We start from the raw sequence: 55,895 nt of genomic DNA, 5'->3' as shown, positions 1-55,895 counted from the left end.
CAGACGATCGGAGCTTCCACGCTGCGGTACTCGCTCAGCTGGTGGTGGCTGCACAACCGGCGGCGCGCGGCCGTGCGGAGGATCGAGCGGCATCGGGGTTGAACCCGCTCGTCGTCCGTCAGTGAGCCTGCCCAGTGCTCGAACCGACTGGGGAGCTGTCGGCGCATCCGTTGGAGGGGTGACAAGCCTGTTGAGACGCGGGCGGGAGGGGTTCCCGCCCGCGTGGCCGAAAGGCGGAAGGGAAGCACGGTGCTCCGGAGACCGACGCGGGAGAAGCTGCAGCGCGAGCTGGAGGCGATCGACGCCGCGATCGCCGGACATCCGTTCTCCTCCGACGTGCTCGTTCGCCTCCAATCGGTCTTCGCCGAGAGCGACGGCAGTGGGAGGGACGGGCAGCGGATCAACGCGCGCCTGGCGGAGGAGGGTCTGCCGACCATCCCGGGAATCTGGATCTTCTATGCCCGGAACTTCTCCAGCTGGGGGTGGCTGCACAATCGGCGGCGTGCGGCCGTGCGGAGGATCGAGCGGCTCGGGGGCTAAACGCGTGTCCGTTCCGACATCCGGATGTGTCCGGAAATCGGTCCGCAAGGGCTTGCGGAGACGGCCGCGATCAGAAGCGGACGTGACAGACGGGCGTTGTTACCGTACCGTTACTCGGAGTGCTTTCGGAGGTCACCCTTAGGGGACTCCGACTCCCGCGTGGTGACATGGCCGCTTCCCCCTGAAATCCCGCACGCCCCCGCCCCCGTGCGCACCGACCCGTGAGTTCCCCTGTGCCCCACAGTTCCACCCGTTCCACCGTGCCCGCTGCCGCCGAGGTCGCCCCCGCCGACGCTCAGCTCGCACCGCCGCCGACCCGCCGTGAGGCGCGCGAGCGCGAGGGCCGCGTCCGCGCGACTCCGGTCGCCGCTCCCGCCGCCCCCGCCGTCGAGCCCCCGGCCCCGGCCGTCCTCGCTCCCGCCGCGCTCGCGCCGGCCGCCGAGGGCATCCGCCCCTCCGCCGCCGCCCCGCTGCACCCCGCGAGCGGCGACGTCTTCCCCTCCCGCCGCGACCGCCGGGCCGCCGAGGGGCACCGCCAGCGCGTCGAGCCCGCTCGTCGCGGCTCGTCCTTCTTCCGACCCTCGCGCCGGCACCTCGTGCTGGCGATGTCCGGCGGGCTCGTCCTCGTGGCCGCCGCCTCCGGTGTGAGCCTCACCGTCGGCGCCTCCACGGACGCCGAGTCGGCGACCGCCTCCACCGCCGCCCCGACGGCGACGGCCGCGCCCGTCACCGTCCTGCCGGCCACCACGGCCGACTCCCGCGTCGTGCTCAGCAGCGTCTCGACCACCACCGGCACCGTCGCCGGCGGCACGAGCGTCACCCTCGCCGGCTCGAACCTCGACTCCGTGGCGACCGTCCGCTTCGGCGACGCCGAGGGCAGCGTCACCGTCGACAACCCCGACCAGATCACCGTCACCGCGCCGCCCGCGAGCGGCGAGGCCGAGGGAGTCGTCCCCGTCGCCTTCTTCGACGCCGGGGGAGCGCCGATCACCTTCGACGCCGTCACCGACGCCGCGGCCGCGGTGACCGTCGACGGCACGCCGGTCGAGACGGTGCAGCCCGCCGTCGACGCGTCGACCGCGACCCAGGAGCCGCTGACGGCGACCGCCGCCACTCCGGCGGCCACTCCGACCGCCGCCGACGCGACCGCCGCGCCGACCGCCGCCCCGGCCGCCGCCGCGACAGACGCGCAGCCCGCCGAGCTCGTCGCCCCCGCCGCGACGGCCTCGCCCAGCCCGGCCGCTACCGGCGTGCTCGCGACCACCAAGGTCGTCGCCTCCGCGATCACCTTCGCCTACACGCCCGATCCGGCGATCGAGGCCGCGAAGGCCGCCGCCGCGCTCGAGGCCAGCCGCCTCGCTTCGCAGCTCGACTACCTGCAGACCTACTGGTCCGACTACAACTCCGCGCAGTACGGCGTGATCGGCGGCAACGACTGCGTCAACTTCACCTCGCAGTCGCTGATCGCCCGCGGCTGGGAGATGGACGGCGAGTGGAGCTACTCGCGGACCGGCGGCTACAGCTCGGCCTGGGCCTCCTCGACCGCGTTCAACTCCTACCTCTCCGCGCACCCGGAGCGGGCGACGCCCCTCACGAACGCGCAGCGCGCGGACGTGAAGCCCGGCGACGTCGTGCAGTTCGACTGGGACGGCTCGGGCGACTGGGACCACACCGGCGTCGTCACGAGCGTGAAGGGGAGCACGATCCTGTACTCCTCGCACACCGCCGACAACCTCGACCAGAGCATCGACTCGGCCTCGGCCGGGCGCATCATGTTCTGGAGCGTCTGAGCCGGAGCCCCGAAGCCCGGAGAGACACGGAAAGAGGCCGCCGTCGCATCAGCGACAGGCGGCCTCTTCGTCGTTCGGGAGAAGCGTCAGTTCTTGAAGACGTCCTTGACGTCCTCGCCGACCTTCTTGGTGTGGGCCTTCGTCTGGTCGGCCTGGCCCTCGGCCTCGAGCTTCTCGTTGTCGGTCAGCTTGCCGGCCGCTTCCTTGGCCTTGCCGAGCAGGTTCTCGGCAGCGTTGCGGATCTTGTCGTCAGCACCCATGAGGGGCTCCTTCCGTTCGATTCGGTTCGTCCTCCGGCGACGGCCGCTGGAGGAAGTGGTGGGTGAGCGCGGGCGCTCGCGGGTCAGGCGACCCGGTCCTCCTTGGAGAACCCGGCTCGGGCGCTGGAGGCGACCTCGAGCACGACGGGCAGTCGTGCGCCGAGCAGGCGATCGAGCTCCAGGACCTCCTGGCGCACCGCGTCCACGACCGTGCGGGGCGAGACCCCGCCGCGGGGCAGGACCCGGACCTTGAGCGCCGTCGACGAGCCGTGGCGGTAGGCCGCGACGGTCACGTCGATCAGATCGGTGCGGCCGGCCAGAGCGTTCTCGAGGACGTCCTCGGCGAAGCCGGTGGCGATCTCGACCTCTCCGGCGACCCCGCTCGCCGAGCCCGAGTCCGTGAGGACGGTGCTCGTGCGGCCGTGGCCGTGGGCGAGGATCAGGACGAGCGCGAGGACGATGCCCAGGACGCAGATCCCGACGATGGCGTAGAGCGGCCACAGCACGGCGGCGTCGCTCCAGGCGGTGCCGTCCTCCGGTGAGATGCGGGAGACGAGGGCCGCGCCCTGGCCGTCCGCGACGTCGGCGACCGCGTCGCGGACCGGCTGCGAGACGGCGATCAGGACCAGGCCTGCCGTGACGGCGGCGAGGACGAGGCCGACCAGGAGGAGGATCAGGCGGTTCACGAACCGGTTGCTCGTGGTCATCAGATCCTCCCGGAGTCGGAGATGCGGACGGTGGCGCGGGGGGCGGGCGTCGCCGCGATGCGGCTCAGCTCGTCGTCGACGGCCGACTGCACGGAGTCGCGGTCGACGGTGATCCCCGAGGAGGGGGTCACCTCGATCACGGCGGTGCGGCGCCCGATCGAGGCACGGGTGTCCTCGCGGCGGGAGCGGGCGGCCGTGCGGGCCGACCGGGCCAGGGAGGACGCGATCACGCCGTCGTCGAGGACCACGGCGAGCCGGTCGTCCGCCACGGTGTGGCGGGCTCGGGCCCCCGGGGCGAGGGCGAGGACCAGCAGGATCAGCGCCAGCACCGCGGTGCCGACGGCGATCCCGATGATCGCGCCGGAGGCGAGATCCGTCACGCCGACGATCGCTCCGAGGAGCGCGGACGGCGCGAGCAGCAGGGGAGCGGCTCCGACGATCGCGAGCACCGCCTCCGTCCCGACGTACGCGGCGATCAGGATGATCAGCACGAGCACGACGATCTGGGCCGCGGAGCGCGAGCTGTGCGTCTCGCGGCGCAGGTAGCGGCGGTACCGCGCGTCCGGGGCCGCGTCGCGGGGGGTGGCTGCGGGGCTCATGCGACCCTCCTCGGGGTGCTGCTGGCAGTGCGGGTGCCGCTGACCCGGAGGTCGACGCGGCTGACGGTGCGCCCGGTGAGCGCCCCCATGCGGGAGGCGACGGCGGCGCGCTGGCGGTGCAGGCGGTCGAGGAGGCTCTCCCCGGCCGGGCCGGAGCCGTCCGTCACCACCGGGGCGGTGACGGCGAGCGCGAGGCCGCCGCTGTCGTCCGACAGCCGGACGCGGATCGCGGAGACCTCGACCCCCAGCTCCTCGTGGACGATCGCCACCGCCGTCCGCTCGAGGGAGCGGACGGAGATCGTGACGGTCCCCGGCTCCGTCCGAGCGGTCCGCTCGGCGGGACGCTGGTCGAGTGCGGTCATGGCGACTCCTAGCGGGAGGTGGTGCGGCCGCGGAACACGTCCACGAGGCTGCGCACGTCGAGCGAGCCGTCGAGCATCCGCGCGATCAGGACGCCGAGCGCCATGAAGACGGCGGTGAGGACGAAGCCCCAGAAGCCGAAGAGCAGGGCGGCGAAGGCGAGGATCGCGCCGACGACGAGGCCGAGCGTGGTGCTGCGGCCGGCCGGGGCGGGGGCGGGGATGCGGGGGTCGCTCATCGGACGCGGCTCTCGGTCTCGGTGTCGCCCTTGTCCTCGCCGGGGATGTGCACGTCGACGATCGCGACGTTGATCTCCGCGACGGACATGCCGACGAGCTCGGTGACGGCCTCGGACACCGCGGCGCGGACCTGGTCGGCGACCGACTGCATCGGCACCGGGTACTCGACGACGAGCGTGACATCGGCGGCGACCTGGGTCTCGCCGACCTCGACGCTGACGCCCTGGGCGTGGTCGTTGCCGCCGACGGCCGATCGGATCGCGCCGAAGGCACGGGCGGCGTTGTTGCCGAGGGCGAAGACGCCGGGCACCTGGCGCGCGGCGATGCCGGCGACCTTGGCGATGACGGCGTCGTCGATGACGGTGCGGCCCTGGGCCGTGCCGGAGACCGTGCTGCCGCCGAGGCTGGTGACGGTGTCGACCGAGGCCTTGTCGACGCGGGGGGCGGTGGGGGTGGCGGGGGTGCGCGTGCTGTCGCTCATGGTGACTCCTGTGCGTGTCGTCGGCCGCTCGTGGTGCGCGGCCGGGGTCGGGGAGTCCGGCGGGTTTCCCGTCGGGCTGTGCTTTCATGAGTGAGACGGAGCCCGACGGGCGTTCGTCACGGTGAAGGTCAGAGTTTTTGCTGAGTGTCACCTGATAGTCCATCCGGCTCCCGCCGGTGAGCGCTGAGGAGCGTCATGCCCGGTCTGGAGACGGCGAGCGATGCGCTCCTCGCCGAGCGCTCCGCCGAGGGCGACGTCCGGGCGTTCGAGGTGCTGGTCAAGCGGCACCAGTCGATCCTCCGCGCCTACGCCTGGCGGCTGACCGGCTCGCAGGCCGACGCGTCGGACGCGGTGCAGAACGCGCTGATCACCGTCTGGGCCCAGCTCCCGCAGCTGAAGGAGCCGGCGAGCGTCCGGAGCTGGATGATGCGGATCGTCAGCCGGTCCAGCGTCGACCTCCTCCGCCAGCGCAGACCGGTCGACGACGTCGACGCCGTCGAGCACCCGCCGGCCCGCGAGCCCGGTCCGTTCGAGTCGGTCGAGCAGAGCGACGCCATGCGCGCTCTCGCCCGGGCACTGGCCGACCTGCCCGAGACCCAGCGGCAGTGCTGGCTGCTCCGCGAGGTCGGCGGCGAGTCGTACAGTGAGATCGCCGATCACCTCGGCATCACCGCCACCGCCGTCCGCGGCAAGCTCGCTCGAGCACGGGAGTCGCTGGTCGTGGCGATGGAGGACTGGCGATGAGGGCCTGCGATGAAGGAGTCGGCGCGATGAAGGGATCGGCGCGATGACCCCGGACGAGACGCCCGGACGCCCGGACTCCGGCGAGGACGTCGTGCTGCCGCCCCTGAGCGCGCCGCTGGTCGATCCGGTCGAGGAGACCGACGCGACCGATGCGGAGACCGACGCCGGCGACGCCGTCGGCCTCGACGAGCTCAGCGACTACCTCGACCGCGGCCGCCTGCCCTACGACCCCGCGATCGAGGAGTCGCCGGAGCACCGCCGCACGCTCCGCGCCCTCGAGCGCGTCCGCGCCCTGTCCGGTGCGCTGATCGACGACGACGCCGCGCACCTCCCCGTGCCCACCGAGAACTGGTTCGGCTCGATCCTCACCCAGGTGCGGCGCGAGGCCCGGGCCGGCCGCGACATCCCGCTCGCGAGCACCGACCCCGACGTCGAGCTGACGATCACCGAGGGCGCCGTCCGCGGCATCGTCCGCGAGGCGGGCGACAGCGTCTCCGGAGTCCTCGTCGGCCGCTGCCGGCTGCAGGGCGACGTCGCCGACCCCGGCGCCGACATCGCGGTCGAGGTGACGATCTCGGTGTTCTGGGGCGTCCCGATCGCCGACGCGGCGCAGCAGGTGCGCGAGCGGATCCACTCCCGGCTGCTCACCCAGACCGAGCTGCGCGTCTCGACGATCGACGTGCGCGTCGAGGACGTCTACGTCCCGAACGGGGAGGAGTCGTGACCGGGTCCGAGCCGCGGCCCGTCGCGCCGATCGTGCTGGTGCCCGCGGTCGCTCCCGGCGAGCCCGCGCCCAGCGCGGCCGCCGTGCTCACCGCCGAGATCCGCGCCCTTGCGGGAGTGGCCATGCTCGTGCCGGCGCGCGGGCAGGTGCGCGACGTCCTCGCGCACGCCGCGGGCGCGCTGACGCCCTCCACGGTCGACGCCGCGGACGGGCCGCTCGGCGCGGTCTCCGGCGGCACCTTCGCCGAGCCGGTGCTCGTGCGCGTCCTCGGCGACGAGGTGTCGGTGTCCGCGGAGGTCTGCGTCGCCGCGGAGTCGTCGGCGCCGGATGTCGCCCGGACGGTCGGCTCCGTCGTGCGCGAGTGGTGCCGGCGCGAGCACCCCGGTCGCCGGGCGCGCGTCGCGATCCGGATCGCCTCCGTCGACTGACGCGGGGGAGCGCCGCCCCCGGTCGACTGCCCGGAGGGCGAGCCGTCTAGGCGCCGTGCTCGGCGAGGAACGCCTCCGTCTCGGCCGCCGTCGGCGTCGAGACCGCCGCGCCGGCCCGGGTGACCGAGATCGCCGCGGCCGCCGTCGCCCAGCGGACGAGCTCGACCAGCGCCGCCGGGTCGTCGAGCCGGTGGCCGCCGCCCGCGAGCCGTGCCGCGAAGACGCCGCAGAAGGTGTCGCCGGCGCCGGTCGTGTCGACGACGGCGACGCGGAACGCCGGCGCGCGCACCGGCTCGCGGTCGCGGACGGCGACCACCACGCCGTCCGAGCCGAGGGTGACCAGCACCAGCGGGACGAGCGCCGTCAGGCCGACGGCGAGGGCCGTGTCGTCCGCCGCCGCGATGCCGCGCTCGGCGCCGAGCTCGCGCGCCTCGTGCTCGTTGACGATCAGCACGTCCAGCTCGGCGAGCAGCTCCTCGGGCAGCGGGCCGATCGGCGCCGCGTTGAGGACGGTGGTGGTCCCTGACGCACGGCCGGCCCGTGCCGCCGCCAGCACGGTCGGGACCGGGATCTCGAGCTGCAGCAGGAGCGCCGAGGCGCTGGCGATCAGCGCCTCCTCCTCCGCGGTCAGGTCGGTGAAGGCGGCGTTCGCGCCGGAGTCGACGACGATCGCGTTCTCGCCCGCGTCGTCCACTGTGATCTGCGCGGTGCCGGTGCGCTCGTCTCCGCGGCGCGCGTGCAGCTCGAGCGGCTCCTCCGCCAGCAGTCCCGCGAGCTCGTCGCCCGCGGCGTCGCGCCCGAGGCTCGTGACGAAGGCGCTGCCCGCGACCGTGCGGGCGGCGGCCACCGCCTGGTTGAGCCCCTTGCCGCCGGGGAAGGTGCGGGAGTCGAGGGCGAGAACGGTCTCGCCGGGCGCGGGGATGCGGGCCACCCGGTGGACGTGATCGAGATTGGCGCTTCCGAGGACGACGAGGCTCATGCTCCGACGGTAGGGCACGCGCAAGGGGCTGCTCGCATCCTCCGGCCGCACCTACGGTGGAGGCATGGAAACTCGAATCTTCGGCCGCACCGGTGCGCCCGTCTCCGTCGTCGGCCTCGGAACCTGGCAGCTCGGTGCCGACTGGGGGGACGTCGCGGAGAGCGACGCCCTCGCGATCCTCGACGCCGCGGCGGAGTCGGGCGTCACGCTCTTCGACACCGCCGACGTCTACGGCGACGGCCGCAGCGAGCGGACGATCGGCGCCTGGCGCGCCGCCCACCCCGACGCGGAGGTCTTCGTCGCGACGAAGATGGGCCGCCGCGTGGAGCAGATCCCCGCCAACTACGTGCTCGACAACTTCCGCGCCTGGACCGACCGCTCGCGCTCGAACCTCGGCGTCGACACGCTCGACCTGGTGCAGCTGCACTGCCCGCCGACCTCGGTCTACTCCGACGACGCGGTCTTCGACGCGCTCGACACCCTGGTCGACGAGGGCGCCATCGCGCACTACGGCGTCTCGGTCGAGCGCACGGACGAGGCGCTCACCGCCATCGCGCGGCCGAACGTCGCGAGCGTCCAGATCATCCTCAACGCGTTCCGCCTCAAGCCGCTCGACGCGGTGCTGCCCGCGGCCCGCGAGGCCGGCGTCGGCGTCCTGGCGCGCGTCCCGCTCGCGTCCGGCCTGCTCAGCGGCCGGTACACGACCGAGACGACCTTCGCGCCCGACGACCACCGGAACTACAACCGCGACGGCTCGGCCTTCGACGTCGGCGAGACCTTCTCCGGCGTCGACTTCGCGACCGGCGTCGAGGCCGCGCAGGAGTTCTCCCTCCTCGCCGCCGACCACGGCCTGGCCCCCGCCGCCGCCGCGCTCGCCTGGATCATCCAGCAGGACGGCGTGACCGCCGTCATCCCCGGTGCCCGCTCCGTCGAGCAGGCGAAGGCGAACGCCACCGCCGCGGACGCCGCCCCCCTCGGCCCCGCCTTCATGGAGGCCGTCAACGCCCTCTACGACACCCACTTCCGCCCCACGGTCCACCCCCGCTGGTAGGTCGCTCCGCGACGCCCCGGCCTGCGCATGCTGATCGAGTAGCCCGCGGAGCGGGCGTATCGAGATCCGCCTGCGTCTGAAGTCGGGTCTGCTGGCCTGTCGTCTTGGCCAGGGTGGGTCTCGATACGCCCCTGCGGGGCTGCTCGACCAGCATGGGTGCGTGCGTGCGGGCCCTTGCGCTGGGCAGGCGGGTGGCGAGTCCATGCTGATCGAGTAGCCCGCGCAGCGGGCGTATCGAGATCCCCGTCATCAGGAGTGGGAGTGCCCACTCGCCGACAAGGCTCGTTCCCGGGGTGGAGAACGAGCCTTCTCGGGCGACTCGGCGGCGTGCCGCGCGGGCTAGGAGCCGAGGGCCGCGTCGACGATGGTGCGGGCCTCGGCTTGCACCTCGTGCAGGTGGTCGAGGCCGCGGAAGGACTCGGCGTAGATCTTGTAGACGTCCTCGGTGCCGGAGGGGCGCGCGGCGAACCAGGCGTTCTCGGTGACGACCTTGACGCCGCCGACGGCCGCGTCGTTGCCGGGAGCCTTCGAGAGCTTGGCGACGATCTCCTCGCCGGCGAGGGTGGTCGCCGAGATGGCGTCGCCGTCGAGCTTGCCGAGCGCCGCCTTCTGCGCCTTCGTGGCGACGGCGTCGACGCGCTCGTAGACCGGGTCGCCGAAGCGCTCGGTCAGCTCGCGGTACAGCGCCGACGGGCTCTTGCCCGTGACGGCCACGATCTCCGAGGCGAGCAGCGCCAGCAGGATGCCGTCCTTGTCGGTCGTCCAGACGGTGCCGTCGAAGCGGAGGAACGACGCACCCGCCGACTCCTCGCCGCCGAAGCCGACGGAGCCGTCGACCAGCCCGGGCACGAACCACTTGAAGCCGACCGGCACCTCCCAGAGGCGGCGGCCGAGCGACTCCGCGACCCGGTCGATGATCGAGGAGGAGACCAGCGTCTTGCCGATCGCCGCGTCCTCGCGCCAGCCGGAGCGGTGGCGGTAGAGGTAGTCGATCGCGACCGCGAGGTAGTGGTTGGGGTTCATCAGGCCGCCGTCGGGCGTGACGATGCCGTGGCGGTCGGCGTCGGCGTCGTTGCCGGTGAGGATGTCGTAGTCGCCGGCCCGGGCGACGACCGAGGCCATCGCGCTGGGGGACGACGGGTCCATCCGGATCTTCTCGTCCCAGTCCAGGGTCATGAAGCCCCAGGCCGGGTCGACCTCGCCGTTGACGACCGTGAGGTCGAGCTCGTACATCTCGGCGATCAGCTGCCAGTAGTGCACCGACGCACCGCCCAGCGGGTCGGCGCCGATCCTCACCCCGGCCTTCTTGATCGCGTCGATGTCGATGATGTTCTTCAGGTCGGCGACGTAGTGGGTGCGGTAGTCGTAGGTCTCGACGGCGCTCGGCTCGGCCGACTTCACGTCGCGGTTGCCGTCGGCGATCAGCTCGTTGGCGCGGTTCGCGATCCAGGAGGTGGCGTCGGAGTCGGCGGGGCCGCCGTGCGGCGGGTTGTACTTGAAGCCGCCGTCGCGGGGCGGGTTGTGCGAGGGCGTGACGACGATGCCGTCGGCGCGGTCGGTGTGCGATGGGTCGTTGTTGTAGCGGAGGATCGCGTGGCTGAGCGCGGGCGTCGGCACGAAGTCGTCGAACTCGTCGACGAGCACCCGCACCTCGTTGGCGACCAGCACCTCGAGCGCGGTCGTCAGCGCCGGACGCGAGAGGCCGTGGGTGTCGGCGCCGATGAAGAGCGGCCCGGTGATGCCCTCGTTCGTCCGGTACTCGACGATCGCCTGCGTCACCGCTGCGATGTGGTCCTCGTTGAAGGCGGTGTCGAACGACGAGCCGCGATGCCCGGAGGTGCCGAAGACCACCTTCTGCAAGGGGTCGGACACGTCCGGCTTCTTCTCGTAGTACGCCCTCACGAGGGCCTCGACGTCGATGAGATCGGAGGCCTCTGCCGGCTTCCCTGCGCGATCGGTCATGGGGTCCATAGTGGCAGTCGCGCCGGGGCCGCGATACCGGCTGGACAGGCGCTGGCTAGGCTGTCCGCCATGCCCGACCGCGCCTCCGACGGTGTCCCCGACACCGCCTCCGCCCCCCGCACCTACAGCTATCTCGGGCCCTCCGGCACGTTCACGGAGGCGGCGCTCGCGCAGGTGCCCGAGGCGCGCGGGCACGTCTGGCGGAGTGTCGGCAACGTCGGCGAGGCGCTCGACGACCTCGTCTCGGGGCGCAGCGACGGCGCGGTGATCGCGATCGAGAACTCGGTCGAGGGCGGGGTGACCGCGGCGCAGGACGCGCTGGCGAAGATCCCGGGCGTGCGGATCGTCGGCGAGTACCTCGTGCCGGTGTCGTTCATCCTGGTCGGCCGCCCGGGGGCGCGGCTCGAGGACGTGCGGATCGTCGCCGCCCACCCGGTCGCCTACGGCCAGTGCCGCGAGTGGCTCGACCGGACGATCCCGAGCCACGAGCACCTGCCCGCGTCGAGCAACGTGCAGGCCACGATCGACCTGCTCGCCGGCTCGCCCGCCCAGGCCGCGATCGCGCCGCCGGGCATCGTCCGCCACCACGGCGTCGAGGTGCTCGCGGAGCGGATCGGCGACAACCCGAACGCGGTCACCCGCTTCGTGCACGTCTCGCGCTCACGGGTGCTGCCCGAGCCGACGGGCGCCGACAAGACCAGCCTGATCGTCGAGCTGCCCTCCGACGCCCCCGGCGCGCTGCTGGACATGCTCGAGCAGTTCGCGACCCGCGGCGTGAACCTGAGCATGATCCAGTCGCGGCCGATCGGCGACGCCCTCGGCCGCTACCGCTTCGTCATCGACCTCGACGGCCACGTGCACGACGAGCGGGTCGCCGACGCCCTGCTGGGCCTCCGCCGCTTCAGTCCGCGGGTGATCTTCCTCGGCTCGTATCCCCGTGCGGATCGCCGTCCGGTCTCGTACGTGCGACGCTACGACGACGAGGTGTTCATCGAGGCCCGCGACTGGCTGCGCGGGATCCTGGGCAGCGAACCGGAGGTCGACGATGACTGAACGAGGCGGAGCCGAGCGCGAGCGCGTCGATCCGCGGTACGACGCCGCCTTCCAGCGGGGTTTCGCCGGGGGAGTGGACCGGGTGCGCGGCGACGAGCGCGCCTTCGCGCGGCCGGGCATGGCGCCGGAGGGGATCGCCCGCCGGCGGCCGCCCGCGCTCGCCGAGGTCGCGACCGACAGCCGGCGCTCGCGGCGGGCCGCCGAGAGTCCCGCCCCCGCCGGTCCGCCCGTGCGCCTGCCGTCCGACGCCGATGCGGCGCCCATCGTGCAGCCGTTCGCGGACGCCGCCCGAGAGGAGGCGCCCGCCCGCCGCGTCGACGCCGCCGTCGAGCCCTCTGCGCCGCTCTGGCGGAACCCCTGGCTGCTCGCCCTGCTGCTCGCGGGGCTCGCCGGCAGCGTGCTCGGCGTCGCGCTGCTCTACAGCGGCTACTCCTCGCCGCCCGCGTCGTACTACGGCGACTCCGACACCCCGTCACCGGAGTGGATCCAGCGGCAGATCACCTACTACGCCTCGATCCCGCTGCTGGGCAGCCTGCCCTTCGCCCTGCTGCTGGCGATGGGCGTCGCGGCGCTGCGCTGGCGTGCCCGGCCCGCGAAGCAGGCGCCCTCCGACGACGTCGAGACCGAGGCCGAGGCGACGACCCACTGACGCCGGCGCCTCCGGTTGAGGGGGATCTCGATACGCGCGCTGCGCGCGCTACTCGATCAGCATGGGCTGCTGTCGATGCGTCAGAGCGCGAGATCGCCCAAGCATGCTGGTCGAGCAGCCCCGCAGGGGCGTAGCGAGACCCACCGTCGTCAGCACTTCCGGCGGAAGTGGGAGCAATGCCCCCTATACCCCCGACGCGCCGAACAGCAGCCCGAGCAGATAGGTGACGAGCGCCGCGCCGTAGCCGATGCCGAGCTGGCGCAGCGCGCGGGCGAGGGGCGGCGCGCCGGAGAGCAGGCCGACGATCGCGCCGGTCGCGAGCAGCGCCAGGCCGACCAGGACGGACGCGAGGACCACCGCGGCCAGCCCCGACATCCCGAGCAGGTAGGGCAGCACGGGGATGATCGCGCCCGAGGCGAAGAAGCAGAAGCTCGACAGCGCCGCGCCCATCCCCGTGCCGATCGACTCGTGCTCGTCGATCGACGGGTCGGCCTTCGGCCCGCCGATGGTGATCGGCGAGGTCGGCGCCGCGCCGCCCCGCAGTCCCGCGAAGACGCGGGCGGCGCGGGCGTCCGCGTCCTCCTGCGAGAGCCCGCGCGCGCGGTAGACCAGCGACAGCTCGTTGGCGTCGACGTCGAGGTCGGAGACGACGTGGTTGGTGTCGAGGTCGGGGGAGGAGGCGGAGAGCAGCTCGCGCTGCGAGCGCACCGAGACGAACTCCCCGGCCCCCATCGAGAGCGCGCCGGCCAGCAGCCCGGCGATGCCGGTGAAGAGCACGACCCCGGTGCCGACGCCGCTCGCGCCGACGCCGAGGACGAGGGCCAGGTTCGAGACCAGGCCGTCGTTGGCGCCGAACACCGCGGCGCGGAAGGTGCCCGAGAGCCGGTTGCGGCCGCGCTCGGCGAGCCCGCGGACGACCTCGCCGTGGATCCGCTCGTCGGCGGCCATCGCCTCCGTCGCGTCGTCGTCGTCGGCGTAGGGCGAGCGGGCCTCGGCGCGCTGGATCAGCGCGAGCACGAAGACCGAGCCGAACTGCCGGGTCAGGAAGCCGAGGAGGCGGGTGCGCAGGTCGGGCCGGGGCTGCGGCTCGGCGGCCGACCCGAGCAGCTCCCGCCAGTGCTCCTCGTGCCGCCCCTCGGCCGCGGCGAGGGCGAGCAGGATCTCGCGCTCCTCGCCGGTGCGGCGCTGTGCGAGATCTCGGTAGCTCGCGGCCTCGGCGAGCTCGTCGGCGAGGTAGCGCCGCCAGCGGCGGATCTGCACGGGGGTGGGGGAGGAAGGGGTGTCTCGGGCGGTGGTCGCCATGGGATCTCCTGGGTTCGGCACCCCGGCCGACCCGCGCGAGAGGACCGGTCAGGACACGTGTCGACTGACCGAAGGTCTCGTTCGCCCGGTTCCGCGAGGATCCGGGTGGCGGGCCGGGTCCGGGACTCTCCGGACCAGCATGTCGACGCGCCTCGTCGTCCGCTCCGCGGACGGTGGGAACTACTCCCCTTCGCAGGGACCACCGTAGCCGACCCGGCGGCACCGCGCCCCTCCGATCGCGGCGCGACGGCCGCGGGTAGGGTCGAGCCGCGGCGGACCCTCCCGGCCCGCCCCCGCGCCGCACCGGCGCCCTCGAAGTGGAGGCCGCCCATGTCCGGCGACAGCGCACCGACCCGCCGACTCGTCGCCGAGCTGGAGGAGCGCGCCCGCGAGGTCCTGCCCTGGTTCGTCGCCGACTACTACGGCGCCGTCGCGGGCGGCCGGGGGGAGCGCGACGCCGACCTCGCGGCCTGGGACGCGATCCGGTTCCGGCCGGCGGCCCTGAACGGCGAGCTCGACGGCGACACCACGACCACTGTCCTCGGCACGGAGGTCCGCGGCCCGGTGCTGGTCGCGCCGATGGCGCAGCAGAACGCCGCGGACCCGCGGGGCGAGATCGCGATGGCGGAGGCGGCGGCGCGCGCCGGCACCCTGCTCGGCGTCTCCACGAACACGGCGCTGCCGTTCGAGCGGATCGCTGCGGCGGGTGCGCCGTGGTGGTTCCAGGTCTACCTGCTCGCGGACCGCGACGTGACGCACGCGCTCGTCGAGCGGGCCGCTGAGCACGGCGCCCGCGCTCTGATGCTCACGGTCGAGATGCCGGTGCTGCGCGGCGAGCGCCCCGGCATCGAGCCGCTGACCTGGCCGGAGATCCCAGGCAAGGCGAGGCTGGGCAACCTGACCGAGCAGGAGCGCGCCCTGGTCCTCGGCCGTCCCGTGCCGAACCCGGGACTCGACGACATCGGCCGGCTCCGCTCGGTGAGCGGTCTGCCGGTCCTGGTGAAGGGCGTGCTTCGCGGCGAGGACGCGCGGCGCGCGGTCGACGCGGGCGCCTCCGGTGTCGTCGTCTCGACCCACGGCGGCCGGCGGATGGACGGCTCGATCACCGCCGTCGGGGCGCTCGCCGAGGTGGCCGCGGCGGTCGGTGCCGACGCGGAGGTCTACGTCGACAGCGGCGTCCGCTCGGGCCGGCACGTGCTCGCGGCGCTCGCGCTCGGGGCGCGGGCGGTCTTCGTCGGACGGCCGCTGATGTGGGCGCTCGCCGCGGGTGGCGCCGACGAGGTCGCCGCGCTGCTCGGCGTTCTCGACGCCGAGTTCCGGGTGCTGCTGCGGCAGTCGGGAGCGGCGTCGATCCGCGATCTGGCCGGGCTCGTCGCCCGGTCCTGACACCGCCCGCGATCAGCCGGCGGCGCCCGCGCCGGTCACACCGCGACGGTGCCGCGGGTCCGGCGGCGCTGCTGCCGCTCGTGCTCCGCGTCGAGCAGTGCGCGGGTGCGCTCGGTCGCCAGCAGCTCGATCAGGGTGCCGGTCTCCTCCTCGATCCGCTCGCGCAGGCCGAGCGGCTCGCTGTTCAGGAGGCGCTTGGCCGCGGCCGCCACGAGCGGCGGGCGGGCGGCGAGCGCCCGGACGCGCTCCTCGACGCGGGCCGAGAGCTCGGCGCGGGGCACGACCTCGGTGACCAGCTGCCACTCGAGCGCTTCGGCGGCCCGGACCGAGCGGCCGGAGAGCACGAAGTCGAGGGCGCGGCGGCGGCCGATCGTCGCGGGCAGGGTCGCCGTGACGCCGCAGTCCGGGACGAGCCCGACGTCGCCGTAGGCGCTGACGAAGGTGGCGGCGGGCGTCGCGACGACGATGTCGGCGGCGAGGGCGAAGGCGATCCCCGCGCCGGCGACCACGCCGTCGATCGCGCAGACGACGACGGCGCTGCTCTCGCCGAGGAGGCGGAACGCCTCGCCGGCGGTCGTCGCCAGGTCGCGGAGGTACTCGTCGGGGCGATCGGCGCCCAGGATCGCCGAGACGTCGCCGCCGGTGCAGAAGGCGCGGCCGGCGGACTCCACGACGACGACGGTGCAGCTCGGGTCGGCGTTCAGCCGGATCAGGGCGCGCACCAGCTGCAGGGCCGTCTCGAGATCGAGGGCGTTGAGCGCGTCGGGCCGGTCGAGCACGAGGCGCGCGACGGGGCCGGTGCGCTCGAGGCGCACGGTCGGGGTCTGGAGGGTCATGGCGGGGCCTCTCGGGTGGAGGTGGGGAGGCGCGGTCCTCGCGAGGGGACACGGGGGGCGGCGCCGTCCTCGGGGTCGGGGGGCGCAGAAGTGGTTCGCAGCCCCGATCCCGCCGGATCGGTCCGCCCGGCCGATCCTCAGGCGCGCCTCCCGGCCCCTCTAAACTGCTCTGGTGATTGATCCCGTACTTCTCCGCGAGAACCCGGACGTCCTGAAGCGCTCGCAGGAGGCGCGCGGCGACTCCGTCGAGCTCGTCGACGAGGCCGTCGAGGCCGACCGCGTGCGCCGGTCCGCGATCACCGAGGCCGAGCGCCTCCGAGCCGAGCAGAACGCGTTCGGCAAGACCGTCGCGAAGGCACCGAAGGACGAGAAGGCGGCCCTGGTCGCCGAGGCGCAGCGCCTCGCCGCCGCCGCCAAGCAGGCGCAGCAGGAGGCCGCCGAGGCCGACGAGCGCTTCGGCTCGCTGGTGAAGCGCCTGGCCAACCCGATCATCGACGGCGTGCCCGCCGGCGGCGAGGACGAGTTCGAGCTCGTGCGCACGGTCGGCGAGCGCCCGGTCTTCGACTTCGCGCCCCGCGACCACCTCGAGATCGGCGAGCTGCTCGACGGCATCGACATGCAGCGCGGCGCGAAGGTCAGCGGCGCGCGCTTCTACTTCCTCAAGGGCCTCGTCGCCCGCCTCGAGATCGCGCTGATGAATCTCGGACTGGAGCGCGCCCTCGAGGCCGGCTTCACCCCGCTGATTACGCCGACGCTCGTCCGCCCCGAGATCATGGACGGCACCGGCTTCCTCGGCGAGCACGACGACGAGGTCTACCGCCTCCGCGACGACGACCTCTACCTCACCGGCACCAGCGAGGTGGCGCTCGCCGGGTACCACGCCGACGAGATCCTCGACCTCGCGGGCGGCCCGAAGCGCTACGCCGGCTGGAGCACCTGCTACCGCCGCGAGGCCGGCTCGGGCGGGCGCGACACCCGCGGCATCATCCGGGTGCACCAGTTCAACAAGCTCGAGATGTTCGTCTACACGCTGCCCGAGGACGCGGAGGCGGAGCACGCGCGCCTGCTCGCGCATCAGGAGGGCGTGCTGCAGAGTCTCGGCCTGCACTACCGCGTCATCGACGTCGCCGCGGGCGATCTCGGCCAGAGCGCTGCGCGCAAGTTCGACGTCGAGGCCTGGGTGCCCACCCAGGACGCCTACCGCGAGCTGACCTCCACCTCGAACTGCACCACCTTCCAGGCCCGCCGCCTCGACACCCGCTACCGCACCGAGTCGGGCAAGACGGCGCCGGTCGCGACCCTGAACGGCACCCTGGCGACCACCCGCTGGATCGTCGCCCTGCTCGAGACGCACCAGCAGGCCGACGGCTCGGTGCTCGTCCCCGAGGCGCTGCGCCCGCACCTGGGCGGCCTCGAGGTCCTCGAGCCGGTCCGCACCGCATGAGCGCGGGTCGCGCCTCCGGTCGCCGCCTCGTCGCCCTCGACATCGACGGCACCGTCATGCACGAGGACGGCACCATCACCGACGCGGTCGTCGAGGCGATCACGCGAGTGGTCGCCCAGGGCGACGAGGTCATGCTCGCCACCGGCCGCTCGCCGTCGACGACGCTGCCCGTCGTGGCGCGGCTGGGCATCGCTCCGGAGTTCGTGATCTGCTGCAACGGCGCCGTCACCCTGCGCCGCGACCCCGAGGCGGAGGGCGGCTACCGCCCCGACGTCGTCGAGACCTTCGACCCCACCGAGGTCCTCGAGACCATCCGCCGGCACCTGCCCGACGCGCACTACGCCGTCGAGGACGCCGACGGCGCCTTCTCCTACACCGAGGCCTTCCCCGGCGGGGCGGTGATGGGCGCCGAGACGGTGCACGTCCCGTTCGAGGAGCTGCTCGGCGTGCAGTCCACCCGCGTGGTCGTCATCTCGCCCGGCACCGGCATCGAGGAGTTCACCGAGCTCGTCGAGCGGATGGGCCTGCACCAGGTCAGCTACGCCATCGGCTGGACCGCCTGGCTCGACATCGCCCCGCACGGCGTCAACAAGTCGACCGCGCTCGAGCTCGTCCGGAACCGCCTCGGCATCGAGCGGAGCGACGTGGTCGCGCTCGGCGACGGCCGCAACGACATCGAGATGCTCACCTGGGCCGCCGAGCACGGCGCCGGCCTGGCGATGGGCCAGGCGCCCGCCGAGGTCCTCGCCGTCGCCTCCGCGATCCTCCCCGGCGTGCACGAGGACGGCGTCGCCGTCGCCCTCTCCGACCTGCGCTGACCCGGCGGCCCCTGCCCCACCGGTCGCCGCCCGCCGCCGCGCGTCCGTCGGTTACCATCGACTGTCTCTCCCCGCGGGGAGCGGCAGGGAGGGCTGTCCGAGCGGCCGATGGAGCCAGTCTTGAAAACTGGTGGGCAGAAATGTCTCTAGGGTTCGAATCCCTAGCCCTCCGCTCCGAGAAATGGCCGGTCAGTCGGTAGATACCTCAGTAGCGGTCAGCAGAGACACCACCTGATCCGCACCTGTTCGTGCCACCTGCGTGCCATAAGGGCTACCAGACACTCCCGTCAGAGCTGCGTCGATACCCGCTGCGATGACCTGTCCGCGCTCGGCGCCGACGTGCTGGTAGATCAGCGCCGCCTTGGCCGTTCGATGGCCGGCGCGGTCCATGATTTCGCGCAGCGTCGCACCCGCCTGGGCCGCAGCGGTGAGGCCGCAGTGCCGCACATCGTGGGGGTGGTACTGCTGGAGGTCCAGTGCCTTGGTCGCCTTCCGCCATTGCCACTGCACCTGGCTGCGCGACACTGGACGGCCATCCGGGCGGGCGAAGAGGGGAGCCTTGCCGAAGGTCACTGGCCGGGCTGCCAGGTGCTCCCGCATGATGCCCACCACGGTGGCGGGCAGAGTGACCGTGCGCGCGTCGCCCGTCTTCGTCTGCGTGGTCGCATCCCGGCCGCCGACCGTGATCGTCTGGCGCTCAACCACTAGCGTCCCGGACTCCAGATCGAGGTCGCGGCGCTCCAGAGCGATCAGCTCGCCGATCCGTAGGTGTGCGCCGAACGCTAGCGCGAGCATGGGGCGGAAATCGGCCGGGTGCTCGGCCACGATGCGGGCGAAGGTCGCGGGCTCCAGGTGCGGCCGCTCCGGGCTCTGAGCCACACCAGCACCGACGATGCGGCAGGGGTTCTCGGAGATCAGCCGATCGTCGGCGGCCGTGGCCAGGATCGCCCGCAGCAGCGCGTAGGACTGGCGGAGGCGAGTCTCACCGGTGCCGCCCCGCTTGCCCGCCGCAGCCGCCAGCGTGCGGCGCGTGGCGGCGTACCAGGTGCGCACGGTCGGCCCGGTAATCGCGCTCAGCGGCATGGCGTCGAACCGGTCGAGCTGCCTGGCGAGAATGTCCGAATACAGCTCCGAGGTGCGCGGCGCAAGCTTCCCTCTGGACCCTCCGCCTGCGATCCAGGCGCGAGCGTACGGGCCGAATGGCTGGGCGCCGGACCGGTGGTCGATGTAGCTGCCCCTGAGCCGGTCGGCCTGCACGGCGGCCAGGTGGTCCAGCGCCTCCCGCTTCGTCGGGAACGTGGTCGGCGCGTTCATCGGTCGCCCGGCCTCGTCCGGGTAGCGCGCCTGCCAGCGTCCGCTCGCGAGCTTCCGCGTCGAGCCGAATGCCGCCCGGTTCGTCTTCCTGCTGCGCTTTGTCTCAGTCATCGGTGCTCGTCCTCTCGGGCAGTCGTCCCTCGGCCTGGAGGCGCTTCAACCACCGCTGGAGGGTGGCCCGAGTGGGCGGTGACCCCTTGTAGCCCCTCCTTCGCATCTCCGTCTGTGTCGGGATCACCCATCGATGCTTTCTGCCGTGCACGAGATAGGACTGGCGGAATAGCTCTAGGTCAGCCTCGGGCGGGCCCGGACGCCCACGTGTAGACGCGGCCGGTGCGTCTCGCGCAACAGACTCCACAGCCGCGCCCGTCCCAACGAAAGTTGGGGACAACGCGATCTCCTCAGGAGACCGAAGCGGGAAGCCATCGCCTGGCTCGGAGCTGCGCGGGCGAGGCATCCGCGACTTCCGCGGGTTCTCGTCGTCCAGCTCCCACCAGCGGACTGTCTCGATGATCCTTGCTGGCTCGATCGCGCGGAGGACATCCCGGGTAATCGTCGGAGCGTCGTCGGCCATGACCAGCCCTGTGATGACCAGGCGCCCGCGTCCGTCCCGGCCGATGCGCACGTGGAAGGTCCCGGCAACTCCCTCTTCGTCGGTCACGGTGTGCCAGTCGTCGGTGAGTACAGCGCTGGCGAAGTGGCGGGGATTGCCCGTGACGATCGGGTGGCCTTGAGCGTCCTCGGTGACCCGCACGTCGTAGCTTCCCGTGCGCCCCTCCTCGTCAATGACTGGAGCCCACTCGCCGCTGCGTTCCTCCTCGGCGGTCAGCCATGACGGCCGTTCCCACACATCCCATCGGGACCACTGCACGTTGTTCACAACCCGAGACTAGCCAAGCCGTAACCATTTATGCAACAGTTCGCGCTTCGCTAGCGCAGGCGCATTGTGTCCGCACTAGCCGGCGAACTACTGACTCAGAAATGCGCTAACGGGGTGAGGCGGTTTGAGCTAGACCCGAAGCTGTTCCGGCGTGCAACCTCTTCACCATGACCAATACCGAAGTGATCGCAGAGGCAAGGGCCCACGCCACTCTGCCGCCCCCGCCGCTCGCCAGGGCCATCCGCGAGGCCGCCGGACTGAGCCAGGCCCGCATGGCCGTCGCGCTCGACGTGACGCCCATCACCATCTGCCGATGGGAGGGCGGCACTCGGACCCCCCGGCGCCAGCACCTCGTCGCCTACGCCGCGCTGCTCCGCGAGCTTCAGCGCATCGAGCCGGAGCAGGCCCGATGACGGCCACGCTGCAAGACCTACGCAGCCGCGCCGCCATCTCGGTCGAGGAGGCCGGAGAGGTGATCGGCATCGGCCGCGCCTCTGCGTACGCCGCCGTCCGCAATGGTGAGCTGCCCTCCATTCGGATCGGCCGTCGCCTCGTGGTGCCGGTCCCCGCCCTGCTCGCGCTGCTCGGCGAGGGCGCGCCCAAAAAGGACTGAGCGTGGGTGTGCAGCTCGTGAGCGCGGCGTACGGCTTCGCCGCTATCCACCCGGTCAAGCACCACGAGATGCGCGTACTGCTCTGGATGGCTCACACCGCACGCGACACCGATACGCCCCCTCGCTACTTCGGTTCGCGGGAGACGACCGCCCTTGCGCTCGGGTACATGCTTCCCGATCAGCCCGACCCGACCGACCCCGAGGCTGCTGCGAAGACTGCCGAGCGTGACCGTGGGTTTCAGCGAGTCAAGGTCGCAGTGACCGGCCTGGTGAATCTCGGCGCGATTGCCCGTCTGCACTCAGGACGAGATGGCCGCAGCGCCGAGTTCGAGATCACCCTGGGTGCCCTGGCGAAGCCAACGCGAGGGTGAGGCGGACGATCCCAGCAGTACGCCATACGTACCCCTGGGAAGTACGCCGCACGTACCCCTGGGCGTACACCACACGTACTTTCAGCAGTACGCCCCACGTACCCCCAAGGAACCAAGTCAGGAAGAACTAGGAGAAGTCGGGAGGAGAGCGCTGGCCAGGCCAAGCACCTCACGTGCACCTGTGGATGGATCAGCCGGAAGACCGATGACAGCCACCTCCACGAGCCAGACCGCAGAGATGCCCAGACGAAAGGCACGCCGCATGATTCCCAACCTGCACCGTGACGCCAGGCGAGCCCTGGCCGCCGCAGAGCGCCTTCGTGACCGGCGCAGCGAGTGGACCGACCCGGACGATGACCACGACGACGAGGTGGACGAGCAGCTCAGCCTCTCGCCCGAGGGTCGCGACTTCATCAAGACCATGACTCGCCACGCTCTCGACCACCCGGACGACCACCTCGGCCTTCTGGCGCTGATGGACCAGCACCTGGTCGCCCACGGAGGCAAGCCCATCACCCCCAAGAACCTCCCCGCCGATCCCGGCGCGGACCACTGAGAAGGACCACCAACCATGAGCCACACCTATGGCACCGCCTTCGCCAACCTCAGCCGCAAGATCGCTGAGGCCAAGGCCTTCACCGACCGCGACCTGACCCCCGAGGCTGTGGCCCGCCGCCGCCAGGAGATGGCGAGCGCCGCCCGCGAGGAGTTCGACGCGGCGATCCCGCCTGTTCGGACCGACCTTGACGCCGCCCGAGCGGACTTCATCGCCGCCGCGTTCCCCAAGACCGCCGACGAGCTGGCGCTGGCGACGGGTCTGCTGAATCTTGTGGGGCGCAAGGTGGCCGCCGGACAGCAGTTCGCTCGCGTCCTCCTGGAGTCCAACGAGCCCACCTACGCGCCGCCGTCGCACTACCGGATGGCCTTACCGGTGTGAAGGGCGCTCCTGGGGGCTCGGGGGCGGCTTGGGCGCTCCAAGAGCAGGCGTTTGGCCTCCTGCTCAGATCGAGGGTTCAGACGCTCAGATCGCCGCACAGCGCGATGCCGACGCTGCGGTGGAGCAGGCGTGGGGCAACATCACGCGCGCGCTCCCCGTGCTCGGCGTCGATGGCGCGACCCTCTCGCTGCTGAGCACGTAAGACCGCGCTGGGTACAAGGAGGCATTCGGTGGAGGCATGCCGTCCTCGCTCCCCGCCGACCTCCGCAACGTCGAGCAGGCCGCACGCCAGGCCGACCAGCAGCGCATCGCCGGGACCTTCCAGACTCGCTAGGCCTCCAGCAACGCACGGCGCTCCCGAGCCATCGCTAGCTCGGGGGCACCGCTGTGCGAGACCATCAGCCCGACGCTGGCTCTTACCCCCGACGCCACGCAAAACGAGGAGGACGCATGCCCCGTATTCCGACACGATGCGAGCGCCACGTGGGTGAGCCCTACCCGCCGCGCTGCGCCGGCTGCGACGCTGCCCAGCCGGCCGAACCCAAGCGAGGTCCCTCTGTGGGTGTCTACAGCTCCGAGGAGTGCCTAGCGCATGAGGGCTACTACCTGCCGTGCGATAGCTGCTGGCGTGCGGACCGCGACGGCGTGAAGACGACGATCCCCCCGCCGGTGTGACCGGGTCTGGACCAAGCGCATGTCCTGGTCGGTTCGGCCCATGCGAAAGCGGGCCGCCACGGATGCCTAACACCGGATGGGCCCTCGCCTCGGAGCGACCGTGACCAGTCACGGGCAAAATCGAGCGCGCGAGCGCGTACGCACGCGAGTCGTGTCCATCGGACGCCGTGTCAGCGCCCCTGACGCAGGAGATCGCTGCGTGCGCCCGCGGTTCGGCATCACCCGCTAGATGCCATCCAGGAGCCCGCGAGTCGCACGGGAGTAGCCCTTGTCTGTTTATCAGGGGTTAATCGGGTCTCGCGTCAACCGTTCGAACACTTGCGACGGCAGAACCATCCTGGTGCTGAGCGCATCTCGAACCTGGCCGCGCATCTCTCTCCAAGGCAAGCCAACGCTGTTCCGCATGAGATCAGTCCATGCCGCTTCAATGTCAAACCCGATCTTGAGAACCACCTCTCCAGGGTTAGTGAGGTACAGGTGTCGGTTGGCTATCGTTACGCCGTCGTGGTGAACCGTGGCGCGCGGACTGATGATGACAGTCGCGCTTTGTGCAGGAGGGCGTGGTACCGCTCGGTCCTTGACCACTAGGTCCCGTTGCGTGTTTGCCTGCCGAACGTCCTGGACCGATACCACGCCAGTGGAGCTGTGTTCTGACTTCGCTTCAAGGATTAGCCATGCGTGGTTTTTCCATGCCCAGACGCAGTCGGGTCGAGCCGATGACTTCGGCTTCGTCGCGTCTGCGCCGAGGAACTCCCCAAGTGCGAGCAGTGCCGGCTCATAAACCTCCGCCTGCTTCGCCTGCAGCCCCGCCATCATCTCCCCTAGTTCGCGAGGGACGCTACTCAAGTTTGTCCGCACCTCAAGGCGTGCGGTAATGGAATCAATTGCGACAGCGTCTTCCGGAGCAAGAACGGGCTCTTGCTGCATCGGCAGTGCTGGCATCTCACGGAGCCAAGTTCCGAAACCGGCGACTCCTTCGGCACGTTCTACGAGCGACACGGCGCTTGCGTGCAGCGCGGTGTCCGCCGTATCCGACGCGGCTTGGTCGGTCCACTGAGCCGCAAGGTAAAGCCAGAATGCCTGATAACCGTTGGTTTCTGGCTCGCCATCGCCAATGAGATGTGCGGCTTGTTGCGCATGCGTAGCAGCCGATTTCCAGCGCCCGACGCCAGCATCGGCCCAGGCCAAGACTTCCTCAGAAACAGACGTTTGCAGCGCGCGAGAGGCGGCCGAGACCCTCCTCGGGCTGCCATCTCTAACCTTGGCAATCGCCGGTTCGGCTTCGAGTAGCCACTCTGGTGCACGTCCAAGGAATGCTTGGACGTTGGCGAGGATCTCAGATGGCTCAACATCCTGAGAATTTTCTCGGCCGAACTTAATCTCCGCCTGCAGGTTAGGGTCCATCGACGCCGTCGTCTCTGGTCTGGACAGATAACGCGCCAGCTCTGGCCCGTAAACAAGAACCACCGCGAGGTCCCTGGGCCCCCGCGTGGCGCGCCCAGTTCCCTGGATGACGCGGGCCTGAACCCGCTCAGAGAAAGCGATGCTGGCTCGTGCTCGACCCGACAGGAATCGCTCCTGAAGGCTGTCCTGGTCCGGAATCTGATCTATGACGACGCAACGGCAAGAATCGCCTGGTAAATCCAGGCCGTCGTAACGGCTCGCCAGCCCGCAGACTGCATGCTTCGCCTCGGCGAACGGAGCCATGCCGTTGCTGACGTCATCAATCGTGAACCGGGGCCAGCCGTCTGCACCCAGCTCATCCGCGGCCGCCTCGGCACGCATTCGACTCGGTGCCAAAATGAGGGCCTTTCCTGCGCGTTTGACGATGTCCTTTCCAAGTGAGGCAGGAGCATTCGTTGCTGCAAGTTCGGGAAAGATGAAGAATCGCCGGCCGGATAGCAAGGAACTCTTGTCAACGGCAGCTGTTAACCGGACAATCCCGCGTCGCCCGAAGGCCCTTTCTAGTTCGCCGCCGTCGCCAAGCGTAGCCGACACGTATAGGCGCTGCCTTGCTCCCGCAAATAGAGAATTCTGCTCAGTCGGTGGAATGTATGGCCGAATCAGAATTCCGCGATACGAGACGTAGATCAAGCAGGATTGAAGGACCCCGCGTATCATTGCGTATTGAAAACTCAGATCACCGGAGAATCCGCCTAATGCTACAGAAACCCGGTCAGCCATCCCGTCTTGTCGAAGCGGTACAACAAGTCGGACGGCCTCGGAGATTGTCGGGTCTGGCACGGCTTCGCGGAGGCGATCGAGGTAAACTCCGTCGAGGCCACTCTGAATCGCTACGAGAAGAGCAAAGTATTCTTCTCGATTGGTCCGACGGTCAATCGTGACGCCGTATTTCTCGCCGACGTATTGCTCGCCCGCATGTGCGTCATCGAAAAGGATCTGATCGGCGGCGGCCAGCTTGGGATTGGTGTTGAAGATTGAGCTGTACGTAGTAATCGCTACGGCTTCGCCCGCTTCATATCGCGCCTGGTCAGGTGTTGACCACAGTTGAGATTTCCCAATAAGGAGCACGGGCCGAATGCCTTCGGCGACAGCGCTGGCGTAGACCTGCTTGGCAAGTTGCTGGGTTGGACAGGCGTAAATAACACGGTTTCTTCGCGAGCGCCTGGTCCATTCCGTGATCAGAAGACCAGTGAGTGTCTTTCCAGTTCCGGTGGGCAGCTGCAGTGCGAGGTCGGGCGCCTCCACCTGCGTCATGAACTCTCTGATGACATCACCCTGGTGAAGCCATAACCCACTTGAGGGCGCGTTGCTTGTGCGAGGGAGGTCAACGTACATATCCAGTGGATTGGACGGCGCCTGTGCCGCAGACGAGGGCACTCGAAATGGGGACATGAGACCTCCGAGGTGGTGGGCGTCGATGTGGACGCTCAGTCGTCAGCCTCCCACACAGCGTTTCGCCCCGTCGCGCGCGGGCAGCCTCAGGCGACCTCCATCAACGTGTCGCCATCTGAGTGGTCACCGTTGCTCGGCAGACCAGCTTGTGGACGGTAACCTGCCGCACGGCCTCGGCCCGTTACCTAGTGCCTGTTTCTGGTCTCGGGCGACCATCGGCTGATGGCGACTGATCTGGGTGGAATCGCCCAGTCGATTGCCAAAGGGGCCCGAGTTTGCGCCGGCGCGAGGAGCCTCGTCACATTGACCATCCGGCTTCTGCTCCGTCTTCAGGATCGAACGGTGACGAGCTTGTCCGGACGGCTAGCCGGTGCGATCCATGCCACTCCCCGATTGAGAAGCGCACAGGGCTCCCGTCGCTCGCCGCTAGGCGGTCCCAATTGGCAGCATCCAGGGCCGCGGCCTCCGACGAGTAGACGCCGAGTACCTGCGATTCGCCGGTCCAGATGGATGCCGCGGTGAGGAGGAAGTGGGGTACGTCCGTGGTCATGATGAGATGGTCCCTCGGCTGCGCTTCCTGCGTCTGCGGGTAGCGCGAAGGGCACTCTTACTGGCCCTCTCCAGCCCGGCGACTCTGCTGCGCGCGACGCCACGCCAGGAAGGCCTGCGCGGCGTCTCGCAGCGAGTCACCACCCCCGACGACCCAGCCGTCCCTGGTCACGCAGACGTAGGTCGGTAGGCCTTGGTACTGGACCAGCCGAATCCAGCCGAGGTCTTCCGTCCGGTCTGCCACCTTCCACTCGCCAGGCGAGACGGCTCGGGAGACCATGCTCATCGGAGTCCAGTGGTGGGACATGGCCCGGACTGTACGGCGGACCGCCGACACGAGCGGGGAACCAGCGCACGGCTGACGTTCGAAGGAATGTCCACCCCGCGGGTTCCGTTTCCCTCCATAGGGAGAACGAATATGCTCAAGCCAGGTTCGAACGTGCCGACGACCGCCCGCCGCGTCTGGCGATCGACCCGCCGCCACTACGCTCTGTGCAGCGGACCGCAACGAGGAGGCGAAGTGACCGTCAAGCAGGAAGCGAAGCGCCTCGCCGAGGAGACGCTGGACGCGAACTGGTCAGGTGACCTGCCCGTCGACCCGTTCGGAATCGCCGACGACCTCGGCATCTCTGTGTTTTCAGCCAGCATCGGATCGGATGTGTCCGGGATGCTTCGCAAGCTCCCGGGGCGGGGGCCCGAGATCATTCTGGACGTCAGCGAAGCGCTGGTACGTCGCCGTTTCTCCTGTGCGCACGAGATCGGCCACTTCGTCAGGCACGCAGGCAGTGACGAGGAGCTCGCCTTCGTCGACTACCGCGGCCCGGCGGCAAGGAATGGAACTGACCTTGAGGAGGTCTTCGCGAATAACTTCGCGGCGAACCTCCTCATGCCACAGGCGGCTGTCGAGGCGCTGGCGGAGCTGGACCTGAGTGCGATTCAGATGGCGGGCATATTCGACGTCTCGCTCGACGCCATGACCTTCCGCCTCAAGAACCTTCGCCTGGCGAGTTGAGCGACAGCGATGGGACCACCGATCCGGGTCCCAAGGGCTCTCCGCCGAGGAGTGCAGAGACGACGCAGTCTGGCGCTCGGACGCCGCGCGAGGCACGTGCTCACCGGGAAGCCTTGGAAGCAAAGCGGGCGGCAGGGCTAAAGGCTGCGCGCGAGGAATTGGATCAGGCGCGTAGCGAGCGGCGGGCACAGGTCAGACTCGCTGACGGACGCGTGGTCTCGATCCCGCTGCTCGGGGAGGTTCACGCATCGTCCCCTGCCCGCACGCGGCCGGTGGCCACGGATGGAAACAGTCCGCAAAACGGGCCGGCGACCGAAGCGGACGCGAGGGCCACGGCTGACGTCAACCTGATCTCACAGCGCGAGTCCACCTCGGCCAGAATCACGGCTGCCCGCGAGTTTCAGCAGCGCATCCGAGATAAGCCCCTCTATCAGCCGGGTGCCTTCAAGCGAGGCCGCAAGGAGGTCGACCTCGAAGACCGACGAGCGAACCTCAAGCTGAAGAAGATCCTGGCTCGGTCGACGTTCATTGCGGTCGGAGTCCAGCTCGCGATCGCGGATGCCGTCTTCGTGGTTTACGGCTACACCAACGAGTGGGACGTCCCTTCGGAGGTCATCGTCGGTTGGCTCTCGGCAACCGTCGTGCAGACGGTCGGCGTCGTCTACATCATCGCTCGACACCTCTTCCCGACGCCTACGGCCTCGCTGAAGAAGCGTGGCCCGGACGCTGCGCCACAACCTACCGGCGAGTAGCCGCGGCGGCCGGCGATTCTTCCGCGCGCTGCTATCGCTGCGACCAGCAGGTGGAGACGATCGCGCAGCGCGGCAGACGGACCATCCTTGTCCGGACCAGTGTTCCGGATGTCGTCTCGCCTGGATTGGGCCTGCTGACGATGACGGTCTGTCGCACTCTGATGCATCGCGACCCCGAGTGATTCTGGCGCCGGGCTGCTTCCACGCTCGATGTCTTGAACCATCACCCTGCGGTGGTCCAGGGGTGGTCGATCGTGTGCGGGGCGCCAATGCTTCCTCGTGTGAGCGCGTGCTTGCCCGTGGTCACCCGTTGATGCCAGGTGTCCCTGCGACGGGTCCAATCGCCCGGTCGATTGCCAAAAGGCGCGCGCCCGCGCGTGCGCGCACGCGAGGCCGGATCTCGTGCCAGATCCGTGCCATTAGCGATCATCACGGACCGAGATCCAATGGCACGGGACGGCACGCCAACTCGCGTCATCCCCGAGGTTCCGCGGATCGGCAGGGGTGGTCGGTTGCGGTCCACCTGACTTGAAAACTGGTGGGCAGAAATGCCTCTAGGGTTCGAATCCCTAGCCCTCCGCCATCTGAGAGCCCGTCCTTCTCGCCGACGCGGCCGTGCGCCGCGGGAGGGCTCCGCTGCGCGGGCACCGGGCTCGTAGGGCCGACGTCTCCCTCTCCTGGCGCGCGATGTCCTCTCCCTCGGTGCCGTCGCTAGCCTGACGTTCTTCCGCAGGCGGACCTGTGCCTCTGCAGCGTGGTCGCCTCGGCGATGCGGGCTGCCCGGCGGTCGAGAAGGAGAGCTCGTGACCGACGAAGACGTCCCCGGACCCCGGACCGAGCGCCTTCGCGCGGGCGTGTACGCCTCGCACGACGGCACGGGCACGACCGTGATGGCGTGGCCCCGGTCCCTGGCGCTCGGGGACGGCGCGGCGGTCGACGGGCGGCTGCGGCAGCTCGTCGAGGGCGTGCCGGGCGGCGCCGACGACCCCGTGACCGCGCGGCTGCGCGAGGACGGCTGGCTCGTCCAGGAGTTCGGCGACGAGGACGGTGCCGGTTTCGTCATCCGACCGCTGCGGGCCGCGGCGGAACCCGCTCCGGCGCCTTGCGCGGACCTCGACCTCGACCTCTCGAGGTTCGCCGTGGTCCGCCGCGACGGCCCGGACCTGCTGGTGGAGTCGCCGCTCGCCAGTGCCGAGATCGTGCTGCACCGGCGGTCGCTCCTCGCCGAGGCGCTCTCGGGCGGCAGCGGGCTCGCCGCGGCCCTGCACCGCGAGCTGCGCCGGCACGGTTTCCTCACGGCACCGGGCGGTCCGGAGGACACGGAGCTCCGCTTCCGCCAGTGGGCACCCCACGAGCTGCTCTTCTGGGATCGGAGCCGACCGGGCCACCGCGGGGCGATCGGCGACTTCGGGGGCACGTGGTGGGGCGGGAAGGCGGGCTTCGCCCCGGAGGGCGCCGTCCCCACGCCGTTCGGCGGGCGCCGGGCCGCGCTCCCACCGGTCGACATCGCCGCCCTGAGGGCGGGCGACCCGCCCTACGCCGAGGTGGTCGAGCGAAGAGCGTCCCTGAGGCAGCACGACGAGTCCGCGCCGATCGATGTCGCCGAGCTCGGGGAGCTCCTCTTCCGGACGGACCGGGTCCGCGGGACCCGCGTCGACCACGGGACGGAGGTGGTCTGCTCGCCGCGACCGTCCGGCGGCTCGCTCGCCGAGCTCGAGCTGTACCTGGTCGTCTCGCGCTGCGCCGGGCTCGATCCGGCGTTCTACCACTACGACGCGCACCGCCACGAGCTCGAGGAGGTGTGCGGCATCGGCCGTCCCGCGGTGCGCAGGATGATCCGCGGCGCGAGCCGGGCGTCGGCGACGGACGCCGTCCCGCAGGTCCTGATCGTCGTCTCCGCCCGCGTCGGCCGCGTGATGTGGAAGTACGAGAAGATGGCGCTCGAGCTCGTCATGAAGGACACGGGGGTCCTCTACCAGGCGCTCGCCGGAGCGTGCAGCGCGATGGGGCTGGCGGGATGCCCGCTCGGCGTCGACGACCCCGTCGCCTTCGCCGAGGCGACCGGTCGCGATCCCCTCCTCGAGTGCAGCGTGGGCCAGTTCCTCGTCGGCTCGAGCCCGCGGTCGACCCCGGCGGTGGCGGCGTGAGCCTCGTCGTGGACACGAGCGCCTGCGTGGTCGACCGGGAGGGCTGCACCTACGGCATGACCGCCTCCGGCGACGTCGTCCTCACGGGCGAGATCGCCGGCTGGATCCGCCTCGTCGCCGCCTGGACCGAGGCGGGGATCGACGTCGACGAGCGCGCGCGGTCGCTCGATCCCGTCCGGGCCGATCAGCTCCGGCGCGTGCGGAGCGCGATGCTCTCCCTCGGCGTCCTCCGCGAGGCGCCCGTCGCCGGTCGCGTCAGCTTCCTCGGCGAGACGGCCCTCGCGGAACGGGCGGTGGTGCTCAACGGCCGCGCCCTGCCCGAGTCCTGCCTCGCCGTCGGCCCGGTCGCGGAGCGGTGGCTGATCGACGAGGTCCGACAGCATCGGGAGCGGACCTTCGGGGCGGTCCTGCTGCACGCGGGCGGGGCGCTCGTCGTCGGGCCGGCCTCCGGGTCGGACCTGCTCCCGGTGCTCGTCGCCGTGGCGGAGCGCGGCGTCGAGGCGGGCAGGCCCGTCGAGGGCGTCGTGCGACAGGCCGTCGCTCAGCTCGTCCGCCGCGTCGAGGCCGGCCGCACGGACCCGTGGCGGGCCAGGACGGTGACCGCGGCGGGATCGGTGCTCACCCGCATCAGCCCCCATCCGTGGCAGGCCGGGCAGCCGGAGGCGACCGGCCCGTTCGAGGAGCGGGCGACGACGGTCGTCGATCCCGACTTCGGGGTGCTCCGGCTGATCGAGGAGGCGGATCTGCCGCAGGTCCCGCGCCACCACTCCCGGGTCCGCGTCGCCTGCGACGCCGTCGTCGCGAGGCGCGACGTCGAGGTCGTCGGCGAGGGCGCCGACTTCGCGGCGGCGCGGTCCGACGCGGTCCGCCGGGCGCTCGCGGTCCGCGCGGAGTCGGTCCTCGATCCGCGCCGGGTGCTCGACGGGGCCGGTCGGGCGGTCGCCGCTCCCACCGCGAGCCTCGAGGAGCTGCGCGAGGCCGTCCGCCGCGTGGTCGCCGCGCCCACGGCGTCCACCGTTCCGGGCCGGCTGCTGGCCGACGGTTCCACCCTCCGCGTGCCGGTCTCGCTCGCCTTCCGCTGCTCGGACGCGGCACCGGCGACCGGAGGTCTCGGAGTCGCCGAGACGGCGGAGGAGGCGCTGAGGCTCGCCCGGGAGACGGCTCCCGCCTCCGATCCGCGGGCCGTCGTCGTCGACCTGGACCACGACCCCGTCGTGGCGAGACTCGGACTCGTCGTCCGGAAGGTGGTGATCCTGCCGTGAGCGCGAACGAGACCGTGGTCGCCGGCCAGGAGGACGGACTGCTCCAGCGAGCGCTGGCCGGCATCGGCGCAGCGAGGGGCGTGACCGTCCGAGCGTCCGACACCTGGCGGATCCCCGACCCTCCCGCGAACGAGGTGCCGTGGCTGCCTGCGCACGTCGAGGTGAACCGCCTCGTGATCGGGCCCCTCGTGCGTCCCGGCGTCCCCGGGTGCCCGCGGTGCCTGGCGCTCCGGCGCGAGCGCCTGGGCGGCGCGGAACCCTGGCGGCGGCAGCTGCGGGAGGAGTGCGCGGAGCAGCTCGAGGGCCGGCGCCCGGAGGCGCTCGACGAGCTGGCGCCGAGGTCGCGGCGATCGCGCTCGAGCGCCTGCTCGCTCAGGAGCGGGACGACGCGGGCGCCGCGCGGCGGGTCGCCGTGGTCCGCCTCGACACGCTGGAGGTGGAGTCGCACGCCTTCCTCCCCGAGCCCCTCTGCGAGCTCTGCGGCGACCTCCCGGACGACACCGCCGTGCTCGCCCAGCACGTCCTCACGCCGCAGCCCAAGACCGCTCCGTTCGGCGCGCGGATCCGCGACGTCGTGCGCGAGGCCGACGCCCTCCGCTCGCTCTACATCGATCCGTTCTGCGGCACGATCGCCGCCACGCGGCGCGGGGACGAGGGCGGACTGGTCATGGCGGCCGCGCCGATGCCGATGCGCGTGGACGGCCTCGTCGAGCCGGGCTACGGGCGCGGCCGCGACTACCGGTCCGCCGAGGTCACCGCGGTGCTGGAGGCGCTCGAGCGCTACGGGGGAGTCGCCCCCGGCGGGCGCCGGTCGACGGTGCGGGGGAGCTGCCGGGAGCTCGCCGCCGAGGCCGTGCATCCCGACGCCTTCGGGCGGCATCCGGACGAGTCCTACGACGACCCGGCCTTCCGGTACCGGCGGTTCGACGAGGACGTGCCGATCCAGTGGGTGTGGGCGCACTCCTTCGCCGAGGGGCGCGCGCGACTGGTCCCCGAGGCTCTCGCCTACTACTTCTCGCAGCGACTGCGCGGGGACGACCCGGTCTCGTACTACGAGGTCTCGAACGGCTGCGCGCTCGGCTCCTCCTGGGAGGAGGCCGCCCTGCACGGTCTGCTGGAGACGATCGAGCGCGACGCGTTCCTCTGCACCTGGTACACCCGCAGCACGCCGGCCGGCATCGACCTGAGCAGTTGCCGCGATCCCCTCGTCCCCGCTCAGGCGGCGGCGATCACCGCGGCAACCGGCTACGACGTCGCCGCCTTCGACGTCACGACGGACTGGGGGATCCCGGCGGTGTGGCTGCTGGCGACGCGGCAGGGCGGCCCCGGACCGGCCGCGCTCTGCACCGCCGGTGCGGCCCTCGACCCCGAGCGCGCGTTGCTCGGCGCGCTGAGCGAGCTCGGCCCCATCCTGGCGGACCTCCTCCGGCGCTACCCGGGCGAGGAGGCGCACGCCGCGGAGATGGTGCGCGATCCGCTCGCCGTGCGGACGATGCTCGACCACTCCGCCCTGTACGCGCATCCGGACGCCCTCCACCGCCTCGAGTTCCTGCGCGATGGTCCGACGATCGGCATCGACGACGTCGGGGGAGCGCACCGCGTCCGCCCGGACGCCGCGGATCTGGCGGTCGATCTCCGTGCCGTGGTGGAGCGGATCGGCGAGGTGCTCGTCGTCGACCAGACCACGCCGGAGCACCGCGCGGGCGGATTCTCCTGCGTGAAGGTGCTCGTCCCGGGCGCCGTGCCGATGACGTTCGGCCACCGCAACCGCAGGACCGACGGGCTGCCCCGACTCCTCGAGCTGCCGCGGCGGCTCGGCAGGCTCGACCGCGACCTGCTCCCGGACGAGCTGAACCCCGACCCCCACCCGTTCCCATGACGTCGCCGACCGGGAGCGGACACGGAACGCGGACCGGGCCCGCTCTCCGCCGGGGCTCGGAGGTCGCCGACCCGCGGCGGCACGAGAGCCCCGACCCGCGGCGACGGGAGCGCATCCTCGACGCGATGCGCGATCTCGTCCTCCGCTGGGGCTACCGCAAGGTCTGCATGCAGGACGTGGCCGACGCCGCGCACGTGGGCAAGGGCACGCTCTATCTGCACTGGAGCAGCAAGGACGAGCTCCTCGACGCGGTCCTCGTCCGCGAGGCGGGCCGGATCGACGCCGAGCTCGGAGCGGCTCTCCTGCGCCGGCCGGAGCTGGTCGCGTTCGGCCTCACCGCGGCGATGCTCTTCCACGGCACGATGGCGGTGCCGCTGCTCCGCGCCTACAACCGCGGTGACGCCGCGGTCCTCGGCTCGCGTGGAGCCCGGCCCGGAGCGCCCGATCGGCTCGGGCTCTCCCTCGTCTCCCGGCTCTCCGATCCGCACTACCTCGGCGCGCTCAGCAGGCACCACCTCGTGCTCGGCGACGCGCGCTCCGAGTCCGGGCGCCTGGCTGTCGGAGCGGTCGTCGGCGGCTTCGTCCTCCGCCCGGAGGGCGCCGGCGACGCGGACCGGGACGGCGACTGCGCCCGGCTCCTCGGCACGGTCCTGCAGCGGTCCTTCGGGCAGCCGGCCCACGACCGCCACGCCGAGTACGCGGCGGCGGTGGCCGAGACGGTCTCGCCGGACGGCCGGTGGACCGCTCCTCCGGCGTCGCCGCGGACAGCAGAAGGCTCCCGTCCTGCGTGAAGCGGGACGGGAGCCCGGTGCGGCACGCGGAGGGACGCGTGCTCGCGAGCCGTGCCGAGGGGCCGAGCGGCCGGCTCTCGGCGACGGCGGTCAGGCGGCGGGCCCGCCGCAGCAGATGTAGCAGACGCAGTTCGAGTCGGCGAGCTCCTTCATGCCGTGATCGGCGGTCAGGGACTCGACCGTCCCGCCCCGCTCCGCCACCTCGAACACGGTCATCGGCAGATCCCGGACGTCCGTCGTGTGCTTCTCGTTCATGGTCTCTTCTCCTTCGCTCTGTGCGCGTCGCGCCCGGGACGGGCCCCGAGGCGATGACCCGACTCTGCGCCGGTCACCGGAGGGCTCCCTCCTCCGATGAACGGGTGACCGGGATCCGCGGTCGGTCACCCGTCGGCGCGGACGCCATGGTGGCGCTGCCATCCGCCAGATGGCGGGCGGGTGTGCGTCGGCGACCGGATGACTCCGGGGCCGCGCGTCGGCAGAGTGTCGGGTGGCGCCGAACCCTCCCGGGGAGTCGCCCCACCCGCACTTCCTGTCGAAGGAGACACGATGCACGTCCACGGACCCACCACCCGACTGCGCCGCACGGCCGTCGCACTGGCCGCTGCCGCGGTCGTGCTGCTCCCGCTGAGCGGCTGCCAGAGCGCATCGACGACGCCGGCCGGTGAGCGCCCCGCCGAGTGCGACGGCGTCGACCTGACCCGCGTCGGCTACTCGCCCTACTCCAACACCGGCGGGTACTTCCCGCTGGTCGAGAAGGGGCTGGAGGGCATCCTGTCCGACTGCGGCATCGACGTCGTCACCTCCGATCCCGACGGCGAGTCCGGCGAGCAGGTGTCCGGAATCGAGAACCTCGTCGCGGCCGGTGCGAAGGCCGTGATCGTGTGCCCGACGGACCCGAAGGCGATCTCGCCGGTCGCGCGTCGCCTCACCGGGCAGGACGTCCTCGTGATCGGACTGGCGACCGACATCCCCGAGGCCGACGTCGTCTTCAACCTCGACGACCGCGCCTTCGGCGAGCTCGAGGGCGAGAGCGCCGGCGGCTGGCTGGCGGCGAACCGCGCGGACGAGGTGCCCACCGTCGCGATCCTGCACCAGGACTCCGGCGGCGAGCCGCTGATCGCCCGGCACGAGGGCGTCATCGCCGGGATCGACGCCGTGCTCGGCGAGGGGAAGTGGACGCTCGTCAGCGAGGTCGAGGCGTACCAGGAGGACACCGGCAACGCGCAGACCTCGACCGTCCTGCAGGCGCACCCCGATCTGGACCTCATCATCGGCCTGAACGACTCCAGCGCGCTCGGCGCGATCTCCGCGGTCAAGGCCTCCGGACGCACTCCCGGGGAGGACGTCGGGATCGTCACCGGCGGCGAGGACGCGCGCATCCTGCAGGGCGTCCTCTCCGGCGAGGTGGTCTCCACGGTGGGGCTCTTCCCGGTCCAGCAGGGGGAGATCATCGCGCGCGCGGTCCTCGAGCTCGCCTCGGGCGGCGAGGTCGAGCGCGAGCAGATCGTGCCCGTCGAGCTGGTGACGGCGGAGAACGCCCAGGGGATCCTGGACTCCCTCGGATGACGGCATCGCTCGAGCCCGCCGCCGTCCTCACCGTCCGCGGCGTGAGCAAGGCCTTCGGCGGGGTGGCCGCCCTCACCGGCGTCGACCTGTCGGTCCACGCGGGACGGATCCTCGGCCTGGCCGGCGCCAACGGGGCCGGCAAGTCCACGCTCATCAACATCCTCACCGGCCAGCTCCCGCCCGACACCGGCGAGCTGCGAGTGGGCGGCGAGCCGGTCTCGTTCTCGAGCCCGCGCGAGGCGCAGCGCCACGGGATCGGCGTCGTGCGCCAGGAGCTCGACCTCGTGCCCGATCTCACGATCGCCGAGAACCTCTTCCTCGGGGACGAGCGCCCGTTCCAGCGGGCCCTGCAGCTCGACCGCCGGCGGATGCGGGAGGCCGCCCGCGCGCTGCTGCGCCGGATGGGGCTCAAGAACGACGTCGACGAGCTGGTGCGCGACGTGTCGATCGGCGACCGCCAGCTCGTGGCGGCGGCCCGTGCGCTGCGCAGCGCCGGGTCCGTGCTGCTGCTGGACGAGCCGACCTCCTCGCTGACGCCGTTCGAGGCGGCGCGCCTCTTCCGCGTCATGCGCTCGCTCAGCGACGAGGGTGTCGGCGTCGTCTTCATCTCGCACCGGCTCGATGAGGTCGTGCAGCTCTGCGACAGCATCGTCGTGCTGCGGGACGGCCGGGTCGCCGGCGAGTTCGCGGCCACGGCGGACGTGCTGCCGCAGGTCGTCGACGCCATGGTGCCGGGCTCCGCCGCCGTCGTCCGGGGCGACCGGGCCCCGTCGCTCGGCGAGCCCGCGTTCGTCGGCGGAGCGATGGTGATCAAGGGCCGCCCGCCCGTCGACCTCGCGATCCGGCGGGGCGAGGTGCTCGGCGTCTTCGGCCTCGTCGGCGCGGGGAAGTCCTCGATCGGCCGCTCGATCGCCGGCCTCGAGACCCTGCAGTCCGGCTCGATGCAGCTCGGCGGCCGACCCTACAGTCCGCGCTCCGCGGCCGCCGGCTTCGCCCGGGGCGTCGCCTACCTCTCCGAGGACCGCCGCACCGAGGGGATCCTGCCGCACCTCAGCGTGCGGCAGAACATGATCGTCCGGGCCCCGCGGGACGTCGCTCGCGGCGGCGTCTTCGACCGGCGCGCGGTGACCGCCCTGATCCGCGAGATGACGTCCCGCCTGCGGATCAAGGCAGCGAGCGACGCCCTCGACATCCGCTCGCTCTCGGGAGGCAACCAGCAGAAGGTGCTCGTCGGGCGCCTGCTCGCCGAGGACCTGTCCCTGCTCGTCCTCGACGAGCCCACCCACGGCATCGACGTCCGGGCCAAGGCCGACCTGATCGACACGGTCTGGGACCTCACCGGCAAGGGCGTCGCCGTCCTGCTGATCAGCTCGGAGATCGCCGAGCTGCGCGCCGCCTGCGACCGGATCATCGTCGTCCGCAACGGCGCCGTCGTCCGGGAGCTCCCGGCCACCACCGCCACCGAAGGAGAACTGATGTCCGCAGCGACCGGAGGCGTCTCGTGACCCGCCTCGACACTCCCGCTTCCGAGCTCGCCCGCGCTCCGCGCCGCGGCCTCGATCAGGAGCGCCTCGCCACGATCGTCCTCCCGGTGGCGCTGGCCGTGATGATCGTCGTCTTCGCCGTCAGCTCGTCGACCTTCTTCACCGTCGACAACCTGTTCGTCGTGCTCCGGCAGTCGGCGGTGCTCGGCGTCGCGGCGATCGGGGCGACGATCATCCTGATCGCCGGCCGGCTCGACATCAGCCAGGGCGCGCTGATCGCGGCGTCCGGGATCACCTGCGTGTCGCTGCTGCAGGTCGGGCTGCCGCCGCTCGTCGCCGTCCTCGGCGCGATCGCGCTCGGGGCCCTGCTCGGGCTCGTCAACGGCGTGCTGACCGAGACGCTCCGGATCCCCGGCTTCATCTCCACGCTCGCCGTGGCGCTGGTCGTCCGCGGTGCCGCGCAGGTCTGGACCAGCGGGCAGTCGATCGCGGCCCCGGTCGTCGAGGGCTTCGATCTCCTGCTCTGGGTCGGCACCGGGTCGATCGGCCCGCTCCCGGTCGCGGTGGTGCTGGTGACCGTGCTCTACATCGTCGCGTGGCTCGTGATGCGCACGACGACCTGGGGGCTGCGCTCGTACGCCATCGGCTCCTCCGGCCGGGCCTCGAGGGTGGCAGGGCTCCGGGTGAACGTGCACGCGATGCAGGTCTTCGTGGTCGCCGGGGCGCTCTCGGCAGTGGCGGGCGTGCTGCTCGCGGGGCGGCTCGGCTCCGGCTCCGCGAACAACGGGCAGGGTGCCGAGTTCGACATCTTCGCCGCGGTCGTCCTCGGCGGGACCTCGCTCTTCGGCGGCCGCGGCAGCATTCCGCGCACCGCGCTCGGCATCGTCTTCTTGTCGACGCTGAGCAACGGCCTCGTGATCCTGAATGTATCGTCCTACTGGCAGGGCATCGCGACGGGGACCGTGCTGGTGCTCGCCCTGGCGATCGACCGGTTGCGAGCACGCGATGACGAGTGAGGCTGTGACCTGTGGAGGGACTTCTCCGGCGGTTGTCCGAGGGCGGCGAGAGCGGGCGGGACGCGCTGCGCGTCGTCAGCTTCTTCGACAAGCTCCAGCAGTTCCGGGCCGGGATCGACGAGCTGGTGCGGTCGACGGCGATGCTGATCGGGACCGAGGCGGGCTTCGCCGGTCCGGGCGGCGGCTGCGGCTTCGACAGCCTCGGTCGCGCGCGGCCGCAGGATCCGCCGGCCGGGGCGATCAGCACCGGGATCGGCGGCGGCACCGCGGACGCCGGCCTGGTCTGGGTGGTGCCGGCGAGCAGCGACGCGGACATGGCGCAGCTGATCCTCGAGCGCATGTCGCTGACCGCGGCCACGATCCTCATCCGGCAGGCCGACGCGGCCCGGCTGGGCGACGGCGAGCCGCTGCGGATGCTGATCGAGGCGCTGCCCTCGATCACCGAGCACCGGGAGGAGGCGCTGCGGCGGCTGGGCTTCCGGCCGGACTGGCGCGTCCGCGTCGTCCTCGCCCGGGGCTCGGGCGGACCGCTCTCGGACCCGCGCACCTGGCGGGAGTGGTGCGGGCCGGAGAACCGCTGCACCGCTCCGGTGCGGTTCGGGACGGTGCACGCGGTGCTGGTGCACGGCTCCGGGACCCTGCCCGGTGCGCTCCCCAAGGGCGCCGAGACCGTCGCCGTCGGAGCGAGCGCTTCGGCACTGTCGCCGCGAGACTCCTACCTCTCCGCTCTGCGGACGCTGCGGCTGTGCTCGCCGACGCTCGGTCCGCGCGCGCTCGCGCACGATGCGCTCGGCTCCCTGCGCTGCCTCGCCCGGGTCGGCCCGGAGGAGGCCGCCGGCTCGGAGCTCGTGCAGCGGATGCAGCTCCTGGTGCGCACGCCCGTCGGCCTGGGCGAGATCCTCGCCCTGGACGCGTACTGCCGCCACGCGAACGTCCGCGCGGCGGCGGCGGAGCTCCTGCTGCACCACAGCTCGCTGGGGCACCGGCTGAAGAACGTGGGCGCGAAGCTGGGGATCGACGTGTTCGACGCGGCGCAGCGCAACGACGTGTGGCTCGCGCTGCAGCTGCTGCGGATCGCCGAGGCGGAGCCGGACGAGGCGTGAGCCCCCTCGGCGCGGCAGGCGGTGGTCGCCGTGGACGCTGAGCTCGCCGCCGCCACCGAGCTGATGGTGCGGCCGGACCTGAACGACGTCGAGGGGACCCGGCTGCTGATGGGCTCGTCGACGATGCAGCCGTCCTCCGCCGAGGTGGAGTTCGGCGGGTCGGTCGCGATCGAGTCGCGCTCGGTGCGCCTCGACGGTCACGTCATCGCGCTACGGCTCTACCGGCCGTCGGCGTCGGTCGGGTCCGCCCTGCTCTTCCTGCACGGCGGTGCGTTCGTCGCGGGGGACCTCCTCTCCGAGAACGCCCGCTGCCTGCGCTACGCCGGCGACGCGGGCTGCCTCGTCGTCTCCGTCGACTACCGCCTCGCGCCCGAGCACGCCTACCCGCGGGGCCTGCACGACTGCCGGGCGGTGCTGCGGTGGATCGTCGAGCGGGCGGCCGAGCTCGGGATCGACCCCGCGCGGATCGCCGTCGCCGGAGTCAGTGCCGGCGGCGCGCTGGCGGCGGGGGTGAGCATGCTCGCGCTCGACGAGGGCGAGCGGGTGCCGCGCGCGCAGCTGCTGCTGTTCCCCGTGCTCGACGACCGCCTCCGGACGACGTCGATGCGGGAGTTCGACGCCACGCCGGTCTGGGACAACCGCAACGCCGAGGTGATGTGGCGGCTCTACCTCGGCGGGTGGGAGGCCGACGCGTACGCGGCACCGGCTCGCCGCGAGTCGCTTCTCGGGCTGCCGGAGACGTACCTCCTCGTCGCGGAGCTCGATCCGCTGCGGGACGAGGCGCTCCACTTCGGCGCACGGCTCCTGGAGCAGGGGGTGCCCGTCGATCTGCGGCTCTGGGCGGGGACGTACCACGTGTTCGATCAGCTCGTACCCGACGCCGCGGTCTCGCGCGCCAGCCTCGAGGATCAGGTGCGGTTCCTCCGGCGGACCCTGCGCCCCTGAGCGGGGAGAGCCCTCAGCAGGCGCCGGCTGCGGACCGCGCCGCGCGCGCCGACCGCTCCGCGAGGCGCGCGAACGCCTCGCGCAGCTCCCGCGGCTCGACGTCGCTGATCGGTGCGTCGAAGCGGGCGATCGTTGCGGCGAGGCCGGGCCAGGACCAGGAGCCGACGCGGATCCGGCAGCGGCCGTCCGGCTCGACGGTCAGCGTGCCGTCGCCGAGGTACGGGGCGATCCGCGCGGCGTCGGCGTCGAGCGTCGCCGAGCCCCAGTGCGGCCAGGTGTCCGCTCCGGTCGAGCCCTTGAAGCGGGCGGAGAGGAACGCCGCGGGGTCGCCGCCGGGCACGGTCCGCGGGGTGAAGGCGGCGCCGGTATGGCTGCGGAGCCGGATCCGGTCGACCCGGTAGGTGCGCCAGTCGTCGCGCTCGGCGGTCCAGCCGATCAGATACCAGCGGCCGCCGGCGAGGACGAGGTGGTGCGGCTCGGAGGCGCGCAGGGCGTCGGTCGGTCCTGCGGGGGAGTCGTAGTCGAACCGCAGGGTCAATGCGTCGCGGATCGCGTCGCCGATCCGCAGCAGCACCCCGGAGTCGGCGCGCGGCTCGGCGGGGCGGGTCGCGGTGCCGGCGCTCGCCGCGAGTCCGTCGACCCGGTGCGCCAGGCGGCTCGGCAGCAGTCGTCGGATCGTCCGAAGCGCCCGCTCGGCCGCCTCGTCGAGGTCGGTGCCGAGGGCGCCGGCGGTCCGCAGCGCCAGGGCGATCACGACGGCCTGCTCGTCGTCGAAGAGCAGCGGCGGCAGCTCCGTGCCGGCGGCCAGGCGGTAGCCGCCGTCGGGGCCGCGCGTGGTCTCGATCACGTAGTCGAGCTCGCGCAGCCGCTCGACGTCGCGCCGGACGGTGCGCTCGCTCACCTCCAGCCGCTCCGCCAGCACCGGCGCCGACCAGTCGCGGCGCGACTGCAGCAGCGACAGGAGGGCGAGCAGCCGCTTCGAGGTGGAGGGCGAGGAGGCGATGGGCACGGATCGATCATCGCGCGCGAAGCGGACGTTCCCTGGCCGGTACCGACGAGATGGTGGAGTCAGCCCCGGGAAACGGGGAGAACCGCGGCCCACCCGCCGCGCACTGAAGGAGCACACCCATGACCGCAGCAGTCGTCGCCCACCTCAACTTCACCGGCCGGGCCCGCGCGGCACTCGAGTACTACGCCGCCGCGTTCGGCGGTCGGGCGGTCGTCCGCACCTACGGCGACTTCGGGATGCCGGCGGGCCTGCCCGACGCCGAGCGGGTCGTCCACGGCCAGGTCGTCGGCGCGGAGGGCTTCAGCGTGATGGCGTACGACGTCCCCTCGAGCGAGGCGGATCTGCAGGCGGGAGCCACGCGCCGCGAGAACGGCACGACGATCACCGACCGTCCCTTCTTCCTCGCGCTGCAGGCCGAGACCCTCGAGGAGGCGATCGGCCACTGGGACGCGCTCGCCGAGGGAGCGAGCATCGTCGAGCCGCTCGCGGCGTCGGCCTGGTCGGCTGGGTTCGGCATGCTCACCGACCGCTTCGGGGTCGTCTGGGCGATCAGCGTCGTCGAGCAGCAGGGCTGAGCGTGGGCGGGTGGCCGTGCGGCGCGGCCGCCCGGACCCTCCGGCGCGAATTCCGGGCGACGGATGGCTTTCCGGAGCGCTCTGGGTACTATGTCCCGACGCGGTGGGAGTCCCCTCCTCCGCGCCCGCGGGTCCCGGACCCGCCCTCAGCTCCACACCCCCGGCCCCACCAGCCCCAGCCCTCAGACGAACGGGAGACGGATGCGCACGACGCGCCCTTCGACGGACCACTCCGCCGCGGACGAGTCGGCGCGCACGCCGCGACCCCACGTCCGGCACGGACGGCAGAAGCGCCACAGCCTGCCGCGGACCCTCGTCAAGGCCGCTGCGACCGTCTCGGGAGTGGGCGTCGTCGCCTCGATCTCCATCGTCGCCATCGCCGCCACCCTGCTCGTGCAGTCCGCGCAGCCTTCGGTCAGCCTGCACCCGGTCGCCGCGGGCTCCGAGGTCGCAGCCGGCTCGGTCCCCGAGATCGGCGCCCTCGAGGGCGGCTTCAACGTCCTCGTCGTCGGCAGCGATTCGCGCCAGGGTCAGGGCGACGCCTACGGCGACCCGGACGAGGAGACCAGCGTCCTCAACGACGTGAACATGCTGATGCACGTCTCCGCCGACCACAGCAACGCGACCGTCGTCAGCTTCCCCCGCGACATGTACGTCGACATCCCGTCCTGCGTCAACGCTGTGACGGGGGAGACCATCCCCGCGCGCTCCGACACCAAGATCAACGAGGCGATGGGCAAGGACGTCAGCCTCGGCTGCGTCGCCGGCGTCGCCGAGGAGCTCCTCGGGGTCCGGGTCGACTACGGCGCGGTCGTGCAGTTCAACGGCGTCATCGAGATGTCGAACGCGATCGGCGGCGTCGACGTCTGCGTCGCCACCGAGATCGCGGACCCGTACACCAACACCTACCTCGAGCCGGGTGTGCACTCGCTCGAGGGCATGGCCGCGCTGCAGTTCCTGCGCAGCCGGCACGGCATCGGCGACGGCAGCGACCTCACCCGCATCAGCAACCAGCAGGTCTTCCTCTCCTCGCTGGTCCGCCAGGTCAAGAGCGCCGACACGCTGCTCAACCCGGTCGCGCTCTACGGACTCGCCAAGGCCGCCCTGGGCAACATGACGCTCTCGACCGAGCTCAACAATGTGAACACCCTCGTGCAGATGGGCCTCGCGCTGAAGGACGTCGACATCGCGAACGTCGTGTTCGCGCAGTACCCGACCGGCGCGACCTCCGGCGGCGTCGTCCCCGACCGCACGGCGGGCGACGTGCTCGCCACCGCCCTGCAGACCGACCAGCCGATCGCCCTCACCGGCGGGACCGGTGCCGGCGCGACGACCACCGGCGAGCCCGAGGCGCCGGCGGCGACCGAGGCCCCCGCCGCGGGCCCCGCCACCACCGACCCGCTCGCGACCGCGGAGGCCACCCCCGGCGCCCCGGCCGATCCCGCCACGCCCGCCGCCGGCACCCCGGTCGAGCTGCCCGAGGCGATCACCGGCCAGCCGGCCGACCAGCAGACCTGCTCGGTCGGATTCTTCGGCTGACGCCGAGGCGGAACCGATGAGCGAACCCGTCGTCTCGCGCAGGACCGCGGCCCGCCACGGGCGGCTCCGGCCCCAGAGCGGGCTCCGCTTCGCCGGCCGGATCCTCGCGGCCTGCGTCGGCGTCGGGGTGCTCAGCGCGGTGTCGATCGTGGTGATCGCGCTCTCGATGATCGCGGGCAGCGCGCGGCCGTCCGTCGACCTCGGCATCGGATCGACCGACGCCGGCTCCGCGATCCCGGAGATCGGCGCGATCGAGGGCGGCGTCAACATACTGCTCGCGGGCAGCGACAGCGCCGAGGGCTCCGCGGCGGGCGCGTACGGCGACCGCTCCGAGAACCTCAACGACGTCACGATGCTGATGCACATCTCGGAGGACCACTCGACGGTCGAGGTGATCAGCTTCCCCCGTGACATGTACGTGCCGATCCCGTCCTGCACCGACCCGGTGACCGGCGCCGTCTCGGATCCGCTGCGCTCCGCCAAGATCAACACCTCGCTCGGCTACGGCGGACTCGCCTGCACCGTGCAGACCGTCGAGCAGCTCACCGGCCTCGACATCCCCTACGCCGCGCTGATCCAGTTCGACGGCGTGATCGAGATGTCGAACGCGGTCGGCGGGGTCGACGTCTGCGTCGCCACCCCGATCGAGGACGAGTACACCGGTCTGAACCTCAGTGCAGGCACGCACACGCTCGTCGGCGCGGAGGCGCTCGCGTTCCTGCGCACCCGCCACGGCGTCGGCGACGGCAGCGACCTGACCCGCATCTCCAGCCAGCAGGTCTACCTGTCCTCGCTGGTGCGCAAGGTGAAGGACGCGTCGACCCTCTCGAACCCCGTCGCCCTCTACGGCCTCGGCAAGGCCGCCGTCTCCAACATGCAGCTCTCGACCTCGCTCGAGAACGTCAACACCCTCGTCTCCATCGGCCTCGCGGTGAAGGACGTCGACCTCGCCAGCGTCGTCTTCGTCCAGTACCCGACCTTCATCGACGGCGACGGCGTCTACCCGAGCGAGGAGGCGGCGGCGACGCTGAACGCGGCGCTCCTCGCCGACCAGCCGATCGCCCTCACCGGCACCACCGGCGGCGGCTCGGAGTCGACGGACGGCTCGACGCCCGCCGCGACCGATCCCGCGGCGACGGCGGATCCGGCGGCGACCGCCGACCCGGCCGCGACGACCGACCCGGGGACTCCGGCCCCCGGCGAGACCGCGGTCGCCCTCCCGAGCGACGTCTCCGGCCAGACCGCCGACCAGCAGACCTGCACCGTCGGCCGCACCCTCGACGAGCAGTAGCGCCGCCGCGCCGGGTGTCACGCCCGGCTCCCGGGTGCGGTTATAGTGGTCGTCGTGCGTTCGCCTGGCGGGCGCTCAGGAGACGTCGCATAGTCCGGTCGAGTGCACCACCCTGCTAAGGTGGAGAACCCTTTATTGGGTTCCGTGGGTTCAAATCCCACCGTCTCCGCACTCCGTTCTTCGAGCCCGCTGGCGGTATCAGGACGACCCGCGACTCTGCTTCCGACCACGGTCTGCGGTGCTGCAGATTCTTCTCGCGGACGTGCGCTCGCCAGCCGTCCGTGCGCAGCCGCCGGGACGACCGGCTAGCCTGGCGGGATGTCCAGTGCGATCCTCGAGGCCCTGTCCGCAGCTCCCGCCCGGCGGGACGTCGCGTCGATCCGCGGGGCCCTCGCCGAGGTCGCGATCGGCGACACGGTGCGGGTGCTCGTCCGCTCGGCGCGCTACGGGCTCTACGGCATCGAGGGCGTCGTCCGGCAGGCGGTCGGCGGGGAGCTCGTCGTCGCCGACGTGTTCCTCAACACCGGGACCGAGATCCAGAGCATCGCGCTCGCGCCCGAGCCCGACGCGGGCGCCGACGGCGACCGCTCCGTCGACGGGCTCGCGCACGGCGATCCGGTGCGGGTGACCTTCTCGACGCCGACGATCGGCTCCTTCACCGTGACCGGGCCGCTCACCGCCGGCGGCCGCGACCCCTACCTGCTCGTCGGCAGCTGGATCGTCGCCGAGGACGCGAGCGCCGCCCGCCACGTCGACCGGATCGAGCGGCTCAGTGACGTCGCCCTGCACGTCAAGCACGTCCCCGGGCACCGCTCGGCCGCCGTCGAGGAGTAGCGCCTGCTGAGCGCCCCGGCGCCCGGCCTCAGGTCTGGCAGCGCGGACACCAGTAGGTGACGCGCAGCTGCAGCTCGTCGTCGCCGAGCTCGCCGCGGCGGATCGCCGTGCCGCAGCGCCGGCACGGCTTGCGGTCGCGGCCGTAGACCCAGAGCTGCTGGCCGGGGCGGAGGTTGCCGGTGGTCGTGCGCTCGATGCGCTCGCGGTTGACGGTGATCAGCTTCTTCGCCAGGGCGATGGTGCGCACGAGATCTCCGCTCTCGCCGACCGGGCGGGTGGGCAGCACGCCGCGGAGGAAGCAGAGCTCGGCCCGGTAGACGTTGCCCAGCCCGGCCATGATCCGCTGATCGAGGAGAGCCAGGCCGATCGGCCGCTCGGGGTCGGCGGTGAGGCGGCGGAGCGCCTCGTCGGCGTCCCAGTCCGCGCCGAGCAGGTCGGGACCGAGGTAGCCGACCACATCCTCCTCCGCGGTCCGCGGCACGATCTCGAGCAGGCCGAGCTCGAAGCCGACGGCCTGCCACTCGTCCGTCTCGAGGACGATGCGGGCCTGGAAGGCGGGGCGGTGCCACTTCGGCCGGTCACCGGTCAGCGAGTAGAGATGCCAGCTGCCCTCCATCTTGAGGTGGGAGTGGATCAGCGCGTCGCCGATGCGCATCAGCAGGTGCTTGCCGCGGGGAACGACCGAGTCGATGGTCTCGCCCGTGAGGTCGACTGTCGCGAACTTCGGCACCCGGACGTCGCAGCGGGTCAGCACCTGCCCGTCGAGCGCGTCGGCGAGGTTGTGGGCGGAGCGGTAGACGGTGTCACCCTCGGGCACGGGCGCTCCTCTCCTCGCGGCCGGCGCTCACGCGCGCAGCCTCAGGCCGCGCGGGTTCGCGACGAATCCGGCGGCGGTCAGGGCGTCGCCGAACGGCGTGCCCAGGGCGAAGACGCCGTCGATCTTCTCGACGGTCAGCTTCTCCACTCCTCGGGAGCGGACCAGCTGCGCGAGCGCTCCGGCCGCGTCCGCGAGGACGGTCTCGTCGGAGGAGAAGGTCAGCGCCGTCTTCCCGCCGCGCTCGAGGTAGACGGCCAGCTCGCCGTCCACGACGGCGACCAGGGCGCCCGCCTTGCGCCCGGGCCGGTGGCCCTCGCCCTGCGGCCACGGCAGCGCCGCACCGAACGGGTTCGCCGGGTCGGTGGCGGCCAGCGCGAAGACGGGCCGGGCGCGCTGCTGGGCCTCGTCCTGCGGCGCGAAGGTGCGGAGCCGGTCGACGCTGCCTGCGGTGCCGAACTGCGCAGCACCGAGCTTCTCGATGAAGTAGCCGCGGCGGGCGCGGCCCTGCTGCTCGAAGCCGCTGAGCACCTTGTAGGCGAGCGCGAAGCCGCCGAGCACCCCCTCGGCCTGGACGGAGCCGCGGGTGACGATGCCGTAGCGCTCGAGCAGCGTCTCGCCGAGCGCGTGCCCGCGGATCGTCGCGTCCGACTCCGCCAGCGGCACGATCGACCAGCGGCCGCCGGCGGTGGGCGGGCCGACGCGGGTCGCCATGGTGGGCCGGGCGGCCATCCGGCCGCGGGGTGCCCTGGCGCGGGCCGGGGCGCGCGGCTGCCGGTGCGCGCCGCCGGTCGAGCCGACGAGGGTGCGCAGCGGAGCGAGGGTGTCGTTCGTGAGCAGGCCCGCCCAGACCAGTTCCCACAGCGCCTCGACGAGGGTCTTGTCGTCGGTGGAGCCGACCGCGTCGGAGAGCTGGCGGAAGAAGTAGCCGCCGCCGGAGCCGAGCACGCCGACGATCTCCTGCTGCAGCTCGCCGAGCGGCACCGCCTCGGCCGCGGGGACGGGCAGCGTGAGTCCGGCGGTGTCGGCGAGGTGCAGGCTCACCCAGCCGTCGTTGCCGGGGAGGGTGCCGGCGCCGGCCCAGAGGACCTCTCCGGTCGCGGTCAGCTCGTCGAGCATGGCGGGGGAGTAGTCGCGCACCCGCGCGGGGAGGATCAGCGACTCCCAGGCCGAGGCGGGGATGGGCGCGCCCGCGAGCTGGTCGATGACGGAGGCGACACCGTCGATGCCGCGCAGCGAGCCGCCGAGGTGCTGCCAGGCCGGCAGGAAGCGGCCGTAGGCGGCGGCGTCGACCGGCTCGACCTCCTTCCGCAGCGCGGCGAGCGAGCGGCTGCGCAGGCGGCGCAGCACCTCGCTGTCGCACCACTCGGAGCCGGTGCCGTTCGGGCGGAACTCGCCCTCGGAGACGCGCCGCTCGCCCGAGAGCCGGCGGAGGGTGTCGTTAACGACCGCGACACCGAGGCCGAGCCGGGCGGCGACGGCGACGGCGGTGAACGGGCCGTGGGTGCGCGCGTAGCGGGCGACCAGGTCGCCGAGCGGGTCGCGCACCGGGTCGATGAAGGCGACGGGGACGCCGATGGGCAAGGGGACGCCGAGGGCGTCGCGCAGGCGCGAGGCGTCCTCCATCGCGGCGTAGCGCTGCTCGCCGGCGAGGCCGACCGGCAGGACGCGCTTCGCGCGGACCAGCTCGGCGACGATCGCGTCCAGCGTCTCCCGGGCGATCGGCTCGGCCTTCGCGACGTCGGCCGACGTCACCGACTCGTCCACCAGTCGCTCGCCCAGCTCGTCGATCGTCAGCGGGCCGAGCAGGCGGAGCAGATCGGCGGCGCCTTCGAGCCCGCGCAGCCGCCGCTCCGGCTCGACCCGCTGCAGCTCGCGCTCGATCTGCGCGAGGACGAGCGGGTCGAGCAGCTCGCGCAGCTCGGCGCGGCCCAGCAGCTCGCCGAGGAGCGTCGCGTCGACCGAGAGAGCGGCCGCGCGGCGCTCCGCGAGCGGGCTGTCGCCCTCGTACATGAAGGCCGCGACGTAGCCGAACAGCATCGAGCGGGCGAACGGGCTCGCCGTCGGAGTCTCGACCTCGAGGATCTGCAGCTCGCGGCCGTCGAGCCGTGCGGCGAGGCGCAGCAGGGCGGGCAGGTCGTAGACGTCCTGGAGGCACTCGCGCACCGTCTCGAGGATGATCGGGAAGGTCGGGTAGGTGCGGGCCACGTCGAGCAGCTGGGCGGCGCGCTGGCGCTGCTGCCAGAGCGGCGAGCGCTTGCCGGGGTTGTAGCGGGGGAGCAGCAGCGCCCGCGCCGCGCACTCGCGGAACCGGGCGGCGAAGAGCGCGGAGCCGCCGACCTCGCTGGTCACCAGCTGCTCCAGCTCGTCGCGGTCGAAGAGGAAGAGCTCGGCCCCGGGCGGCTCGGACTCGGTGTCGGGGATGCGCACGACGATGCCGTCGTCGCCCGCCATCGCCGCTCCGTCGACGCCGTGCCGCTCGCGGACCCGCGCGCCGATGGCGAGAGCCCAGGGGGAGTGCACCTGCATCCCGTAGGGCGAGTGCAGCACCAGCCGCCAGTCGCCGAGCTCGTCGCGGAAGCGCTCGAGCACGAGCGTGCGGTCGTCCGGGATGCGGCCGGTGGCCAGGCGCTGCTCGTCGAGGAAGGAGAGCAGGTTGTTGGTCGCGTACTCGTCCAGGCCCGCGGCGGTGCAGCGCTCGCGCGCGGTCTCGACGGCGGCGCCGCCGATCTCGCGGGTGAAGGCTCCGATCGCCTCGCCGAGCTCGGCCGGCCGGCCCTGCGAGTCGCCCTTCCAGAACGGGAGGCGCCCGGGCTCGCCGAACGCGGGCGTCACGATCACGCGGTCGTAGGTGATCTCCTGGATCCGCCAGCTGGTCGCTCCGAGGGCGAAGACGTCGCCGACGCGCGACTCGTAGACCATCTCCTCGTCCAGCTCGCCGACCCGGTTGCCGGTCGAGCCGGGCTCGCCGACCATGAAGACGCCGAACAGCCCGCGGTCGGGGATCGTCCCGCCGCTGGTCACCGCCAGGCGCTGCGCCCCCGGCCGACCGGTGAGGGTGTTCTCGTCGCGGTCCCAGACGACGCGGGGCCGCAGCTCCGCGAACTGGTCGGAGGGGTAGCGGCCGGAGAGCAGGTCGAGCGTCGCCTCGTAGGCCGAGCGCGGCAGGGCGACGAAGGGGGCGCTGCGGCGGACGGTGTCGAACCACTCGTCGACGTCGAGCGACTCCAGTGCCGTGGCCGCGACCGTCTGCTGGGCGAGGATGTCGAGCGGGTTGGCGGGCACCATGATCGCCTCGATCAGGCCGGCGCGCATCCGCTCGGTGGTGACGGCGGAGTGCAGCAGGTCGGCCCGGTGCTTGGGGTAGAACGAGCCGCGCGAGACCTCGCCCACCTGGTGCCCCGCCCGGCCGACGCGCTGGAGCGCACTCGCGACCGACGGCGGCGTCTCGACCTGCACGACGAGGTCGACGGCGCCCATGTCGATGCCGAGCTCGAGGCTCGAGGTGGCGACCACGCAGCGCAGCCGGCCCGACTTCAGGTCGTCCTCGATGATCGCCCGCTGCTCCTTGCTGACCGAGCCGTGGTGCGCGCGGGCGAGGAGCGGCTCGTCCTCGGGAGCGGCCTGGCCGGTGCCGCTGGTCGCTCCGGCGGCGCCCATCGTCGCGGCGGGAGTGCGGCGGGCGGAGGCCCCGACGACCCCCTCGAGGAGCGCACCGACCGCGACCGGCTCCCCGGCCTCGCGGGCGCGCTCGGCCTCGGCCTCGCGCCGCTCCGCGTAGATCTCGTTGAGCCGGGCCGTCAGTCGCTCGGCCAGCCGCCGCGAGTTCGCGAAGACGATCGAGGAGGTGTGCGCGAGCACCCGGTCGACGATCGACTCCTCCACATGCGGCCAGATGGAGCCGCTCTGCGGGCCGGTGGCGCCCATCGTCGAGCCGTCCTGCGACGCGGTGGAGCCCAGCTCCGACATGTCCTCGACGGGGACGACGACGCTGAGGTCCCACTGCTTCTCGGAGACGGGGGCGACGATCGTGACGGGGGAGCGGCCGGCCAGGAAGCGCGCGACCTCCTCGCGCGGGCGGACCGTCGCCGACAGGCCGATGCGCTGCACGGGCTTCGGCAGCAGCGCGTCGAGCCGCTCGAGCGAGACCGCGAGGTGCGCACCGCGCTTGGTCGAGGCGACCGCGTGCACCTCGTCGACGATGACCGTCTCGACACCGCGCAGCGACTCCCGCGCGGCCGAGGTGAGCATCAGGTAGAGCGACTCGGGGGTGGTGATCAGGATGTCCGGCGGCGTCTTCTGCAGCACCCGCCGCTCGGCCGCCGGGGTGTCGCCGGAGCGGACGCCCACGGTCACCGTCGACGGCGCGCTGCCGATGCCCTCGGCGCTCAGCCGCAGCGCGGTCTGCGTGACGCCGACCAGCGGCGAGCGGAGGTTGCGCTCGACGTCGACACCCAGAGCCTTCAGCGGCGACACGTAGAGCACGCGGGTGCGGTGCTGAGGGTCCTCCGGTGGCGGGCCCTGCACGAGCCGGTCGATCGCCCAGAGGAACGCCGACAGCGTCTTGCCCGAGCCCGTGGGAGCGACGACGAGCGCGTGCGCGCCGCTCGAGATCGCCGACCACGCGCCCTCCTGGGCGGCCGTGGGCGCGGGGAACGCGCCCTCGAACCAGGCCCGGGTGGCGGGGCTGAAGCGATCGAGGACGTGCGGCATGCGTGAATCCTCCCTGCCACCACCGACATTGCCGTGTGCGCGACCCGCGGGCGAGCCCTTGACGAGCGGACGCGGCGCCCGGTGATCGCCGGGCGGCACCGGAGTCAGGCGAAGCCGAGCCGCACGAAGGTGCCGATGTCGGCGAGCTCCGCCTGGCTCACACCGTGCGCCACGCCCTCGTAGACCCGCGCGTCGAGCGCCGTGTGCGCCGGGAACCACTCCCCGGCCGCAGCGACCAGCTCCGGCGGGATCACCGCGTCGAGCGTGCCCCGGCCCCAGAACACCGGCGGACGCTCGGCGGCCAGGACCTCGTCGGCCGTGTCGCCCTCCGCCAGCGGCACCACGAACCCCGAGAGGGCGACCGTGAACGCGAACCGGCCGGGCGCGCGCCGCAGCAGCTGCACGGCCAGCGCCGCGCCCTGCGAGAAGCCGAGCAGCCCGACGGGACCGTCGTGATCGAGCGCGTCCAGCCAGTCGAGGACGCCCTGCGCCGCCGCCTCGACCGCGATCGGGTCCGCCCGCGGCTGATCCGGGTCCAGCGGCACCCGCAGCGGCCACCAGGCGTTCGCGCCGCCGTCCAGCGCCAGCGGCGCGCGGAGCGAGGCGAGGACCGGCTCCAGCGGCAGGTAGGCGCCGAGCGAGAAGAGGTCGCCCTCGTGCGAGCCGTAGCCGTGCAGGAGCACCAGGAGGGGCCGCCCGGCCCGGTCCTTCGCGGAGGAGGACCACAGCACTGCGTTCGCGTCGATACCCATCCGACCATCATCGCCGAGCCCGCCGGATGCGAGCCGAAACCGGACTGACATGAACGTCGGGTAAGAATGGCCCTATGAGCGTGCGTACCCCTGATCCCAACTCCGGGTGGCTGTCCGACGATGAACTCGCCGAGATCCGCCGTCGGCTCCCGCTGCTGTACGTCGAGGCGGTGCCCGTCCGCGTCGACGGACTCGGCCAGGTGACCGAGGTCGGGGTGCTCCTCCGGGCGACCGCCTCGGGGCAGATCACGCGCACGATCGTCTCCGGCCGGGTGATGTACGGCGAGACCCTCCGCGACGCGCTGTTCCGCCACCTCGAGAAGGACCTCGGCCCGATGGCGTTCCCGCTGCTGCCGGCCAGCCCGCTGCCCTTCCACGTCGCCGAGTACTTCCCGATGCCCGGGATGGGCCCCTTCACCGACGATCGGCAGCACGCCGTCTCGCTCGCCTACGTCGTCCCCGTCACCGGCACCTGCGACCCCCGCCAGGACGCCCTCGAGCTCACCTGGATGACGCCCGACGAGGCCTGCTCCGACGCCGTCTCCGCCGAGATGGAGGGCGGGCGCGGCGCGTTGCTGCGCGCCGCACTGGCTTCGGTGGGGAAGCTCCGATAGCGCGCAGCGTGCCTTCTCGCGCGCCGCGGGGCGCCGCGCCGCGGTCGGCTCTCGCAGGCGGTCGGGCTCTGTAGAGCGTCCGACGTCCGCCTGGCGGAATTCGCTGGCACGCGAATTCCGCCTCCGGCTCGAAGCGCGCTCTCGTGCCGAGACTTCGGCGGAGGGGGCTCCGCAGCTGGTGGGTCGGGAACGGACTGCGATCCGATGCGCGGGACGTCCGGGGCGTGCCGCGCTCGCGCGCGAGCATCCCGACGAGAGGTGCGCCTCAAGCGGGCGACCTCTGGACAGCTGAGGCTGGAAGGCGTTCTCGCGTCCTTCTTCGGGCGAAACGGGCGGTCCAGCCTTCTCTGCGCACGCCGCTGACGACGGAGGGAGCGTCTCACCTCCAAAGACGACGAAGGCCGGGAGCCCGACCCGCGACTCCGTCGCGGGAGGACTCCCGGCCTTCTTCATGTCTCGTCGTGCAGTCGTCGCGGCGCGCGCACGTCGTCAGACGTTGCGTACCCGGACCAGCCGCCCCTCACGAGGCGGAGCGGCGATTCGCGTGCCAAGCGAATCGCCGTAGCCGTTCGCGACACGCTCTGCAGAACGCGACCGTCCATCCAGCCGACTGCGGCACGCCGCCACGCGGCGTGCAAAACGGCTCAGCCCTGCGCGCGGCGCGACGGGCGACGCTCGGCGCCGGCCGGGGCGGAGCTGCTGCTGCCGCTGCCGGTGCTGTAGTACGAGCGCGAGCCGCCCGAGGTCGTCGCGGGGGCGGCGGAGCGGCCGCGGCCGCCGCGCTGTCCGCCGCGAGGGGCGCCGTCGGTCGCGCCGCCGCCGCGGCGGGGACGGTCGGAGCCGGCGCCGGCGGGGGCCGCCGAGCGCTCTCCGCGTCCGCCGCGGGGGGCGGAGGTGCCGTCGGTGCGCGCGGCGCGCTTGCGCTGCGCGTTGGCACCCTGCGAGCGGCCGCCCTGCGACTGACCGCGGACGGGCTCGACGACGGCCGAGGGGGTGACGTAGGGCGCGACGTCGCCGACGAGCTTCGACACGGCGGCCGAGTCGGCGGTGACGAGCTGCGGGGTGACCTGGATGGCGGCCTTGCGCAGGAGCGTCTTCACGTCGCCGCGCTGGGTCGGCAGGACGACGGTGACGACGTCGCCCTCGCTGCCGGCGCGGGCGGTGCGGCCCGAGCGGTGCAGGTACGCCTTGTGCTCCATGGGCGGGTCGACGTGGATGACCAGCTCGACGTCGTCGACGTGCACGCCGCGGGCGGCGACGTCGGTGGCGACGAGCACCTTCACGGTGCCGGCGCCGAAGGCGGCGAGGTTGCGGTCGCGGGCGACCTGCGAGAGGTTGCCGTGCAGGTCGACGGCGGGGATGCCCTGGCCGGTGAGCTGCTTGGCGAGCTTCTTCGCGTGGTGCTTGGTGCGCATGAAGAGGATGCGGCGGCCGGTGCCGGACGCGAGGGTCTTCACGAGGGCGTTCTTGGCGTCGAGGCCGTCGACCTCGAAGACGTGGTGGGTCATCAGCGCGACGGGCGAGTTCGCCTCGTCGACCGAGTGCAGCACCTCGTTCTGCAGGTACTTCTTGACCAGCTTGTCCACGCCGTTGTCGAGCGTGGCCGAGAACAGCAGGCGCTGTCCGCCGCGAGGGGTCTTGTCGAGGATGCGCGTGACGACGGGCAGGAAGCCCAGGTCGGCCATGTGGTCGGCCTCGTCGAGCACGGTGATCTCGACGGCGTCGAGGTTGACGAAGCCCTGCTTCATCAGGTCCTCGAGGCGGCCGGGGCAGGCCACGACGATGTCGACGCCCTGCTTGAGCGCGGCGACCTGGCGCTGCTGCGAGACGCCGCCGAAGATCGTGGTGGTGACGATGCCGTAGGCGTCGGCGAGGGGCTGCATGGCCGCGGTGATCTGCGTCGCGAGCTCGCGGGTCGGCGCGAGGATCAGGCCGAGCGGGCGGCCGGGGCGGCGGCGTCCACCGGCGAGGGCGCCGCCGAGGCGGGCGACCATCGGGATGGCGAAGGCGAGGGTCTTGCCCGAGCCGGTCTTGCCGCGGCCGAGCACGTCGCGGCCGTTCAGGGTGTCGGGGAGGGTGTCCACCTGGATCGGGAACGGCTCGGTGATGCCGTTCGCGGTCAGGGCGGTGACGAGGGGTGCGGGGACGCCGAGGGCGGCGAAGGTGGGGATGGTCGACATGGATGGTGCCTTTCGGGGCATCATGCCGATCTGACAGCGCAGGCCGGTGGGCGGGCGCGGGTGATCGGCTGTTCGGGCGAAGGTGACGGTGGTCACATCCGTTCGCCGTCAGAAGCGGTGCGCGCGGCCGGAGGCCTCATGCACGTGCGCCAGATGGTCGGGATCCCAAGGATCCCTGACGATCGCGGTCCGAGGACCAGGGGCGTTCTACGACGCGGGGGAGCGCAGTCGTCGCGCTCGCACCCTCCCACCCTAGTGGGTGCCGATCCATCCCCGCATGGTCGTCTGCACGCGGGAGCCGTCGAGGTCGGCCAGCTTCAGGCCGACGAAGTCGCGCGCCCAGTCCGAGGTCTGCACGCGGAAGGGCGGCTCCGGGTCGCGCAGGGTCTGCAGGATCACCGCGGCGACGTCGGCCGGCTCCTGGGCGTGGGTGGAGGAGAACGCCGAGGCCGTGCGGTCGAGGTAGGCGCCGAGCGCGCCGGCGTAGGGGCCGGCCTCGGCCATCAGGGCGGAGGCGTCGATGCCGACGTTCTCGACGAAGCTGCTGCGGACGGCACCCGGCTCGATCAGCGAGACGTGCACGCCGACCGCCGCGGCGACGGGTGCGAGCGCCTCGAAGAAGCCCTCGACCGCGAACTTCGCGGCGCAGTAGTCCTCGTTGAACGGCTGGCCGATCGCGCCGCCGACGCTCGAGACGGTCACGATGCGTCCGCGCGAGGAGCGCAGCAGCGGCAGCGCGGCGCGGGTCACGGCCACGGTGCCGAAGAAGTTCACCTCCATGACGCGGCGCAGCTCGGCCGGGTCCTCGAGCTCGCTGATGCCGATGTGGCCCGCGCCGGCGTTGTTGACCAGCACGTCGAGCCCGCCGTGGACGCTCTGGATCCGCTCGAGGCAGGCGGCCACGGAGTCGGCGTCGGTGACGTCCAGCTGCTGCACGTCGAGCTCGACCCCGGCCCCGCCGATCGCCTCGCGGAGGCCGTCGGCGTGCTCCACATCGCGGACCGTGGCGACCACCTGCCAGCCCGAGCGGGCCGCCTCGATCGCGGTCGCGCGGCCGATGCCGGTCGAGG

Annotated in this window: 53 protein-coding genes and 2 tRNA genes (2 of these 55 cut by a window edge); 35 read left to right on the top strand and 20 right to left on the bottom strand. The window is 72.3% G+C overall.

Going from position 1 to position 55,895, the window contains the following annotated elements:
* The 3 genes from HRK28_RS05640 to HRK28_RS05630 all read left to right on the top strand — a co-directional run.
* Positions 1-102: the final stretch of a hypothetical protein gene (locus HRK28_RS05640; protein WP_160087503.1), read on the top strand. The gene continues 180 nt to the left of window position 1, outside the view; the window shows 102 of its 282 coding nt (coding positions 181-282); its start codon lies beyond the left edge, outside the window; the stop codon is at positions 100-102.
* A 147-nt stretch (positions 103-249) separates the two neighbouring features.
* Positions 250-540, top strand: a complete 291-nt coding sequence (locus tag HRK28_RS05635) for a hypothetical protein (RefSeq protein WP_160087505.1) — start codon at positions 250-252, stop codon at positions 538-540.
* A 233-nt stretch (positions 541-773) separates the two neighbouring features.
* A complete protein-coding gene (locus HRK28_RS05630) occupies positions 774-2,330 on the top strand; it encodes an amidase domain-containing protein (RefSeq protein ID WP_173250656.1) in 1,557 nt (518 codons plus the stop codon).
* 86 nt (positions 2,331-2,416) lie between these two features.
* On the opposite strand, the gene HRK28_RS05625 is transcribed toward HRK28_RS05630, so the two are convergent.
* The 6 genes from HRK28_RS05625 to HRK28_RS05600 all read right to left on the bottom strand — a co-directional run bounded on the left by HRK28_RS05625 (position 2,417) and on the right by HRK28_RS05600 (position 4,976).
* Positions 2,417-2,590, bottom strand: a complete 174-nt coding sequence (locus HRK28_RS05625) for a CsbD family protein (RefSeq protein WP_123444986.1) — start codon at positions 2,588-2,590, stop codon at positions 2,417-2,419.
* An 83-nt stretch (positions 2,591-2,673) separates the two neighbouring features.
* Positions 2,674-3,297: a hypothetical protein gene (locus tag HRK28_RS05620; RefSeq protein ID WP_173250655.1), complete on the bottom strand. Its 624-nt coding sequence runs from the start codon at positions 3,295-3,297 to the stop codon at positions 2,674-2,676.
* Positions 3,297-3,896 carry a hypothetical protein gene (locus HRK28_RS05615; RefSeq protein WP_160087513.1) on the bottom strand — a complete coding sequence of 200 codons (600 nt, stop codon included), beginning with the start codon at positions 3,894-3,896 and terminating at the stop codon, positions 3,297-3,299. The genes HRK28_RS05620 and HRK28_RS05615 overlap by 1 nt, the downstream gene beginning before the upstream one ends.
* Positions 3,893-4,258 (bottom strand): hypothetical protein, encoded by a 366-nt coding sequence (locus HRK28_RS05610; protein ID WP_173250654.1) that lies wholly within the window; start codon positions 4,256-4,258, stop codon positions 3,893-3,895. Before HRK28_RS05610 ends, HRK28_RS05615 begins: the two co-directional genes overlap by 4 nt.
* A gap of 8 nt (positions 4,259-4,266) precedes the next feature.
* Positions 4,267-4,494 (bottom strand): DUF2273 domain-containing protein, encoded by a 228-nt coding sequence (locus tag HRK28_RS05605; protein WP_173250653.1) that lies wholly within the window; start codon positions 4,492-4,494, stop codon positions 4,267-4,269.
* Positions 4,491-4,976 carry an Asp23/Gls24 family envelope stress response protein gene (locus HRK28_RS05600; RefSeq protein ID WP_160087519.1) on the bottom strand — a complete coding sequence of 162 codons (486 nt, stop codon included), beginning with the start codon at positions 4,974-4,976 and terminating at the stop codon, positions 4,491-4,493. Before HRK28_RS05600 ends, HRK28_RS05605 begins: the two co-directional genes overlap by 4 nt.
* A 195-nt stretch (positions 4,977-5,171) precedes the next feature.
* Here HRK28_RS05600 and HRK28_RS05595 point away from each other — a divergent pair, with 195 nt between their 5' ends.
* The 3 genes from HRK28_RS05595 to HRK28_RS05585 are packed head-to-tail and all read left to right on the top strand — an operon-like array spanning position 5,172 to position 6,872.
* Positions 5,172-5,720, top strand: coding sequence for an RNA polymerase sigma factor (locus HRK28_RS05595; RefSeq protein ID WP_160087521.1), 549 nt, complete (start codon positions 5,172-5,174; stop codon positions 5,718-5,720).
* Between the two features lie 43 nt (positions 5,721-5,763).
* Positions 5,764-6,444 carry an Asp23/Gls24 family envelope stress response protein gene (locus tag HRK28_RS05590; protein WP_173250652.1) on the top strand — a complete coding sequence of 227 codons (681 nt, stop codon included), beginning with the start codon at positions 5,764-5,766 and terminating at the stop codon, positions 6,442-6,444.
* Positions 6,441-6,872: a hypothetical protein gene (locus tag HRK28_RS05585; protein WP_160087525.1), complete on the top strand. Its 432-nt coding sequence runs from the start codon at positions 6,441-6,443 to the stop codon at positions 6,870-6,872. The genes HRK28_RS05590 and HRK28_RS05585 overlap by 4 nt, the downstream gene beginning before the upstream one ends.
* 46 nt (positions 6,873-6,918) lie before the next feature.
* Here HRK28_RS05585 and HRK28_RS05580 read toward each other — a convergent pair whose 3' ends face one another.
* Entirely contained in the window at positions 6,919-7,851 is a 933-nt protein-coding gene (locus HRK28_RS05580) for a ribokinase (RefSeq protein ID WP_173250651.1), read from the bottom strand.
* Positions 7,852-7,915: 64 nt separating this feature from the next.
* On the opposite strand from HRK28_RS05580, the gene HRK28_RS05575 reads away from it, so the two are divergent.
* Positions 7,916-8,902, top strand: coding sequence for an aldo/keto reductase (locus tag HRK28_RS05575; protein WP_160087529.1), 987 nt, complete (start codon positions 7,916-7,918; stop codon positions 8,900-8,902).
* A gap of 339 nt (positions 8,903-9,241) precedes the next feature.
* Here HRK28_RS05575 and pgm read toward each other — a convergent pair whose 3' ends face one another.
* Complete coding sequence (pgm, locus tag HRK28_RS05570; protein ID WP_160087533.1) at positions 9,242-10,864, bottom strand: phosphoglucomutase (alpha-D-glucose-1,6-bisphosphate-dependent); 1,623 nt, start codon at positions 10,862-10,864, stop codon at positions 9,242-9,244.
* A 69-nt stretch (positions 10,865-10,933) separates the two neighbouring features.
* On the opposite strand from pgm, the gene pheA reads away from it, so the two are divergent.
* Entirely contained in the window at positions 10,934-11,917 is a 984-nt protein-coding gene (pheA, locus tag HRK28_RS05565; RefSeq protein WP_160087535.1) for a prephenate dehydratase, read from the top strand.
* Complete coding sequence (locus HRK28_RS05560; protein ID WP_173250650.1) at positions 11,910-12,566, top strand: hypothetical protein; 657 nt, start codon at positions 11,910-11,912, stop codon at positions 12,564-12,566. Before pheA ends, HRK28_RS05560 begins: the two co-directional genes overlap by 8 nt.
* A 183-nt stretch (positions 12,567-12,749) precedes the next feature.
* Here HRK28_RS05560 and HRK28_RS05555 read toward each other — a convergent pair whose 3' ends face one another.
* A complete protein-coding gene (locus HRK28_RS05555) occupies positions 12,750-13,868 on the bottom strand; it encodes a VIT1/CCC1 transporter family protein (RefSeq protein ID WP_160087539.1) in 1,119 nt (372 codons plus the stop codon).
* Between the two features lie 330 nt (positions 13,869-14,198).
* On the opposite strand from HRK28_RS05555, the gene HRK28_RS05550 reads away from it, so the two are divergent.
* Complete coding sequence (locus tag HRK28_RS05550; protein ID WP_173250649.1) at positions 14,199-15,254, top strand: alpha-hydroxy-acid oxidizing protein; 1,056 nt, start codon at positions 14,199-14,201, stop codon at positions 15,252-15,254.
* A gap of 35 nt (positions 15,255-15,289) precedes the next feature.
* Here HRK28_RS05550 and HRK28_RS05545 read toward each other — a convergent pair whose 3' ends face one another.
* Positions 15,290-16,090: an enoyl-CoA hydratase/isomerase family protein gene (locus tag HRK28_RS05545; RefSeq protein ID WP_173250648.1), complete on the bottom strand. Its 801-nt coding sequence runs from the start codon at positions 16,088-16,090 to the stop codon at positions 15,290-15,292.
* A 172-nt stretch (positions 16,091-16,262) separates the two neighbouring features.
* On the opposite strand from HRK28_RS05545, the gene serS reads away from it, so the two are divergent.
* From serS to HRK28_RS05530, 3 genes are all read left to right on the top strand, one after another.
* Positions 16,263-17,534: a serine--tRNA ligase gene (gene serS, locus HRK28_RS05540; RefSeq protein WP_160087545.1), complete on the top strand. Its 1,272-nt coding sequence runs from the start codon at positions 16,263-16,265 to the stop codon at positions 17,532-17,534.
* The gene (locus HRK28_RS05535) at positions 17,531-18,352 is read left to right on the top strand and encodes an HAD family hydrolase (protein WP_173250647.1); all 822 of its coding nucleotides are present in this window, start codon (positions 17,531-17,533) and stop codon (positions 18,350-18,352) included. Before serS ends, HRK28_RS05535 begins: the two co-directional genes overlap by 4 nt.
* 87 nt (positions 18,353-18,439) lie before the next feature.
* Positions 18,440-18,524 (top strand) — tRNA-Ser (locus HRK28_RS05530).
* 17 nt (positions 18,525-18,541) lie between these two features.
* Here HRK28_RS05530 and HRK28_RS05525 read toward each other — a convergent pair.
* Both HRK28_RS05525 and HRK28_RS05520 read right to left on the bottom strand, forming a co-directional pair.
* Positions 18,542-19,777 (bottom strand): tyrosine recombinase XerC, encoded by a 1,236-nt coding sequence (locus tag HRK28_RS05525; RefSeq protein ID WP_173250646.1) that lies wholly within the window; start codon positions 19,775-19,777, stop codon positions 18,542-18,544.
* On the bottom strand, positions 19,770-20,546 hold the full coding sequence (locus tag HRK28_RS05520; protein WP_173250645.1) for a hypothetical protein: 777 nt from the start codon (positions 20,544-20,546) through the stop codon (positions 19,770-19,772). Before HRK28_RS05520 ends, HRK28_RS05525 begins: the two co-directional genes overlap by 8 nt.
* 167 nt (positions 20,547-20,713) lie before the next feature.
* Here HRK28_RS05520 and HRK28_RS05515 point away from each other — a divergent pair, with 167 nt between their 5' ends.
* From HRK28_RS05515 to HRK28_RS05495, 5 genes are all read left to right on the top strand, one after another.
* Positions 20,714-20,959 (top strand): helix-turn-helix transcriptional regulator, encoded by a 246-nt coding sequence (locus tag HRK28_RS05515; protein ID WP_173250644.1) that lies wholly within the window; start codon positions 20,714-20,716, stop codon positions 20,957-20,959.
* Complete coding sequence (locus tag HRK28_RS05510) at positions 20,956-21,159, top strand: helix-turn-helix domain-containing protein (RefSeq protein ID WP_173250643.1); 204 nt, start codon at positions 20,956-20,958, stop codon at positions 21,157-21,159. The genes HRK28_RS05515 and HRK28_RS05510 overlap by 4 nt, the downstream gene beginning before the upstream one ends.
* 2 nt (positions 21,160-21,161) lie before the next feature.
* Positions 21,162-21,530 (top strand): hypothetical protein, encoded by a 369-nt coding sequence (locus HRK28_RS05505; protein WP_173250642.1) that lies wholly within the window; start codon positions 21,162-21,164, stop codon positions 21,528-21,530.
* Positions 21,531-21,792: 262 nt separating this feature from the next.
* Positions 21,793-22,086, top strand: a complete 294-nt coding sequence (locus tag HRK28_RS05500; RefSeq protein ID WP_173250641.1) for a hypothetical protein — start codon at positions 21,793-21,795, stop codon at positions 22,084-22,086.
* A 15-nt stretch (positions 22,087-22,101) separates the two neighbouring features.
* Complete coding sequence (locus tag HRK28_RS05495) at positions 22,102-22,467, top strand: hypothetical protein (protein ID WP_173250640.1); 366 nt, start codon at positions 22,102-22,104, stop codon at positions 22,465-22,467.
* A gap of 954 nt (positions 22,468-23,421) precedes the next feature.
* Here the strand turns inward: HRK28_RS05495 and HRK28_RS05490 are convergent.
* Positions 23,422-25,941, bottom strand: coding sequence for a DEAD/DEAH box helicase (locus tag HRK28_RS05490; RefSeq protein WP_302051440.1), 2,520 nt, complete (start codon positions 25,939-25,941; stop codon positions 23,422-23,424).
* A 1,126-nt stretch (positions 25,942-27,067) separates the two neighbouring features.
* Between HRK28_RS05490 and HRK28_RS20450 the strand changes: the two genes are divergently transcribed.
* The 6 genes from HRK28_RS20450 (at position 27,068) to HRK28_RS19725 (ending at position 34,390) form a co-directional block, all read left to right on the top strand.
* Positions 27,068-27,559, top strand: coding sequence for an ImmA/IrrE family metallo-endopeptidase (locus HRK28_RS20450; protein WP_217274399.1), 492 nt, complete (start codon positions 27,068-27,070; stop codon positions 27,557-27,559).
* A 212-nt stretch (positions 27,560-27,771) separates the two neighbouring features.
* Positions 27,772-28,311: a hypothetical protein gene (locus HRK28_RS05480; protein ID WP_173250637.1), complete on the top strand. Its 540-nt coding sequence runs from the start codon at positions 27,772-27,774 to the stop codon at positions 28,309-28,311.
* A gap of 803 nt (positions 28,312-29,114) precedes the next feature.
* Positions 29,115-30,458, top strand: a complete 1,344-nt coding sequence (locus HRK28_RS05475) for a SagB family peptide dehydrogenase (RefSeq protein ID WP_173250636.1) — start codon at positions 29,115-29,117, stop codon at positions 30,456-30,458.
* Positions 30,455-31,720, top strand: coding sequence for a hypothetical protein (locus HRK28_RS05470; RefSeq protein ID WP_173250635.1), 1,266 nt, complete (start codon positions 30,455-30,457; stop codon positions 31,718-31,720). The genes HRK28_RS05475 and HRK28_RS05470 overlap by 4 nt, the downstream gene beginning before the upstream one ends.
* A 283-nt stretch (positions 31,721-32,003) precedes the next feature.
* The gene (locus tag HRK28_RS05465) at positions 32,004-33,599 is read left to right on the top strand and encodes a TOMM precursor leader peptide-binding protein (RefSeq protein ID WP_173250634.1); all 1,596 of its coding nucleotides are present in this window, start codon (positions 32,004-32,006) and stop codon (positions 33,597-33,599) included.
* Positions 33,600-33,724: 125 nt separating this feature from the next.
* A complete protein-coding gene (locus HRK28_RS19725; RefSeq protein ID WP_217274398.1) occupies positions 33,725-34,390 on the top strand; it encodes a TetR/AcrR family transcriptional regulator in 666 nt (221 codons plus the stop codon).
* Positions 34,391-34,480: 90 nt separating this feature from the next.
* Here the strand turns inward: HRK28_RS19725 and HRK28_RS05455 are convergent, their stop codons facing one another.
* Positions 34,481-34,645 carry a thiomuracin/GE37468 family thiazolyl RiPP peptide gene (locus tag HRK28_RS05455; RefSeq protein WP_173250633.1) on the bottom strand — a complete coding sequence of 55 codons (165 nt, stop codon included), beginning with the start codon at positions 34,643-34,645 and terminating at the stop codon, positions 34,481-34,483.
* A gap of 291 nt (positions 34,646-34,936) precedes the next feature.
* On the opposite strand from HRK28_RS05455, the gene HRK28_RS05450 reads away from it, so the two are divergent.
* From HRK28_RS05450 to HRK28_RS05430, 5 genes are read left to right on the top strand one after another with little or no spacing between them, the layout of a single operon-like run.
* Positions 34,937-35,956, top strand: a complete 1,020-nt coding sequence (locus HRK28_RS05450; RefSeq protein ID WP_173250632.1) for a sugar ABC transporter substrate-binding protein — start codon at positions 34,937-34,939, stop codon at positions 35,954-35,956.
* On the top strand, positions 35,953-37,461 hold the full coding sequence (locus HRK28_RS05445; RefSeq protein ID WP_173250631.1) for a sugar ABC transporter ATP-binding protein: 1,509 nt from the start codon (positions 35,953-35,955) through the stop codon (positions 37,459-37,461). Before HRK28_RS05450 ends, HRK28_RS05445 begins: the two co-directional genes overlap by 4 nt.
* On the top strand, positions 37,458-38,456 hold the full coding sequence (locus HRK28_RS05440) for an ABC transporter permease (protein ID WP_160087562.1): 999 nt from the start codon (positions 37,458-37,460) through the stop codon (positions 38,454-38,456). Before HRK28_RS05445 ends, HRK28_RS05440 begins: the two co-directional genes overlap by 4 nt.
* A gap of 11 nt (positions 38,457-38,467) precedes the next feature.
* Entirely contained in the window at positions 38,468-39,559 is a 1,092-nt protein-coding gene (locus HRK28_RS20730; protein WP_173250630.1) for a helix-turn-helix domain-containing protein, read from the top strand.
* Positions 39,560-39,589: 30 nt separating this feature from the next.
* The gene (locus HRK28_RS05430) at positions 39,590-40,504 is read left to right on the top strand and encodes an alpha/beta hydrolase (RefSeq protein ID WP_173250629.1); all 915 of its coding nucleotides are present in this window, start codon (positions 39,590-39,592) and stop codon (positions 40,502-40,504) included.
* Positions 40,505-40,517: 13 nt separating this feature from the next.
* Here HRK28_RS05430 and HRK28_RS05425 read toward each other — a convergent pair whose 3' ends face one another.
* Positions 40,518-41,513: a WYL domain-containing protein gene (locus HRK28_RS05425; protein WP_173250628.1), complete on the bottom strand. Its 996-nt coding sequence runs from the start codon at positions 41,511-41,513 to the stop codon at positions 40,518-40,520.
* A gap of 119 nt (positions 41,514-41,632) precedes the next feature.
* Between HRK28_RS05425 and HRK28_RS05420 the strand changes: the two genes are divergently transcribed.
* The 5 genes from HRK28_RS05420 (at position 41,633) to HRK28_RS05400 (ending at position 45,752) form a co-directional block, all read left to right on the top strand.
* A complete protein-coding gene (locus HRK28_RS05420) occupies positions 41,633-42,088 on the top strand; it encodes a VOC family protein (protein ID WP_173250627.1) in 456 nt (151 codons plus the stop codon).
* Positions 42,089-42,289: 201 nt separating this feature from the next.
* Complete coding sequence (locus tag HRK28_RS05415; protein ID WP_173250626.1) at positions 42,290-43,627, top strand: LCP family protein; 1,338 nt, start codon at positions 42,290-42,292, stop codon at positions 43,625-43,627.
* 16 nt (positions 43,628-43,643) lie between these two features.
* Positions 43,644-44,918, top strand: a complete 1,275-nt coding sequence (locus HRK28_RS05410; RefSeq protein ID WP_173250625.1) for an LCP family protein — start codon at positions 43,644-43,646, stop codon at positions 44,916-44,918.
* A 78-nt stretch (positions 44,919-44,996) separates the two neighbouring features.
* Positions 44,997-45,087 (top strand) — tRNA-Ser (locus HRK28_RS05405).
* Positions 45,088-45,236: 149 nt separating this feature from the next.
* Entirely contained in the window at positions 45,237-45,752 is a 516-nt protein-coding gene (locus tag HRK28_RS05400; RefSeq protein ID WP_160087576.1) for a hypothetical protein, read from the top strand.
* A 28-nt stretch (positions 45,753-45,780) separates the two neighbouring features.
* Here the strand turns inward: HRK28_RS05400 and HRK28_RS05395 are convergent, their stop codons facing one another.
* The 3 genes from HRK28_RS05395 to HRK28_RS05385 all read right to left on the bottom strand — a co-directional run bounded on the left by HRK28_RS05395 (position 45,781) and on the right by HRK28_RS05385 (position 52,031).
* Positions 45,781-46,569 carry an Fpg/Nei family DNA glycosylase gene (locus HRK28_RS05395; protein ID WP_173250624.1) on the bottom strand — a complete coding sequence of 263 codons (789 nt, stop codon included), beginning with the start codon at positions 46,567-46,569 and terminating at the stop codon, positions 45,781-45,783.
* 27 nt (positions 46,570-46,596) lie between these two features.
* On the bottom strand, positions 46,597-51,279 hold the full coding sequence (locus HRK28_RS05390) for an ATP-dependent helicase (RefSeq protein ID WP_173250623.1): 4,683 nt from the start codon (positions 51,277-51,279) through the stop codon (positions 46,597-46,599).
* Positions 51,280-51,383: 104 nt separating this feature from the next.
* Positions 51,384-52,031 carry an alpha/beta hydrolase gene (locus HRK28_RS05385; RefSeq protein WP_173250622.1) on the bottom strand — a complete coding sequence of 216 codons (648 nt, stop codon included), beginning with the start codon at positions 52,029-52,031 and terminating at the stop codon, positions 51,384-51,386.
* A 74-nt stretch (positions 52,032-52,105) separates the two neighbouring features.
* On the opposite strand from HRK28_RS05385, the gene HRK28_RS05380 reads away from it, so the two are divergent.
* Positions 52,106-52,645 (top strand): NUDIX hydrolase family protein, encoded by a 540-nt coding sequence (locus HRK28_RS05380; RefSeq protein WP_123445016.1) that lies wholly within the window; start codon positions 52,106-52,108, stop codon positions 52,643-52,645.
* Between the two features lie 644 nt (positions 52,646-53,289).
* On the opposite strand, the gene HRK28_RS05375 is transcribed toward HRK28_RS05380, so the two are convergent.
* Both HRK28_RS05375 and HRK28_RS05370 read right to left on the bottom strand, forming a co-directional pair.
* A complete protein-coding gene (locus HRK28_RS05375; RefSeq protein WP_160087586.1) occupies positions 53,290-54,825 on the bottom strand; it encodes a DEAD/DEAH box helicase in 1,536 nt (511 codons plus the stop codon).
* A gap of 252 nt (positions 54,826-55,077) precedes the next feature.
* Positions 55,078-55,895: the 3' portion of an SDR family oxidoreductase gene (locus tag HRK28_RS05370; RefSeq protein ID WP_160087588.1), read on the bottom strand. It continues 31 nt past the right edge of the window; the window shows 818 of its 849 coding nt (coding positions 32-849); its start codon lies beyond the right edge, outside the window; the stop codon is at positions 55,078-55,080.

The organism is Rathayibacter sp. VKM Ac-2835 (assembly GCF_013266705.1).
Classification (GTDB): domain Bacteria; phylum Actinomycetota; class Actinomycetes; order Actinomycetales; family Microbacteriaceae; genus Rathayibacter.
Note: the sequence above shows the minus strand (reverse complement) of the source record. Positions and strands in the feature narration are given on the sequence as shown.

Bases quoted from the DNA above. Each gene is read 5' to 3' on its own strand.
- HRK28_RS05390 (WP_173250623.1), bottom strand. From the start codon at position 51,279: ATGCCGCACGTCCTCGATCGCTTCAGCCCCGCCACCCGGGCCTGGTTC.
- HRK28_RS05490 (WP_302051440.1), bottom strand. From the start codon at position 25,941: ATGTACGTTGACCTCCCTCGCACAAGCAACGCGCCCTCAAGTGGGTTA.
- HRK28_RS05545 (WP_173250648.1), bottom strand. From the start codon at position 16,090: ATGACCCTCCAGACCCCGACCGTGCGCCTCGAGCGCACCGGCCCCGTC.
- HRK28_RS05495 (WP_173250640.1), top strand. From the start codon at position 22,102: ATGAGCCACACCTATGGCACCGCCTTCGCCAACCTCAGCCGCAAGATC.
- HRK28_RS05560 (WP_173250650.1), top strand. From the start codon at position 11,910: ATGACTGAACGAGGCGGAGCCGAGCGCGAGCGCGTCGATCCGCGGTAC.
- HRK28_RS05550 (WP_173250649.1), top strand. From the start codon at position 14,199: ATGTCCGGCGACAGCGCACCGACCCGCCGACTCGTCGCCGAGCTGGAG.
- HRK28_RS05515 (WP_173250644.1), top strand. From the start codon at position 20,714: ATGACCAATACCGAAGTGATCGCAGAGGCAAGGGCCCACGCCACTCTG.
- HRK28_RS05455 (WP_173250633.1), bottom strand. From the start codon at position 34,645: ATGAACGAGAAGCACACGACGGACGTCCGGGATCTGCCGATGACCGTG.
- HRK28_RS05420 (WP_173250627.1), top strand. From the start codon at position 41,633: ATGACCGCAGCAGTCGTCGCCCACCTCAACTTCACCGGCCGGGCCCGC.
- HRK28_RS05620 (WP_173250655.1), bottom strand. From the start codon at position 3,297: ATGACCACGAGCAACCGGTTCGTGAACCGCCTGATCCTCCTCCTGGTC.
- HRK28_RS05625 (WP_123444986.1), bottom strand. From the start codon at position 2,590: ATGGGTGCTGACGACAAGATCCGCAACGCTGCCGAGAACCTGCTCGGC.
- HRK28_RS05510 (WP_173250643.1), top strand. From the start codon at position 20,956: ATGACGGCCACGCTGCAAGACCTACGCAGCCGCGCCGCCATCTCGGTC.
- HRK28_RS19725 (WP_217274398.1), top strand. From the start codon at position 33,725: ATGCGCGATCTCGTCCTCCGCTGGGGCTACCGCAAGGTCTGCATGCAG.
- HRK28_RS05415 (WP_173250626.1), top strand. From the start codon at position 42,290: ATGCGCACGACGCGCCCTTCGACGGACCACTCCGCCGCGGACGAGTCG.
- HRK28_RS05605 (WP_173250653.1), bottom strand. From the start codon at position 4,494: ATGAGCGACCCCCGCATCCCCGCCCCCGCCCCGGCCGGCCGCAGCACC.
- HRK28_RS05610 (WP_173250654.1), bottom strand. From the start codon at position 4,258: ATGACCGCACTCGACCAGCGTCCCGCCGAGCGGACCGCTCGGACGGAG.
- pgm (WP_160087533.1), bottom strand. From the start codon at position 10,864: ATGACCGATCGCGCAGGGAAGCCGGCAGAGGCCTCCGATCTCATCGAC.
- HRK28_RS05535 (WP_173250647.1), top strand. From the start codon at position 17,531: ATGAGCGCGGGTCGCGCCTCCGGTCGCCGCCTCGTCGCCCTCGACATC.
- HRK28_RS05555 (WP_160087539.1), bottom strand. From the start codon at position 13,868: ATGGCGACCACCGCCCGAGACACCCCTTCCTCCCCCACCCCCGTGCAG.
- HRK28_RS05595 (WP_160087521.1), top strand. From the start codon at position 5,172: ATGCCCGGTCTGGAGACGGCGAGCGATGCGCTCCTCGCCGAGCGCTCC.
- HRK28_RS05385 (WP_173250622.1), bottom strand. From the start codon at position 52,031: ATGGGTATCGACGCGAACGCAGTGCTGTGGTCCTCCTCCGCGAAGGAC.
- HRK28_RS05380 (WP_123445016.1), top strand. From the start codon at position 52,106: ATGAGCGTGCGTACCCCTGATCCCAACTCCGGGTGGCTGTCCGACGAT.
- HRK28_RS05450 (WP_173250632.1), top strand. From the start codon at position 34,937: ATGCACGTCCACGGACCCACCACCCGACTGCGCCGCACGGCCGTCGCA.
- HRK28_RS05445 (WP_173250631.1), top strand. From the start codon at position 35,953: ATGACGGCATCGCTCGAGCCCGCCGCCGTCCTCACCGTCCGCGGCGTG.
- pheA (WP_160087535.1), top strand. From the start codon at position 10,934: ATGCCCGACCGCGCCTCCGACGGTGTCCCCGACACCGCCTCCGCCCCC.
- HRK28_RS05590 (WP_173250652.1), top strand. From the start codon at position 5,764: ATGACCCCGGACGAGACGCCCGGACGCCCGGACTCCGGCGAGGACGTC.
- HRK28_RS05615 (WP_160087513.1), bottom strand. From the start codon at position 3,896: ATGAGCCCCGCAGCCACCCCCCGCGACGCGGCCCCGGACGCGCGGTAC.
- HRK28_RS05525 (WP_173250646.1), bottom strand. From the start codon at position 19,777: ATGACTGAGACAAAGCGCAGCAGGAAGACGAACCGGGCGGCATTCGGC.
- HRK28_RS05375 (WP_160087586.1), bottom strand. From the start codon at position 54,825: ATGTCGACCATCCCCACCTTCGCCGCCCTCGGCGTCCCCGCACCCCTC.
- HRK28_RS05575 (WP_160087529.1), top strand. From the start codon at position 7,916: ATGGAAACTCGAATCTTCGGCCGCACCGGTGCGCCCGTCTCCGTCGTC.
- HRK28_RS05410 (WP_173250625.1), top strand. From the start codon at position 43,644: ATGAGCGAACCCGTCGTCTCGCGCAGGACCGCGGCCCGCCACGGGCGG.
- HRK28_RS05400 (WP_160087576.1), top strand. From the start codon at position 45,237: ATGTCCAGTGCGATCCTCGAGGCCCTGTCCGCAGCTCCCGCCCGGCGG.
- HRK28_RS05500 (WP_173250641.1), top strand. From the start codon at position 21,793: ATGATTCCCAACCTGCACCGTGACGCCAGGCGAGCCCTGGCCGCCGCA.
- HRK28_RS05600 (WP_160087519.1), bottom strand. From the start codon at position 4,976: ATGAGCGACAGCACGCGCACCCCCGCCACCCCCACCGCCCCCCGCGTC.
- HRK28_RS05580 (WP_173250651.1), bottom strand. From the start codon at position 7,851: ATGAGCCTCGTCGTCCTCGGAAGCGCCAATCTCGATCACGTCCACCGG.